Raw genomic sequence first — 57,121 nt, 5'->3', positions numbered from 1 at the left:
CCTTCCCGGTGGAGGCGACAGCGCCTGCGCCGTTGCCGATGTATCCGTAGGTGTTGGTGATGGCACCGCCGTTCCGGATGATCAGGACCCCGTCGCCAGCGGAGCCGACATCGAACTGGCCGGACATGGTCCAACTGGAGCCTGGGCCCTCCACGGTTGCCGTACCGGTGGAGAATTGGCCTCTGGCGATGCGGCCGCTGGCGCTCGTCACTTCGCCCCCATTCTGGATAAAGAGGGTGCCGTCACCGTTTTCGCCGACGTGGACAAAGTTCGTGTTAAGTTTGCCCTCGATGATGAGGGTGTTGTCCACTGCCCCGACGTTCTTGCCGATGTAGACGCCCTTGCCCGGGGCGGTGACGTCCGCGGTGTCTCCTGCGCTGAGGGTCACCTGATTCCCGCTGGTAGATTCCCCAATGATCCAGTCCGTCTGAGAGACGAAGCTGAGGCCGGAGATGATCTTGCTGGTGTTTCCTGCATCCAGTGTGGTGAGGGCGCTGACGCTGCCGCTGTAGGCTTTGCCCTGGTTGCCGCTGGTACTATAGGCTCCAATCAAGAAACCATCTCCATCAAGGCTCAGGGCCTGGCCAAAAAAATCACCGGCCGCTCCGGCAGAGGCATAAATCTTCACGGTCTCAGTGATGGTGCCGGTGGCCGTGTCCAGGCCGGTGTAGAGGTAGGCTACTCCCTGGTCGGCATTGCCTCCCAAATTGTGCCCTTGCGCTCCAACGAGGCCCATGTTGCCGGACAGACTTACGGCAATGCCGAAGGTGTCGAATACCGCTCCGTCGGAGGCGATGAGTTTGGCGTTTTCGGTAATGGTGCCGGTGACTGTATCCAGATCGCGGAACAGGTAGGCCGCACCTTGACTGGCATTGCCTCCGGTATCATGCTGATAGGCCCCGACGAGGCCAGCATTGCCCGACAGGCTTACGGAATTGTTGCCAAAACCGAGAAGATCGTTTGCCACGCCATCGGAGGCGATGAGCTTGACGTTCTCGGTGATGATGCCAGTGACTGTATCCAGGTTGCGAAAGAGGTAAGCCGCACCTTGCAGGTTGTTTCCTCCTGTAGAATGTGACCCAGCGCCGACAAGGCCCATGTTGCCTGACAGGCTCACGGACTGGCCCAAGAAATCCGTTGCCGCGCCATCGGAGGCAATGAGTTTGGCGTTTTCTGTGATGGTGCCGGTGGCTGTATCCAGATTGCGAAAGACGTAGGCCGCACCTTGACTGCCATTACCACCGATATCATGTTGGTTGGCTCCCACGAGACCGATGTTGCCCGACAAACTGACCGCAGTGCCGAAAGAATCGCCTGTCGCGCCATCGGAGGCGATGAGTTTGGTGTTGTCCGTGATGGTGCCGGTGGCCGTATCCAGGTTGCGAAAGACGTAAGCTGCCCCTTGGCTGACGGTGTGAACCATATCGCCGACGAGACCGTTGCTGCCTGACAGACTCACTGCCTCGCCAAAGACACTGGAGGGTGAATCGTCGGAAGCCACAAGCCTTACCGTTTCCGTGATGGTGCCGGTGGCTGTATCCAAATGGCGGAACAGGTGGGCCACTTCTGTGTTGTAGGCACCGACGAGTCCGGTGTTCCCCGACAGGCCTACCGACCAGCCGAAACGGTCGAGTGCCGCTCCATCCGATGCCTCCAGTTCCGCTGCGAGGCCAGTCAGGGGGATGATCATCGTCAAGAGGCCTGCCAGCAACAGGGAGGAGCGGAATGGCTTCCGCAGCATGGGAGATGGCGACACGAAAGGAGGGTTCGTTTTCATGGGAGTCAGGGTTTGAGGGCGGTTATGCCGCGAAGACGGGAGTGCCAAATGAGGCTTCTGAGAGATGCCTGCATGTGCGGCGAACAACGCCGAGTCCTGCAAATGTGCGATATGCCGACCAGCATACACAGGGCACTTTGTTGGCCGTCGCCCGCGAAGCCGCAGGCCTGAAGGTCTGCGTGCCTGAAATGGAAATGCTGCGGTGAGAGCGTCCTGCGACCGCTGCCGGCTCTAGCGCAAAAATATTTTAGGCTTGTTGGCAACCGAGGCTGAAAAAAGGGAAATGCTCTTGTGGAAGGGATCTATCTGACATGAGACTCGATCATCAAGATTTCGCGGTGTTTAATGAAGCAGTGGCGAAAATGTATGTGCTGGCTTTCAGGCACGGAGCGCTGTGGGCTATTGCCCAAACCTTGCCAGATCTACTGGGCGGGGAGGTCGGCGTTGCCGGTGTGATCAGCAATGCCAAGACCTCGTTTATGATGAGCCAGACAGAGGTGGAACAGGCGCTGCAAAAAGTTCCGCCAGAGCTGTTTTCTGCTCATCCACGCATGCGCAGGGAGGATCTGCAGGGGAATGTGGTGATGATCTCTGATTTGCTGAGCCGCCATGACTGGCATCGTCAGGAGCTGTATCAGGTCTCCCGGGAGGTCCACGGTCTTGAGGAGGATTTGGGCACGGATTTTCGGCTGGGGGACGGGAGCATGGGGAATGCCTGTGTCATGCGCAAGCGGCGCACCTTTCAGGAGCGAGACCGGGACTTGTTCACCCTGCTGCTGCCGCACATAAGGGCTCTGTTGGACTGGGGTTGCCCGCGTTGTGCCCCAGGTTTGGGAGGACTGGGCCTGACGCGAAGGGAGCAGGAGGTGTTGTCCTGGATCAGTGAAGGAAAGACAAACTCAGAGGTGGGGCAGATTCTTGGCATTGCCGCAGGCACGGTGAAAATCCACCTCGAGCGCATCTATCGGAAGCTGGGCGTGGAGAACCGGCACGGGGCAACCTTGAAGGCGCTGGAAAAACTGCATGGGGGGCTACCAGCTCCCCCGTACAGTCGACCATCGCGTGAGGCTTCCTAGAACCTCTATAGCACTGAGGCTCGCGCTGTGGTTGGGATCCTCACAGCCGCAGATCAAGGCTGTCCGCCCCTCGTTCGTGGAAACTATCCATGCTGACCCTGCTGTACTGCAGGCTGTCCCGCTCGTTACGGGCAGAGGATTGGATTCTTTTGCCACAGGAGAATGCCCTCCGGTGTTGCGCTTTGCGGGAGTTGCCTGCGACCTTTCCGACTCCAGGGGGGAAGGCATTTCAACGTTGTGGGTAACCAAGCCTGAAAAAATGGGAAATGTCTTAGTGGAAGGAAACTATCTGACATGAGGCTGGAGCATCAAGATTTCGTGAGGTTTAATCAAGTGGTGGCGAAAATGTATGTGGTGGCTTTCAAAGAGGGAGCATTGCAGGCCATTACCCAAACCTTGCCCGAGTTGCTGGGCGGTGAGGTAGGCATTGCCGGAGTGAGTGGCGGGCCCAGGACCTCATTTCTGATGAGCGAGACCGAGGTGGCCCAGTCGCTGCTCAGGTTTCCAATGGAGCTGTTTTTCACTCATCCACGCGTGCGGAGGAAGGATTTGCAGGGCAATGTGGTGAAGATTTCTGACTTGCTAAGCCGCCATGACTGGCATCGTCAGGAGTTGTATCAAGTCTCTCGAGAGGCTCACGGTCTTGAGGAGGATTTGGGCTCCGATTTTCGGCTGGGGGACGGGAGCCTGGTGAATGCCTGTGTCCTGCGCAAGCGGCGCACCTTTCAGGAGCGGGACCGGGATTTGTTTACCCTGCTGCTGCCGCACATAAAAGCGTTGTTGGAATGGGATTGCCCGCGTTGTGCCCCAAGTTTGGAAGGACTGGGACTGACGCGAAGGGAACAGGAGGTGTTGTCCTGGATCAGTGAAGGAAAGACAAACTCGGAGGTGGGACAGATTTTGGGCATTGCCACAGGCACGGTGAAAATCCACCTGGAGCGCATTTATCGGAAGCTGGGCGTGGAGAACCGGCACGGGGCGACCTTGAAGGCGCTGGAGCAATTGCAGGCGTTACCGCAGCGCCCTCTTCCGACACAATGTGCCTAGAGATTTGAGACATCCACTCTATCCGTGACCACAGTGCAAGGCCTCTTGTACGAAAGGTCGCGTGCCACAGGTGGGAACTCTTGGGGGTAGGAAACAACTTGCCTCGCGGACATCCTGCCCGTGCAGCCAGGTGAAGTTCAGCGGAGAAGAGGTAACCACATTGCTGGGCGTAGGCGCTTGATTGAGGCTTGGCACCACGAGGATGGAGGTCGCGGTATTAAACGCAATTAAGTTGCGAAAATATTTGCAATTCCCACCTGGCCGTGCCTTCATCATTAATGCAATCTATGTGCATTAACAATGAAAACCTGTCTGAATCAAAGCTACCGGTCACGGTCCTCTCCGGTTTCCTGGGGGCGGGGAAGACGACGCTGCTGAATCACATCCTCCGGAATCGGGAGGGGAGGAAGGTGGCGGTGATCGTGAACGACATGTCTGAGGTGAACATGGATGGGCTGCTTGTGAAGCAGTCGGATGTCGCCTTTGCGCGGGCGGAGGAGAAGCTGGTGGAGTTGTCGAACGGATGCATCTGCTGCACCCTGCGGGAAGACCTCCTCATCGAAGTCGGGCAACTGGCGGGGGAGGGCCGGTTTGATCATCTGGTGATCGAGAGTTCCGGCGTTTCTGAACCGATGCCTGTGGCGGAGACTTTTTCGTTTGCGGATGAGTCAGGGCGGAAGCTTTCCGATGTCGCTCGATTGGACACCTTGGTGACAGTCGTGGACGGGCGGAACTTCATGAACGACCTCCGCTCCACACAGGACTTGAAAGGACGGGGCCAGGCGATCGGGGAGGGGGACGAGAGATCCGTGGCGGATCTCCTCGTGGACCAAGTCGAATTTGCCAATGTGATCCTGATCAACAAGGCGGACGCCATGGACTCCGATTGCCGGGTGGCAGTGCGAGCGATGGTGAAAGCGCTCAATCCCAAGGCTCAGGTCTATGAAACGACGCGGTCAGAGGTGCCCTTGGGGGCGGTGATGGGCACGGGACTTTTTTCGGAAAGCGAGGCGGAGGCCACGGACGGATGGATGGACAGTCTGGTGGGGCACACTCCAGAGACTGAGGAGTACGGCATCACCAGCTTCGTGTACCGTGCCCGAGGGCCTTTTGATCCGCGCTCCTTTCAAAGGTGGAGCCAGGAGGAGTGGCCGGGCGTGCTCAGGGCCAAAGGGTTGATCTGGCTGTCTGACGAGATGGAAAAGGCGAGCTTCCTCCAGCAGGCGGGGGTGATGCGCCATACGGAAGAAATCGGGTACTGGTGGGCCGCCGTGGATCAGGCGGCCTGGCCCACTGAGCCATCGGAACGTAGGGAACTCCAGGAGAACTGGCAGGAACCGTGGGGGGACCGGCGTCAGGAAATCGTGGTGATCGGCCGGAAGATGGACGAGGCCGCTCTCCGTTGCGAATTCGACGCCTGTCTTGCCCGAGGATTCTGAAGTGAGGTCAGGTGCTACTTGGTGACCGACCAGGCGGAGACTTTGCCGTTCAGGAACTCGACCCGCCCGGCTTCGTAGGGCACCTCAATGAAGGGATCATAATAGAAGAGCGGGTCATAGATGTAGCGATGGCCCCAGAACCCGGGCGCGTATCCGTAGCCAAAGCCGCCGCCATAGGCTGGCACGGCCTCAGTCCCCGTGTAGCTCCAGCGTTCATACTGCTTGCCAGCTTTGGACCCACGGCCGACTCGGTCCGGTCGTCCCCAGGCGATGAAAACAGCGCCTTTGGACATACCTTCCTCGATCTTGCGTTGGGCGACCATCGCCTTGTGTCGCTCGCTCAGTCCACTGTAAATCTGCGGGTTGCGCTCGATGCGCTTCTGCACAGGGGCCGTGCAGCTGGCCAGAAGGCCAAGCGCGGCCAGGGCAAAAATGACCGGGAACTTTTTCATGGGACAAACGTAGCACAATTGGACAGGTGATCACCAGCGCTGTTCAGCGTGGTGGTGGTTGCCTTTGTCCAGCGTTGTCCTACCTTTCTCCTCTGTGGAAGATCCCTTTGGTCATCACATTTCCTATTTGAGAGTCTCGATCACGGACCGCTGCAATGAGCGGTGCCGGTACTGCATGCCGGATGAGGAGCAGCAGTGGTTCGACCGTGCGGAGGTGCTTACCTATGAGGAGATGCTGCGGGTGATCCAGGTGGGCACCCGTCTGGGTATTCGGAAGGTCCGCATCACGGGTGGCGAGCCGCTCACCCGGCCTGGGGCCGTGGACTTCTGCGCTCAAGTGGCTGCGTTACCTGGCATCCGGGATGTGGGGATTTCCACCAACGGGACGCTGCTGACCAAACCGCTGGCTGACGGCCGCACAACAGCGGAGGCCTTGGTGCAGGGCGGGGTGCGTACTGCCAATCTCTCGCTGGATTCGCTGGACCGGGCCTCGTACTTCTCGACCACACGCCGGGATCTGCTGCCGAAGCTTTTGGCGGGCATTGATGCCGCCCAAGACGCAGGATTCGGGTCCATCAAGTTCAACTGCGTCCTCATCCGCCACCAGACGGAGCGGGAACTCATGAATCTCATCATGTTTGCCCGGGAGAAGGGGGCATTGATCCGGTTCATCGAGCTGATGCCAGTGAGCACCGCCGAAGTGTTGCGCGAGGACAGTTTCCTGGCTTGTGGCCAGGCGAAAAAGCTCATCGAACGCGAGACGGGGCCCCTCATCCCCCGACCGGACTACAAGACGAATGGGCCGGCGAGCTACTACCAGATCCCCGGCACCGATCAGCTGATCGGCTTCATCGGGGCCATGACCAACTTTCACTTCTGTGAGACCTGCAACAAGCTGCGGCTCACTTGCGACGGCAAGCTGCGCCCCTGCCTCGGCAGCTATTTGGAGTTTGACCTGCGGGAGGTGCTGCGGAGCGGATGCTCAGATGATGAACTCGCCGACTTCTTCCTCCATGTCGTGGCTCGGAAGCCCAAGGAGCACGACTTCCGGGGAAGCTATCAGCCCGGACGCCGGATGATCGCGATCGGGGGCTAGGTGAGCAGTAAAAAGTGGAGAGTAGAAAGTAGAGCCGGACGAGTTCCCTCGAGGCAGACCTGCTGCCTCAAGGTCACGTCACCTTTCGCTCTCGTGCTACTATTTTTTGCTCTTGAGTGACTCGAAGACGGTCTGGGCGATGATGGTGGCGCCGGCATCATTGGGGTGCACGCGATCAGGCACGAGGGCGTCTTTGCCTGCAAAGGGGGTGTGGAGGTCGATCAGGGGGATCTTGAGTTCGCTGGCGACCTGCTTGTCCAGGGGGATGATCTCATTGAGGACCACATCACCCCGAATGCCGAAGTTCCCCTGGGCAAACACGGGAACGGGTGTGCAAAGGTAAACCTGCACCTTGCGATTCACCTTTTGAAATGCGGCGATGAGGCCCTTGGCATCCGTGGCAAAGCCCTCCTTCTTGGACCAGTTGTGGGGCTTGGTGTCATTGGTCCCCAGCTTGATGACGACGATGTCAGGCACAAAGGCGAGCGCATCCGCGAAGCGCTTTTCCTTCTGGTAGGGTTTGTCGCCTGCGTTGAGCATGGTGGCACCACTGACGCCAAAATTCTGGACTGTATAGGTGTCCCCGAGCAACGCGGCGAGTTGCTTCGGGTAGGTCATGCTCTTGTCCTTGACTCCCGAGCCAGCCGTGATGCTGTCACCCACGCAGGCCACCTTGACGGGAGCGGCTGGAGCCAGGCCGGGCGCGGCGCTGAGGACGGCCAGAGGCAGTACGGAAAGGAGGCTGAGGAAGAGGCGGCGTTGCATGATAGCTGGGGAGTGCGGTGACGGAGGTTGGAGATTAGGGCTGCGCATGGGAATGCGGGCGACCCACTATAACGGATCGAGACGATGGGTTTGTGGGAGCTTTTCGCAAGGTCCTCAAGATACCAAATCCCGCGACTCGCGGGTTTTCTGTGGTTCCACTTGCCCCCCTGTGTCGGGTCGGAGATGCTCCGACCGAGCATGGCGGATCCAGTCACCCAGTTTGTCATTGTGGATGGTCACAGCGTGATTCACGCCTGGGAGGACCTTCGACGGCTCCACCAGAACGGCCCCCGGCGCTACCTTGCCCGCGAGGCATTGCTCAAGCGCTTGCGCCTCTATCAAGACGTGACCGGGGTTAGGGTGGTGGTCGTTTTTGACGGGGTCGGCAGCAAGGTCACAGACGAGCGGGAGTCGGCTGGAGTACAGGTTTTCTATGCGAACTCTGGCCGGACGGCGGACTCGGTGATTGAGCGGCTCGTGGCCCGCTACGCGTGCACCTATACGATCCGGGTGGCTACTGCCGATGGCATGGAGCGGGACACGGTGGAGGCCTTTGGTGCGGTGTGTGTCTCGCCCCAGGAACTGAAGTTTGAGGTGGAACGTGCCGAGGCGGATTTGGGCCGCCGACTCAAAGGATGATCCGTTCCAGACGCAGCAGGTATTCCTTGATCGGTAGTCCGCCTCCGTAGCCGACGAGACCGCCGTCCTCACCAATGACCCTGTGGCAGGGGACGATGATGGGAATGGGATTCTTTCCGTTTGCCGCACCCACTGCTCGGACTGCTTTGGGCTGGCCAATGTACCTCGCTAATTTCGCATAGCTCCAAGTCGTCCCGTAGGGGATTTCCCGGAGGGCATTCCACACCTTCCGCTGGAATTCCGTGCCCGCCATTTCCAACGGGATGTCGAACAACGGATCGACCCCTTTAAAGTACAAATCGAGCTGGTGATGGAGGCTGCCGAAAATGGAATCATTTCGTATATTCTGATTTTCAATATTACTTGAATATTTATCCTCCGGGAACCATAGTTCCGTAAGTGCTTTGCCATTCGATGTGAACAGGAGTTTCCCAATCGGGCACATATATTCAGAATAGAACATAAATTAATAAGATAATCAGTTGATAAAGAAAGTAATATGATGGTTTAAAACGTGAAGACTTGTCATAAACATCCGATTTCAGAAAGCGCAGTGCGATGGGAATAACTGAGCGAGTAGATTGATGAGGATTCTCCAAGTTATTGGCACTTTAATTCACATCTTATTCACACATGGAGCGTGGATATTTATAACGTATTAAGATCGAGTATCGCGTTATAAATCAATGGGAAAGATGAGAAATTACGTTTTCTGATTGTTTGAAAATTGATGGGGCAAGTGAATGAAAATGTGAATATTCTAGTGTGAACATCGGGGAGCTTTTCTTGCGGGTTACTCACAGACGTGGTGGTCGAAGTGTGGATAAATCGGAGCCTTGATGGATTGTGAGTATGTGAGCAAGATGCGCTCGCTGGCTCCAGTTTATGAGGTTGAGGTGGCGACCCAGAAGCGGATCGCAGGTGGGTTAGGGAGTGTGGTCAATGCGCGTTGGGTGATGCTTTCACCCATGTCCCGCGAGGCGATTCAGAATTCGCAGGTGTTCGGACGGTGTGGCTGGCCAACCGTGATTGGGGAGGCACCCGATAAGGTCCAAGTCCAAAGCCCGTCTCAGGCTTGAGGTCAGGAGGTCAGGGCGACTGTTGAGAAAACGTGGGGGGAGGTGGGACCAGGGGCCAAAACTGGCGAACAGGTCTCCAGAGAACAGCAGCTTTTGATGCGGAAGGAGGAAGCCCATGTGGCCGTCGGTGTGGCCCGGAAGGTGGATCGCCCGTAGTCCGCCGCAGATGGGAAGCTCAGTCCCATCGTCAATCCAATGATCGACCTTGAACCCCTGAAATCCCAAAAGGAGACGACCAGTGGCCTCCAGTCCACCGCAGACCCTGGACCAGCCGCGATAGGGATAGCGCCCCTGGCAATGGAGGTCGTCCAGTCGCGGGGCTGCCACCCATGCGCCTGTCTGGGCCACCAGCCGGGCGACATTCCAGATGTGATCGAAATGTCCATGCGTCAGCACGATCCCTTTGATTGGCAGCCCAGACCAGCCGCGAGATCGGAGTCCACGTCTGAGGGCAGGAATGCCCGAGAGCATCCCCGTATCAATGAGGTAGAGGGCATTCTCCTCTCTGTCCCTGAGAACGTGAAAAGTCACCCACGGGGTCCTGACCGGAAGGAGGTCGGTAATGAAGCCCTCGGAGGCGGTCATAAGGTTTAGCGGAGACAGAGGGCTGGCCCCACGCGTCACTTCAATGCCTCGACTCGGGCAGAATCATGCAGATGGCGGATCTCATCATCGGTGAGTGCACGATTGAAAACTGCGAGTCCGCCGAACTTGCCTATCGTTGCCTGGCCGTCGGCGAAGAGGCTGCCAACCGCATATCGAGCCCCCACGATGAAATCCGATCCACCCATGAGCTTGGTCTCCGCGTGCTTTTCACGTTCGTAGCGGAAAATGCCCCGTCCATGGTAGTAGGGATTGATTCCGCGTGGGCCGCCATTGGGGCCTTCCTTGAGGAAGTAGGGATCCGTCCGCTTGTGCTTCACTGGATCCAGTTCATTGGCGTCGAGGCGTCCATTAATGTAGGCCCGGAGGAATTTGGAGTCGTAGGTGAATGCCAGGGTGCACCATTTTTCGGTGGGGACGTCGCCAGCACTCACGGCGTAGTCGGCACACCAGGGAAACTTTGAACCATCCGCCCGGCGGGTCACTCCGCCCTCCGCGGAGATGTGGGGGACGAGTTTGTTGGGGCCGCCGTATGCGGGCATGTTCATGAGCAGCGCGTACTGCCGGGTTCCAGAGTCATCATCCTTGCCCTTCCCTTCGCTCCACATGCCGGCGATGGTGCGGCTGACATGGAGGTTCACGATGCGCACGACGGCGAAGAGCGTGACTTGGGCGTAGGGACCCGAAATGTTCAGATCTGCGGTCTCTGCGTAGGGGATTCGGAGAAAGTTCTTTCCATTGAGTTCTGCGGCATAGCCTGAGTAGGGGCCCCCTTCGCTGCGTGACACCGGGTCACCCACTTCAACAAGAGGGTGAGGATTGGCGGTCCCTGTGGAAAGCCGCGGCTGGCCAGCGGGCTCGCCAAAGGTCCAGAATGCCACAAGTCCCGGGGTCTGTGTGACGATGGAGGGATCGCCAGATGGTGGAGCCGCAGGGAGCCATTGACCGGCCAGCAGCAGGAGCGGGAGAAGGGACGCGCGGTGCATGTTGCATGCTGGACCAGACCCCGCTTCCAGGCCACGATTTTTATTCCAGCGCCATGCTCATCGCATTTCAGCCGGGGCGGGGAGGGACATGACAGATTTTTCATTCGGGGGAGGGCTTGGACAAATGGGCCGCTCGGATTGGCCAGAGGGGATGTGCGCTTGGCGACAATCCGCCTGCTGAGGGGCATTCAGGGCGCATGCGTCGGTCCGTTGAATCCCATATTGAGACCATTTTCATGCATTCCCATACCGTTTGACAGCCCGGTGATGCCGTGTTGAATGCCCGCCCTACATCATGTTGCAAGAACTGAAGCAGAGAGAGAAAGAAGGCCGGCCCATCCAGATCGGATTGATCGGGTCTGGTGCCATGGGTACTGGCATTGCCTACCAGATTGGCCGGACCCCGGGCATGCGGCTTGCATTCGTTGCCGACCAGAATCTTGAGGCTGCGCAGAAGGGTGCCGACAAGTACGGCAAACCGACTCTTGTCACCACGGATGGCATGGCCGCCCTTCGTGATGAAAAGCTGCACGTGGACGTGTTTGTGGAAGCCACGAACTCCATCATCGCTGCGTATGACTACTGCATCGCGGCGATCCAGCGCAAATCGCATGTCGTGATGATGAACGCTGAAGTGGACCTCATCTTGGGGCATCTGCTCCAGGCAGAGGCTCAGAAGCACGGAGTGGTGGTGACCAGCGACGCTGGCGACCAGCACGGGGTGCTCGCCCGCATGATGGAAGAGATCGAGATGTGGGGCTTTGACATCGTCCAGGCAGGCAACATGAAAGGGTTCCTGGACCGTCACCGTGACATCGAAGGCACCGTGGAGATCGCCAAGAAACTTGGCCTGAGCACCATTCAGTGTCTCGCCTACACCGATGGTTCCAAGTTGAACATCGAGATGGCCGTCATCGCGAACGAATATGGGCTGACCCCGTTCGTCCCTGGCATGGAAGGCCCCAAGGCCAACAAGATGCAGGACGTGGTGGATCTCTTCGACTTCGACAAGTACAACGGTCAAGGCCGTGTGGACTACGTGCTGGGTGCCAAGGAGCACGGTGGCGGCGTCTATGTGGTCGCCAAGTGTGAGAGCGAGTTCCAGCAGGGCTACATGAACTACTACAAGGTGACGAACAAGCACCCGTACTACGTGTTCCTTCGTCCTTATCACCTCTGCCACCTGGAGACGCCTCGGGCCTCCGCTCTGGCTGCATTGTATAACAAGCCGGTCTGCACCCAGCGCATGGGGCGGATCTCGGACTGTTTCGCGTACGCCAAGAAGGACCTCTCGGCAGGCACCCGCGTGGAGCACGCCATCGGTAGTGATGAAGTTTACGGCCTCATTGAAGAAGCCGCGCCCGCTTACGCTGCGGGTCGCATGCCGCAGGGCGTGCTGGACGTGGAGGAGTCCAACGAGCGCCCGGTGCTCAAGCGTGCCGTCAAAAAAGACGAGCCGTTGTTCTGGGATGACTTCAATATGCCGGCCAGTCGCATGGTCGAGCTCTGGAATCAGCAGATGGCCCTTCCCGGCATCAAGAAGTAGTCGGGGAGCTAGTGGCAAGGCACGAAAGGCACACGGATGGCAGCTACCAAGAAACATGTCGCAATCCTCGGAGGAGGAGTGTGTGGGCTCTATGCCGCCCGCGTCCTCACCCGTGTGGGCATTCCGGTCACCGTTCTGGAAAAAGGAGCGCAGCCGGGAGGCCTGGCCACTTCACATGAGCGGAGTGGCAACTGGTACGACCTGGGCTGCCACATGCTTCATGAGTTCGACAAAGAGGTCTATGAAGACATCATGTCCCTCATGGGGGATGAGAGCATCCCTGTGCAGCTGGATGCCAAGATCCGCTGGGCGGGCAGCTTCTACCGCTACCCGCTTCAGTTCCAGGACATGATCAAGGGGATTCCCATCTTCACCCTTGCCTTCTACACGATTGGTTTGTTTTACGCCCAGATCCGTCAGGCTCTGGTGCCCTGGCACCCGAAGAATGCGGAGGAGGCTCTGATCCAGCTCTACGGGGCACCTCTCTACAAGTTCTTCTTCAAAGACTTCACCCATCGCTACTGGGGCATTCACCCCCGCGAGCTCAGCGCCACTTTCATCACCACCAAGATGCCGCGCCTCAGTGCGGTGGATGTGATCAAAAAAGCGCTCGGCAAAGTGGGCGTGAAGGACAAAAGCGTGAAGGCGGTGGACAGTGCCCTGCATGAGGAGACGCTGCACTATTCCCGCACGGGTGCGGAAGCCATGCCCCGGGCAATGGCCCAGGCTGTGACGGAAGCGGGCGGGAAAGTCATTCTCAACGCCGACGTTCAGCAGGTCCAGATGAGCGATGGCCGGGTGACGGCAGTGACCTATCAGCAGGGTGGAGAGACTCATGTGGTGGAATGCGATGAGTGCATTTCCACGATCCCGTTGCCCTGGCTGGTGCAAAAGGCAGATCCGGTGCCTGTCACGAGCGTGGTCGAGGCCTCCCATCAACTCCGCTTCAAGCCCATCTCTATTTACGGCTTGCTGGTGAAGAAGCCGAAGTGCATCGACGGTCTCTACATTTACTATCGGGATCGCTTCTTCCACCGGGTGGGTGAACCCAAGAACGCCGGCCTCGTGGTGAAACCCGAGGGGCATACCGTGCTCATCGTGGAGACCACCTGCGAGATCGGCGATGCCAAGTGGAACGGCACTGAGGAAGCCAAAGAGCGCCTCTTCACGGATCTGGAACTGGAGAACATCTGTGCCAGGGAAGACGTGGTGGAGGTGAACATCCTCCATGGCGAAACGGGCTATCCCATCTTCAGTCTGGGATTCGAGCCGCACTATGAGCAGGTCATGCAGTGGGTGAAAGGGGTCAGCAACCTGCAGTCCACGGGACGGCAGGGGGGCTTCAAGTATCCGAACATGCATTCCGCCATGCGAATGGGCGCGACGGCCGCTCAAGTGGTGCTTAAGCGGTTGCAGCACTCGTAGGTGCGAGGAGGTTTCACTGATCACCGGTGCTGGGCGGCGTTTTCCACGACCGCTCCATCGGCGGGAGTTGGAAGTGCTCCCTGATCATGTCCACATTCTTGAGATTGGCCTTCACGACGAGGTCAAAAATGTCGCCGGCGAAGGGGACGGATCCTACGCCCGTATCGATAAGGATGTTCACGACCATCTTGGCCAGCTTGGCGCGAGGAAGTCCGAGTCTCCCTGCTTGGATGACGATGTAGCCGGAGGCCAGCGAGGTCGCTACGTCGCCCACGACGGGAAGGAGCATGCCGATGGCCCCATCCGCGCCCACCCGCCAGTTCAAGCCGGGAATGTTGATCGCCGAGTCTAGAATGCGGGCCAGTTTCTCAACTTGTTTGAGGATGAGTTCTTGGTCAGGGGTCAGGTACTGGGGCGGAGCGGATGCCTCAGGCATCTCTGGCGGCAGTACCTCAAAGTGGGTTTCGTTTGGAATCGTCATTTCCAGCTTGGTGATGCATGGACCGCGACTGTTCACATAAAGCTTGGCGGATTGGGGGCACCAAGGGCGCGATATGCTCGGAGGGCAGACAGGATGGGGCAAGTGTTGCAGGTGGCTGCGACATTATTTCATTGGCGTCATTCCGTTCGCGGGAGAGAGTGCGGCTCATGAAGGCAGACCTCCTCAAGCTCCGTATTGCAGGCATCATGGGATTTCTTGCCGTCGGGCTGGGGGCGATGGGGGCTCATGCGCTGAAGACCAAGTGGGAGACCACCTTGGGGGCTGTGGAAGCGGCGTATCGATTGGATGTCTGGAAGACGGCGAGCCAGTACCATCTTGCACATGCTGTGGTGTTGCTGATCCTCGCCTTCGCCTTTAGCCGCCCTGATCAAGGACGTTGGGTCAGTCGATTGATGACTGGGGGCATCGTGTTTTTCAGCGGGAGTTTGTATCTGCTGTGCCTGACCGGTGTGAAATGGCTCGGTGCCGTCACGCCAATTGGCGGGGTGCTTTTCATGCTCGGCTGGCTCGGCCTGCTCTTTTCTGCAAAAGAGAGGGCGTGAGTCAGGGCCAGGAGAACGCGGCGATGTTGTCAGTCGAAGTTCACCCTCTTCGGGGAAGTGTTTCGACTGAGCGCTGGCTGGCCGGGTCGGTTATCTGCCAGTCATGCGAATCTGAGTGAGTGCGGGTAGGTTGATCCTCAAAAGCGGCGACGGGGTGTCCTCGCCTTGTGTCATGCGTGCGTCGCCCCATGCGGATCGAGGAACCTACCCCGCTCGTATTCCAAGACCAACTTGCCTACCTGCGGTGCAGGAAGGGGAAGCTCTGGACGACGGCGATGATCAGTGACTCGCTGCGGTAGTCCGCCTTCTTAAGCGTTTCCTCCAGTCGGAGCAGCGTGGGTTGGTCGTTCACCTCCAGGCCGCGGTTTAGGGCATAACCAAGGAGGCGTGAGCAAAGGGTGCGGACGAACATGTCCTTCTCCAGCATGAGCACCCTGCGCATCTCTGCCGGGCCGGCAAAGCTCGTGCCGTCAGGCATGAGGCCGCTGGCATCGAGCGGCTTGCCGTTCTCGTCATTGCGCCACTTGCCGATGGCATCGAAGTTCTCCAGGCCGAAGCCCAGAGGATCCATGCGGGCGTGGCAGCCGGCGCAGACGGGCTTGGCGCGATGCTGCTCCAGGCGTTGGCGGAAGGTGAGTTCACCTTTGATGGAGCGATCATCCTCGGGGAGTTCTCCTACATTCGGCGGAGGAGGAGGGGGAGGGGCGCTGAGGAGTTGTTCCAGCACCCACTTGCCGCGGAGAACCGGGCTGGTCCTTTGCGGGAGCGCGGTGACGGCGAGAATGGCTCCCATCCCGGTGAGACCACCACGCTTGTTGTCGGTGAACTTCACCTGGCGCATCTCCTTGCCCTGTATGCCGGGAATGTCGTAGAGCTTGGCGAGAGGCTCATTGACGAAGGTGTAGTCACTGTCCAGCAGATCAAGCACTCGTCCGTTGTGGCGCAGGACCGCGTCGCAGAAGGCGAAGACCTCGTCGTACATCGCCTGCCGGAGGGTGTCGTTGAAGTCTTTGAACTTCCGGCGATCGGGATCCACGGCATTGAAGAGTTGCTCGAAATGGAGCCACTGGCCGGCGAAGTTCTTGGTGAAGGCCAGGCCCTTGGGGTCGGCCAGCATGCGCTTGGTTTCCCCTGCAAGCACTGCCGGGTCGTGAAGTTTCTGCTCTGCAGCCAGCTTGAGCAGGGCGTCGTCGGGAGCGGAGACCCAGAGGAAGTAAGAGAGCCGGCTGGCGACCTCGTAGTGGTTGATCTTCCAAGGCTCCTTCGTCCCTGGGCGGTCTTCTTCTTCAATGAGCAGAAACTTGGGGGACAGGAGGACCGCTTTGAAGGCAACCTTCATGGCACCATCCCAGTTCTCGCCACGCTGGAGCGCCGCGGCAAAGATCTTGATGACCTCTTTGAGCTCGGCCTCGGTGGGCGGTCGCCGATAAGCCTTCAGCAGGAAGGGGCGAAGGGTCAGTTCTGCGCCCACCTCAGCGGGGAGCTTGTCGCTGGTGACGGGGGCCATCAGTCGCCCGCGGAGTTCTGGCTTGCTCCAGACTTCGGCGATGGCGTCATTGGCGCCGCCCATGAATTTTTCCATCAGGAGCGTGGAAAAGGTCAGAGTGTCCGCATTGTTGGCAAAACCCTCGCCACCCGCGCCATCGGCGGGGAACTTGTCGCCGGGCCGGCTGGTGATACCCAGAAGATCGCGAAGGGTGTTGGAGTACTCTTCGCGATTCAGGCGCCGGACCTTGCGATGGCCCGGGTCGGACGCGGGGCTGGCTTTGATCGCCAGCTCGTTGGACTTGATCCAGTCGAGCACTGCCTGCTTCTGACCTGCCTCAAGCGGTGTCTTGTTCTTGGGGGGCATGGTCCCGGAGCGCACCTGTTCCCGAACCTTGTCCCAGAGCCGCACGTTGTGCCGATTCAATCCCGGCTGCCGCAGAGCCTCCAGGCTGATATCGCCCTTCTTCATCTCGTCGTCATGGCAGTCCATGCACCGCTGTTCAAGAATGGGCAGGAGAGCCTTGTCCAGGGCATCCGACACCGTGGCAATCGTGGGGGAAGGTTCTTGAGCCGGGCACATGTGGGCCACGCCGCAGGCGCAGCCTGCCAGAAGAAGCCGGGAAAAGCGAAAAAACATGGGGGAAGGAGAATACGCTTCCAAACGGGCGCAGCTTTCCGCGCGACAGACTTTTGCCTCCCGAATGCGGAGCATATCGTAGTCCCATAGATGCGGGAAACGGTGCTTGTCCTGCTGTTTCTATTCTGCTTTCTCGGGACTTCGGTGCTGGGAGCTTGGGGCGTCGTTGCGGGAACGGCGGGTACCCAGTCCGCCGGGAGTTGCAGCGACCACACTTCATGGCTCAACGGCCGGGCATGACCTCCGGCCACAAAAATCTGGTCACGAAAGACGTAGGCGGAGTGCTCATGGCGTTCTTTCCATGAAACATCAGACTTTAGCTGCGCCCATTCCCTGCCGTTCCGGGAGTACCAGACGTCCCCCAGGTTTTGTGAGGGGTGGTTGGACCAACCGCCCAGTACCCACATACAATCCCGGTAGATGACTGATGAGAACCAGAGCCGTGGAATCCAGGGGGCGGCGGATGTTTCCTGAACCCAGTGGATGCCATCGTCGGAGGACCAGACATCGTTCAAGGCGTGATACTCGGGCACATAGTTTCCGCCGCCGAAGAGGTAGATCCTGCCGTTGAGCGCCACCGCCTGATGATAGGCGCGGGGTGACCATGCTGCGTTTGCGGTGGCCAGAGTCCAGACCTTGCCGTCTGTAGAGCTCCAGACATCGTTTTTCAGGCTCTTCTCGTCGCCAAAGTAGTAGTTCTCCGTGCCGCCCAGAAGCCACATCCTGTCCTTGAAGACCACGGCTGCAGCAGCGGTGCGTGGTGTCCAGGCGGCTGTGGCTGCGGCCTGCTGCCAGGTGGATCCGTCTTGGGACCACCACACTTCCCGACCCGCGGAATAACCCGGCAGCCGCCCGTTGTACCAGCCGCCTATCATCCACATCCGGTCATTGAAGACGAGGCTCATGGGCAGATCGCTGTGCTTCCAGGGAGCTTCCCGGTTGATGAGTGTCCAATCTTTGCCGTTGGGAGAGCTCCATACATCCCGCGGAGGTGCCTCCTGGGAGTTGAACCAGCCGCCGAAGATCCAAAGACGGTCGCGGTACACCACCTCACCCGACGAATCCCGAGGCTGCCATGCTGCTTGAGGCGTGGTCAATGTCCAGTTGGGGCCTTTCTCTGATGGCGCCGCCTGGGGTGGGGCGGGAGCGGAAGTGTTTTTTCCTGGATCCGCCCGCAACGTATGAATGACGAGAAGGGGGATCAGGGCGAGCGCCGCGAGATGCCGGTGGAAGCGGAAGAGGGGGTGGTTCATGGAGTGCCTCCAGGGGGGCATGGTGGGATGTTGTGGGTTCAAGCCCTGACCTTTTTAACGAGGGCATGGATGCTGGTGGCGATGCGGTCTTCCACATCTCCGGCCCAGCGCACAGCGGGGTGGCGGTACTCGTAGAGGAAGGAGCCGCCTTCATACCCGCCTTCCTCCCATACTCGGCGGGAGGGAATGTAGGCGACCATGTCATCCACGTAGCCGCAGACCCAGGTGCCGGGGCCAAATTCCTTCTTGAACCGGAGGGCGTAGTCCACCACGGCTTCAGCGCCGATGCCCAGCAACAGCATTTCCCCGCCAAGCTGCCATGCATGCAGTGGGTAGGGATAGCTGGTGGCAAAGCTCTCGCCGGCATCCAGCCGACGCAGCAGGCGGGCAGCCCAACGAGCGCGGATGGGATTGGCGTTTTGCAGGTCCGGCTCAATCTCCGCGCGGGTCATGACCTTGTCGTAGGCCAGATCCACGAGAGAAAAAGCGGTGCGCAGCTTGGGGGAGATGGTTTGCAAGTCCTTGGTCAAGGTCTCATCTACCGCCTGGGCGAGCATGCGTCCGTAGCGCTCGCACAGCAGTACGCTGCGACGGGGCAGCGGGTTCTGATCTCCGCCGCAGGTGTTTACAAACATTGCGGTCGTGCCGGGGTGTTGTTGCTCCAGCGCGAGTTGGGCGAAGCCGGGGTAGTCGCCGCACCAGCTGGTGAAGCTGAGTGTCGTGGGATGGCAGGCATAGCCAAAGAGCACGGCTTCCAGTTTCCCATCCGGTCTTGTCACTGTCATGACGGGCACGGCGTGGTCCACGGGGCCTTTGAGTGGTGTTCCCTGAGCGAGCAGTTCGCCCACCTCGGCTTCGCGGTTGTTGCGGCGGTTGACGGCGAATCCGATCATGCCGGCACCCTGCTTGAGCGTGGCCGGGGATAGTTGTTTCAAAGCCTCGTCCACCAGTGCCACCAGCTTGGTCTCCATCTGGGTGGTGTATTGTTCCACCTGGGCCACTTGCTCCTCTTCCACGGGATAGTAATCCCCCAAATCATCGCCCAGCCTGGGGCTACAGTGATTGTGGGAGAACGCGAGCATGACCTGATGTCGCTCCAGGGCCAGTTGCTGGCGGAGCTGGGCAAAGACGCGGTCGCTCATCTCCCTCGGCACGCCTTGGAAGTCGGTGGTGATCAGCACGGCGCGATGCCCGGTGGCGTCTTCCAGTGCCAGGACCTTGGCCCACAGTTCATGCAGCTTGCCATCGGGAACCCGTTTGCTGCCATAGCCAGCCAGCCAGACCGCCTGCTCTGGCGTGATGACGGCGCGGGCCACACCTGCTTTCCAAGACCCTCCCGCCTGGGCTGCGGCACGCTCTGTCAACGAGAAGACTCCGATGCTGAGCGCGCCCAGGACGCCCAGGCGGAGAACCTCACGCCGCGTAACGCTGGCGGGAGGTGGGGCACTTCTCCAGTGGTTCGATGAAAAACAAGGTTTCATGAGGTCGCATGGAGGAGGGTGGGCGAACTGAGGATTTCCGGCCCGGGGTAGCAGTGATCAGTGAGCCAGCAGCTTTTTCACTGCGCCCATCAGGATTTCTTCGCTCTCCGGCCCCACGTTGGTGGAACGTGGCTCCATCTCATAGCCGCCCTGGGCATAGGCGGCGCGGGTGCTGATGTAGCCGGGGCCATAGTCGCCGTAGGCGGCCATGGCCACCTTCAGGTCCGGGCGCAGAGCCTTGGCGTTGAGTTGGTACTCGACGAAGAGCTCCCCTGGCATGTGGAGGATGCGGGCGGGTCCCACGGCGAGGCAGCCAATTTCGATCTGATGCTGTTGCCGGTCGCGATCCAGGAAAGAGAGCTGGTCGATCTGCCCGATGTATCCCATCCGCACGGAAGTGCTGAGCAGTGTTTTTTCCAGGTCTTCTTTGACGAGGTGCTTGCCCGCAGGCAGTCGCACCGGTTCGTAGGCCCAGCGGACGTCGCTCCCGTTCAATGGGAACTTTTCGGTGGCAGCATACGCTCGGGCCATGGCGTCGGCCAGACGTGTGGCGAGAGTGAGGCGGTTTTCTTTGGCGCCATCATTGTACTTGCCAGCGGCCACATTGCCGCCAGCGCCGTTGAAGTGGACGTGCAAGGCTTCGGGCACGGACTGCCCGCGCATGAATCGGGCAATGCCGGGGAAGTCGCAGCTGGGCACTCCGGTGCGGTAGTAGCTCTGCGGGTGGCATGCATAGTAGCTCAGCACGGCGAGGGGCTTGTCTCCATTCCAGAAACTCAACTGGGAAACGACGGGATCAATCAGTCCCTCGGGTTCGGCACGCAGGCTGGCATCCTTGGTGGCGCTGCCTCTCATGGGGCGGAGCCGGCCTTCCGGTCCGACGATGCGTCGGTTGGAGGCTACTTCAATAGCTTTGGCCTCGCCCCAACCGGCATGGGTGGCTGGCTGGGCGAGGGGCAGGGCGGTCCTCACGGCCTCGGTGAGACGTGCTACCACTTCACGATGGAAGGTGCCTTCGCAGCGCCCTAGATCAACCATGCCCAGATCCTTCATGATTCTCTCTCCGGTGAAGTCGCAGCCAGGTGCGTCATGTTGATGGAGGGTGTGTACGGCGACGCGGTGGACTGAAGTATTGGCCGCCGCGGCCAGGGCTTGGCAGAAGGCATCGTGCCCTTCGTTGCCGATTCCGATCCAATCCACTGCGCACAGCACAATCGGCGCATCCTGCCCTAGGATGACAATGCCCCGGGCTCTCAGGGTCAACTCGTCGAGCCGCTTCACTTTGTCATAAGCCATGGCGGAGCCGACGGGCGGGGTGGCATCCACGTCAAAGGTGGCGATCTTGATGCCGTCGGCGCGAGTCAGTTGGGCGTTGGCGAAGAGGGTGAACAGGAGCAGAGCAATATGCAGGGATGCTCTGTGGAAAACGGTGGGCATGGGCCAGATACGCAGGGCTGAGTCAGAGCCTTTGCCCCGGATGACTATCCGATTACAAGTCGGCAAAAGAGTACCACGTGCGGCTCTGGGCACCGGAACCCAGTCTCAAAACAGGTGCTTAGTGATGTGCCCGAGAGAGTCTCAAAAAAGAGAAAAGGTGCGAAAAAGGTGCTGCTAAGTCCGGTTTTATCGCGTTTGATAGGTTCAATAGGCTGCAATACCCACCAGAAGAGGCGCAAAAGAGAGAAAAATGCTGTAAATGCGATAATATGAAGTTGCTTTTCTGATAGAGTCTGTGAAAATTGAGAAATCAACTGCACGGCACTATCAGCTATGAGACTTTCCTTTCTGACCACTTTGGCTACCCTTCTGATGGGTGCCGCCCTTCCCGCAGCGGAGTCGGTGGACATTGAGTTCGACAACTTCTCCGGGAACCAAACCGGGACGCTGCAGGATCTTGGTCCGTACTACCAGTCCTCGGTGATGAAGTTCACCAATGTGGCCAGTGTGGGAAATGTGTCGGTGGACCTGCGAGTCACGGCTTCCGCTTGGGGTTCCTACGCTTTCACGGGCCACCTGCCTGATTACAGCCAGACTTCCGGTCAGCCCAATGGTGACCTTGGCCTCTACTACACGGCCACGTCCTATGGCTCCGGTGGATTGCATTACACGTTGGAGTTCTTCAAAGGGGGCACGAATTTCAGCACGACCTTCACGGTGAGCCAGTTTGATCTGCTCATCTACGATGTGGACGGTGAGGCCAAGCAGTCTGAGGCCTTCCGTGCCTACCTGTCGGATGGCTTGACCTCCTACCGTCTGGCAGACAGCCCGAACAGTGTGTCGGCTTCCTATTTCACGAACGGCGTCCTCTTCAGTGGTCCCGGGTACAATATTTCCGAGACTGATCCGTCTGCTGCGGCCATCCTGACCTACAACAACACGAACAAGATCACGCTGGACTTCGAGTCGAAGACGACCTCGGGCACATTGCCGAATGGTATTTTCACCGCCATCGATGGCGATTTGAGTCTGCTCAAGGGGGATACCAGTGATTTTGGAAATCCCGTGGCGGTGCCTGAGCCTTCCGGCCTGGTGTTTATCGCGGCAGCCGGCATGGTGTTGGTGCTTCGTCGGAAGCGCCGTGCGACCGCTGAGTGATCGCCGCCTAAAAGTTTATGCGCCTGGCCCACCCTGAGTGGCCCAGGCGTTTCTGTTTTTGGGGCAAACATCCCGTCGCCCGGGTCTTTGGGCTTGTGGTGCGGTGAGTATCTGGCGAAAAAGGGGCATGCGAATTTCGCTCGCCTATGGGGAAGGGAAGCTTGGCCTCGACCTTCCTGACAAGGGGGTCACGATCATTGAGCCCTCGCACCGTCCCGGTCTGCAGGATGAGCGTCTGGGGATGGAGCAGGCATTGGCATCTCCAACGGGCTGCGCGCCTCTACGGGAGTGGCTCACTCCGGAGGCTTCGGTTTGTATCGTTTTTACAGACATCACACGAGCCACGCCCAACGACCGCATTATTCCCTGGTTGCTGGACTGGCTGCGCTCGGCCGGGGTGGCAAGGGAGGCCATCACTCTCCTCAATTCCACGGGCACGCACCGGGGAAACACGCGACAGGAATTGGAGGGAATGCTCACTCCGGAAGTGGTCAGGGACTATCGGGTGATCAACCACGACTGTCATGCCCTGGAGGATATGGTGGAAATTGGAGCGACTCGCGGGGGAGCCAGGGCCCTTATCAACCGGCATCTCGCCAGCGCAGACGTTCGCATTGTTACAGGATTCATAGAACCTCATTTCTTTGCGGGTTTTAGTGGAGGTCCCAAAGGCATCATGCCTGGTGTGGCAGGCTTGGAGACGGTGATGAGCAATCACGGAGCCAGCATGATCGGGGATCCCGGTGCCGTGTTTGGAGAACTGGATCAGAATCCCATCTGGTGCGAAATGCGTGACATTGCCACCTGGGTGGGGCCAAGCTTTCTCATCAACGTCACCCTGAACGAGCAGAGGGAGATTACCGGCTTTTTCGCGGGGGATCTTGTCAAAGCACACCGTGAAGGTTGTGAGTTTGTGCGTTCCACGGCGATGCAACGGGTGGAAGGGCTCTTCGATATCGTCGTCACTTCGAACAGCGGCTATCCGCTGGATATGAACCTGTACCAGGGGGTAAAGGGGATGAGTGCTGCGGCCCGCATCCTCAAGCCTGATGGACTCTTGATCCTGGCCTGCGAGTGCCGAGAGGGTGTTCCCTCTGGCAGTCCTTATGACAGGCTGCTCCGTGAGGCCGGGAATCCAGAAGGGATCCTGGAGATGCTGGCCCGGCCTGGGATTGTCCGCCCCGAGCAGTGGCAGGCGCAGATTCAAAGTCTCATTTCCAGACGGGCTAGGGTGTTGCTCTACAGCAGCTTGACCCCGGATTTAGTGGAAGCAGCTCATCTGATGCCCTGTTCTGATATCGGCGCTGCCATGCAGCGGGAACTTGATCGCTTGGGAGGGCTGGGGCGGGTGGCAGTATTGCCCCAAGGGCCGCTCACGATTCCCTACGTGGGTTGAGTCCCCCTTGAGCTGCGAGCGGGTTTGCGCGAGGGGCCATCCCGAAAAGTTCCGCGATGGATGAGTAAAATTTTTTACTCTTGAAAGCTGTTGAGAGTGTGTGATCTATAAGGTGTTGTAATGAGAAAAACATCGCTCCATTAGAAAACGTTCTTGTTTTTACATTAATTTTGCTACTATTATGCCGCCGTGCAAAGTAGCGCCATTAATGCAGGGCTTTCCCCTGGTGGCGGTCAATCCTCCATCCATTCAGCGTCATGACTCCAAAATCTTTTTTCCAACGCGGGGCGGTTCCAGTGATCGCGGTACTGCTTGGGCTGTCCGGGGCAGCGTCAGCTCAATCGATCATCAATCCCAGTGACTTCTATGATCCGGACTACACGGCGCGGAGGCCGGGAGATCCGAGCATCTTGCTTTCACTGACTGTCGAAAACGCGCTTTACAATCCCGCCTTGGGAGGGGCTGAGACGGATGGAAACGTGAACTGGGATCACCAAGCGGGTGGCTTTGCGCAAATTGGTGCCAATGTGGGACTCGCATCCGTCGATGTTCAGTTGGCCACTTTCACCCAGACAACGGGCAACAGTTTGGTCTTCGGCCGTGAGCTTGTCACGACGATCAATGATCCTCTGGGGGTCGGTGCGCTCTTGAATCCCACCATCAACGCCCTCACGAACTCGGTATTGGGCGCTAGTTTGATCAGCCAATGGGACACCACGGCTACCGTCACGGGCCTCTCTCTTGGAGCCAATACAGCCTACACCATCGGGTTCACCATTGACCGGGGCGCGGGAATAGATCTGGACGCTCTGTCCACTGCGAGGTTCCGTCTCTACAACAATGGCGTGCTGCTTACGGACATCAACAGTTCCAACACGCTCAACCTTCTGGACCTCTTGCAACTGGGCAATGACCTGACAAACTTCGAGTTCACCTTCTTCACCCCGGTGGCGCTGGACCAGCTTGAGTTCCGGTTTGATGCCACAGCTGTCGCCGATGTCGATGCGCTGGGAGGCATCTCGGGGAACCAAACCGTCATGGAGTTCACGAACTTCGCGGTGACTCCGGTGCCGGAACCTGGCAGCCTCACCTTGATGGGCTTGGGAATCTATTTCCTGGTACGCCGTCGCAATCGCGTCTGAGACCCGGTCGGAATTTTTCTCTTCTCAAATGGATGCCGGGACACTGGCATCCATTTTTTTGTTTTTTGAGTACGAATTTCCCGCGGATTTGCCTATGGATGAAGGATGTCTTCGCTGTCCTCACCCAAAACGATCGCAGTCCTCGGCACTCTTGATTCAAAAGGAGATGAGCATGCCTACGTAGCGGGCATCATTCTCGACAAAGGTCACCGGGTCTTGTTGATTGATGTGGGCTCGCTGGAGCCGCCCAAGGTGGTGCCCGACATCAGCCGTGAAGAAGTGGCTGCGGCTGGGGGAGTGGATCTGCCGGGGCTACAGTCGCGGCAGGACCGGGGCGAGAGTGTGACAGCGATGGCGGGAGCGGCGGCCCAGTTGCTTTCTGGCTTGGTGAGTGCTGGGAAAATCGACGGGGTTATTTCCCTAGGCGGAGGTGGTGGAACTGCTATTGGCACCGCCGCGATGCGGGCGCTTCCCGTGGGCTTTCCCAAGGTGATGGTCAGCACGCTGGCAGCGGGGAATGTGGCTCCGTACGTCGGGACCAAGGACATCGTGATGTTCCCCAGTATTGTGGACGTGTCGGGCCTGAACCGCCTTTCCCGGGTGTTGCTGGCGCGTGCGGCAGGTGCCATCTGCGGCATGGTGGAGGTCGTGCCACCCGCGGCAGATGAGAAGCCTCTGATCGTGGCTTCCATGTTCGGCAATACCACGCAGTGCGTGAGCGCGGCCAAGCAGATCCTTGAGAATGCGGGGTACGAGGTGCTGGTGTTTCACTCCACCGGCATGGGTGGGCGCATCATGGAGTCGCTCATTGAGAGTGGTCTCGTCAGCGGCGTCCTCGATGTCACCACCACAGAATGGGCGGACGAGTTGGTGGGGGGGATTCTGGGATCCGGTCCCACGCGTCTGGAGGCGGCTGGTAAAGCTGGGGTCCCGGCGGTGGTGGCCCCTGGCTGCCTGGACATGGTGAACTTTGGCGAACCTGCCACTGTCCCGGCGAAATTCGCCGGACGCCTCTTCTACCAGCACAATCCCCAGGTCACTCTGATGCGGACGAATGCAGAGGAAAATGCGGAGTTGGGGCGGATCCTGGCTGAGAAGGTGAATGCCTACACTGCTCCAGCGACCCTGTTGCTCCCGTTGCGCGGGGTGAGCGTCATCAGTGCGGCAGGTGGGTCCTTCCACGAACCGGCGTCAGACCTGGCTTTGTTCGAGGCGGTCAAGCGGCATGCCCGCCCTGGTCTTCCTGTATTGGAGGTGGACTCCACGATCAATGATCCCGCGTTTGCAGAAGCCGCAGCAGAAGCTCTTTTGAAGAATATTGCGGCGTACAAGCAGGTTTCCTAGTATCATTCGACGACGGGAGATCGCAGCCATGTCAGAAGAATTGGACTACGACGAAGGCAAAATTGACGAGGTCGTGCTGGCCCTGATGTGCCTCACCCATCATGGCCATGCTCGGGCCTGGAAGGGGTTTGATTGGGCATCGTTGGATAGACTCTGTGAAAAGGGGTTGATCTACGATGCCCGGAACAAGGCCAAATCCGTGATGTTGACGGAGGAAGGGCTGAAACAGTGCGAGGCCTTGTTTTACAAGCATTTCGGCCTGGCAGATGGGCCGCGCGACGGTGCGGCTCCGTCTTGAGTCGCCATCCGTTGCACAGTTCTGGTTTGGTCAAATAACCCTTTCTGCTCGCGATCCCGGGGTCGGGGAGACCGAGGATCAGTCGCAATGTCTGCCTGACGATCCGCAGGATTCGTCGAGCCGACGAGGCGGGGGAATACGATGCTATAGATGAACCAACAATGGGAGTGAGTGTCACTGCCGGGAGGACGTTCGCCATGCATGTCTTGTGTCCCACGGATTTTTCGGAGTCCGCCCAACGGGCGGCGGAAGTGGCCGCATTGCTCGCGGCCAGGATGAAAATGCCCCTCAAGCTCCAGCACAGCGCCCCGGATGCGGTGGTGAGTGTGGAAATGCCGGTCATCAGTCAGATTGAGGAGAGGGCAAAGGCCGCTCTGGAAGAAGAGGCCGCGAGGTTGAGGGCCTACGGCGCGGAGGTGGAGACGGACCTGCACTTTGGCAGGGCAGTAGATGATGTGGTGCATGGCACTCATCGGGAAAACACGCGGATGGTGGTGTTGGGGTCAGCCGGTCGTGGGTTGGCAGGCCGTTGGCTTACCGGAAACGTGGCTGAACGCGTGGCCGAGGCGGTGCCAGTGCCGACGCTGGTGGTGAGGCAGCCTGCTCCACTGATGAAGTGGCTGCAGGAGGGGGCTCCTCTGAAAGTCCTCTGTGGGGTGGATTTCTCCATCACGGCAGATGCCGCGCTTTTGGCTGTCAAATCTCTGGCCAAAGTGGCCCCCTGCGAAGTGGACGCTGCCTTCATTGAGTGGCCTCATGACTGGCCCTGGCAGGGGGGCGAAGAGGGTAACCCGGAGGGGGATGCCGAATGGAAAGAAACGATGGAAAGCCACCAGCGCGATCTCTGGGAGCGGGTCGGCGGCCTGCTGGAAGGTGTGCCCGTGCGGGCGCATGTGCGTGGGACGGGAGGCAGGCTCGACTACGAGTTTGTCCGACTGGCGGAGGAAATGGCAAGCGGATTGCTGGTGGTCGGCGCACACCAGTGGCATGGGTTGCAACGGCTGCGGGGACCCTCTTTCTCCCGTGGGGTCCTTGGGCAGGCCGCTCGGAACGTGTTGTGTGTGCCTCTGGCCTCTTATACCCCTGAGTTTTCTGTCTCACCCGTGCGCAGCGTGCTGGTGGCGACGGACTTTTCTGCCAACGGAAACGCAGCGCTTCGAGTCGCCTACGGTGTACTGGAAAATGGCGGCAGCATTCACCTCTTTCACGTGGCTCCTCTTGGCAAGGGGGATGTGGCGATTCTGGAGAATGGGAGCTCGCACTCCGAGGCGGAGGAGGCCCGTCTCCTGGCCCTAGTGCCCAAGGAACTGGCCTCACGACAGGTGAAAGTGGGCTTGAAAGCCGTCCACCGTCACGATGTGGCCGCAGCGATCTGCGAAGAGGCGGAGCGCCGCCGCGTGGACCTCATCTGCATGGGCACCCGCGGGCACACAGGTGTGGTGGCAGCCGTCTTGGGATCCGTGGCGCAGGCGGTGCTTGCCCACTCGCGGATTCCCGTTCTAGCGGTGCCAGCCGTGGAGCGCTGACTATTCGCCGGAGCTCATTCCTCGACCGGCAGGGAGGCGGATCTGGCCTCCAGCATGCTCATTGCGCGGTCCACGATGCCTTCCACCGGCCACAGTCGGCCCGAACCCTCGTAGCCGCAGGCCAGCATGCCTTCATCCGGGCCGATAAACTTGGCTCCGCGCGTTTTCAGCACGCTCACATTCTGCTGGGTGGCGGGGTGGGACCACATGTGGCCGTTCATGGCGGGGGCGATGAGGACGGGTGCCAGGGTGGCCAGGGCGATGGCGGAGAGGGCATCGTTGGCGAACCCGTGGGCCAGTGAAGCCAGTGTGTTCGCCGTGGCCGGGGCGATCAGGAGGAGGTCCGCGTGATCGGCCAGATGGATGTGCCCCGGCCGCCAGCTTTCTTTTTCATCGAACAGACCCGTCACCACCGGATTTCGTGACAGGACCTGGAGGGTCAGGGGAGTGATGAATTCCTGCGCTCCCGCGGACATGATGCAGGTGACCGTGCAGCCTCGCTTCACGAGCTGGCTGGCGAGATCTGCGGCCTTGTAGGCGGCGATGGAGCCGGTGACACCTAGGAGGACATTTTTCATCAGGGCAGGAGACTAGCGTGAAAGGCCTTTATTGCCAAGTACGCTGCAATTCGACTGGCGGGCGGGGTGTGATTTCGTGCTGGAAATGCCGCGCCCATGGTGGAAATAGCCTGTTCCCGATGACCACCCCCCCAATGGCAACTTCCCTCATCCGTCTGGTTGTTTGTTTTGCCCTGCTGGCCACCCAGGGTCTCCAGGCCGCCAGTTATGACCTCACCATGGAGCAGGAGGTGCGGCTGCGAAAGTTCGTACCCCGTGCCTACGCCAAGATGCTGCGCCGTCAGCCCGTCCACGCGATCTGTATCGGCGACAGTGTGATGAACATGCAAAGCAACGATGCCGACAATGGCAATGCCCTGAAAGCATGGAGCGGCGTGTTCCTCCAGGAGCTGGCGGACCAGTTCGCCTACACGGGCGGTGTCCGCCTCATTCGTCCTCCCAAGGGGCAGCCGGAGAAGCTGCACTCCCTGCAAGGACCGGAGATTACTCTTCAGAATTTCTCCCGCGGCGGTCGTCTCATGCTGCACGCCACCCAACCTCTCACCACGGTGGCTTTTGAAAACAAGCCTGACATCGTGATCGTGAGCTACGGCATCAATGATGCCAACTCTGGACTTCCCCTGGAAGTGTACCGGAGCTACGTGCAGCAGGTGGTGAATCTGGTCGCGGCTGAGAAGTCAGACCTGATTCTCTGTGGCCCCACCGTCATCATGAGTGACGTCCCTGAGCAGGGACTGGCCCATACCCGGCCTTACGCCGATGTGATGCGGGAGGTGGCAGATGCCAACGGGGTATTCTTCGCAGACCTCGGAGATCTCTCCTGGCTGCTCAAGGTGGATGACCGGAAGTCTCCGCTGGCACCACCCAAAAAGCCCAAGACGGATCCCTCAGCGGCGGGCAATCCTGGGGCAGCTGCGCCAGCGGCCCCCACGCCGCCTGCCGTGGTGCCACCCGTGCCGACCCTGGATGGCAATCCGCCGCCCCCACCGCTTCCAGCGCCCAAGGTGGAGAACCCTGTGGCCAAGGACTACGATCCTGATCCGGACAAGATCGCGATGCGACTTTTCCAGCAGGTGGTGGATGCGATGAAGCAGCGCTTCCAGATGGTAAATCCTCCAGACTGGCTGCATCCAAACAGCGTCACCCAGCGGGCCCTGGGCAAGAGGGTGTTTGCCGAGCTTCTAAACGGGCCCCGGCCGGTGCCTTGGGAAGTGGGCGGTGCCACGGCGAATCTGGTGAGCGGCGGCAAGTGCGAGCTGGCCTATCGCCTGGAGAACCCGACCCAGGAAGAGCGGAGCTACACAGTCCTGCCATTGGTCACTTCTAGCCTGCGTCCGCTGGATGCCCCCTCACGTGTGACCTTGAAAGCTGGCATAAAGGCGATGGTAAACATCACCTACGAACGGAGCGCCGCTCCTGATCCCGCCTCGGGTGGAGGTCGGATGGATCTGCTCCCCAGTCAGGACTACTACCTCCGCCTGCCGGTGGTTATTACGAGCGGTGACACTGTCCGGATCGAAGTGGTCCGGGCCACGATGACGCCTGTGGCGTTGGTGTGGAACACAGGGGTACTCTACAATCAAGAAAATATCGCAGAGCTCACTGGCCGTCTCATCAACACGAGTGCCCAGCCAGTGGACGGGAAGTGGGAGGCCAAGTGGTTTGGGCAGGCTTGGGGCGGTGCCTTCAAGGCGGCTCCTAAAGGTGAGTCTCCCCTGGCCATCCCGGTCAGGCTGCCGACGGGGATCAATGCCCCAGGCCGCCAGAAAGGCACCCTGGCCGTGACCGTGAGCGTTGGCGGACAAGTCTTGAAGTTTGACCGCGAGATCGAGCTGGTGCGCAATCTCGGGCTCAAGGATACGACGGTGTTGCTGAGCCCTGCGGCCTACGTGCGAGACCAGGTCGTGACGCCTCCGACGCCGGGACCTGCGGCTCCGAGTGTGGCCTTCCGTGCGGATGCGGACTCGAACGCCCTCTATCTGACCTGGGATGTCTTTGGCCTGAATCTGCAGGACAATCCCGGTGGTGGTGGGGCCTTGCAGGTGGATTTGAACCTCGATGCTCGCAGCTATGGCAAACGGCTCATGCACGGCACCACGGATGTCATCCGGGTGGCGGCCGCGGCTGCTGACGGCGACGCCAAAGTTGGGCCTCTGCCTCCATGGGTGTTTGGCACGGGATATGGCATGTTCTTCGACGAGAAGGCGGTGAAAGCCCGTCTGACAAGCCGCCCGGATGGTTCAAGGAGATTCACCATGACGGTCCCGCGGTCTTATCTGTATCTGCATGAGTGGGCCATGGGGAATGGCAACAGCCAGGTCGGCGTCAACACCCAGTTCTCCCTCTGGCAGGCCAACGAGACAGGGACCGGCGGAAGCTATCTGCCCTTCATCCTGACTAGCAACGGCCGTTACCGTGACGATGCTGAGTCGCTGGCGGTGCTGGAGCTCACGGACAAGCCGACGTCCCGTTGGACGGTGCGTTTCTACTAGGTCCATCTTTTGGGGCTGCCCGGCCCCTGTTTATCAATCGTTCCCTTCCTTCCATCCACCCACCTGTGTCGCGATCATCCTCCTCCGAGCGCAAGAGCAATCTCAAATCCGGCTTCAAAGAAGAGGCGGGCTTTTTTATCAAGTACCTGAAGCCGCATGCGTCGGTGTTCATCCCGGCGTTATTTGTGCTGATCATCACCGCGCTGCTGACGCTGTTCCTGCCGGAGTTCATGGGCAAGATTGTGGCACGGGCCGTGCCGGCGCACGGAGAGGACATTGGTCAGGCCCTGCACACGATCAATCACTACGCCGTGCTCATCGGCACGGTGCTGGGGGTGCAGGCGTTGCTGGCTTTCTGGCGCATCTTCTTCTTCAGCAAGGCGGCTGAGCGTGCTCTGGTTCAGGTCAGAGTGGACACCTTCAGCCGCATCCTGAAGCTGCCGATGGCCACACTTCAGGCACGTCGGGTGGGGGAATTGGGTTCCCGACTGGCAAATGACGTGGAGGTGATCCGGGAGACGCTTGTTTCCACGATCCCACAGATCATCCGCCATAGCATCCTGCTGGCGGCGGGGATCGTTCTGGTTTTCACCAAGTCGGTCAAACTTTCCCTCTTCATGCTGGCCTGCATTCCTGCAGCCGTGCTGCTGGTGGCCATCTTTGGAGCCAGAATCCGCAAGGTCTCCCGGATGGCCCAGGACGAGCTCGCCGCCAGCCAGGTGGTGGTGGATGAGAGCCTCACCAGCATCACCAGTGTGAAAGCCTTTGCCAACGAGGCCCAGGAGATCGGTCGCTATCACAGCTTCCTGGATCGCTTTTTGAGCGCTGCCTTGCGCGGGGCCTGGTTGCGGGCGGCGTTCGTTGCCTTCATCATCTTTGTCTTCACCAGTGTCATCACGCTTTGTGTCTGGTTCGGGGTGCGAATGGTCATCAATGGTGAAATTGACCGTGAACGGTTCATCCAGCTCACGTTGTTCACCGCCTTCATGAGTGGCTCCATCGCCACGCTGCCGGAACTGGTCTCCCAACTGCAAAAAGCCGTGGGCGCGCTTGAACGCGTGCGGGAGATCCTGGAGGAGCCGGAGGAGGAACTGCGTCCCGATGAGTATGTTCGACTTCACGGTGACATCGCCATGCAAGGCGTGTGGTTTCACTATCCTTCGCGTACCGACACCACGGTACTGGCGGACTTTAACTTGGAGGCAAAGGCGGGGCAGAAGATTGCTCTCGTTGGCCCCAGTGGTGCCGGGAAGAGCACGGTGGTCAATTTGTTGTATCGTTTCTACGAACCCGAAAAAGGTGAGGTGCTTTTGGACGGTCGCCCGGCCCGGGACTATCCGCTGGCCGCCCTCCGCAAAAACTTCTCGCTGGTTCCTCAAGAGGTGCTGCTCTTTGGTGGTTCCATTCAGGAGAACATCCGGTATGGCCGGCCAGATGCGACAGATGCTGAAGTGGTGGAAGCGGCCCGCCAGGCCAATGCGCACCTGTTTATTGAGAAGCTGCCAGAGGGCTATCAGACCCTGGTGGGCGAACGTGGCACCCAGCTAAGCGGAGGGCAGCGCCAGCGTGTGGCCATCGCCCGTGCGATCCTGGCCAATCCGGCGGTCCTTGTTCTGGATGAAGCCACGAGCAGTCTGGATGCCGAGAGTGAGCGCCTCGTCCAGGAGGCTCTGGACAAGCTCATGGCCAATCGCACCAGCATCATCATTGCCCACCGTCTGAGCACCGTGCGCCGGGCGGATCAAATCCTGGTGATGAGCGGCGGCACCGTCATCGAGCGCGGAACCCATGATGAACTCTATGCGAAGGAGAACAGCTTGTATCGCACGTTGGCCAAGTTGCAGTTGGAGGAGTGAAGGGGGAAGTGAGGAGTTAGACGTTATGGGTGGATTGAGTTCCAAAGGCAGTTGTCAATCAATTAACTCCTAACCTCCAACTTTTCCGTTCATGCCCCTCCCGCCGCTGATCTGGGATTCCGTGGATGCGGAGGTCGTGCCGCCGCAGGGGATGGACCTGTTGTGGTCCACGGGCTGGCGGCATTTTGGGAGGCAGTTCTTCCGGTATAGCGTGGCGGAACATGCTGGCCAGTGGCAGGGTATTGTACCGCTGCGGATTGATCTGCAGGCTAGCTCGCTAAGCAAGAGCCAGCGCCGTGTGCTGAGAAAGAATGCCGACCTGACGGTTCTCTGGACGCCGATATGCGTTTCTGAGGAGACCGTGGCGATGTTTGAGCGGCACAAGGCCCGTTTCAAAGAGAACGTCCCGGAATCGCTGGCCTGCTTCCTGGGGGAAACTCCCGAAAAAGGACCGTGTCAATGTCTTGAACTCCAGTGTCGTCTGGGGGACAGACTGGTCGCTGTCAGCTTTGTGGATGTGGGCCATGCCGCCGTCTCCAGCGTTTACGGGATCTTTGAGCCGGAGGAGTCGCGCAGAAGTCTGGGCATCTTTACCATGCTGCTGGAGCTGGAGTGGGCGCGACAGCAAGGGTTCCGCTATCACTATCCTGGCTACGCCATGACTGGCCCCAGTCACTACGACTATAAGAAACAGTTCAACGCAATGGAGGGCCTGGACTGGGAGTCAGGGGAGTGGCGGCCATTAGAAAAGTCTGAGCTCAAGGAAGAGGTCCATCTTGATGATGGGGCCTGAACAAGTCGTCTGATACTATCTTTGCCAGGCGGATCGCGGTGCGGTTGACCGTGTAGGCAAGCCAGATGGCGCGGCCATCGAAGTCCAATGCTGGGTAGGAAAATTCCCCATCACCGCTTGCGATTGTCTGCGTGTCTCGCCAGCTTGTGCCGTCGGCACTGATGGCCAGTACGAGAGGTGTACGGGACATGGTTGAGTGGTTGTAGGCGAGTACATGCCTGCCGGGAGCCAGACTCAAAGTGCATATGGCTGAGTCTGGATTGGGGAGTACGGTGGTTTCAACAGTGCCCCACGTGCGTCCACCGTCTCGGGAGCGTGTTTGAACCAGGAAACCCATGGAACTTCGGGCCAAGGCCAGCAGGTGTTTTTCACCCAGGTCGAGAATCGCAGGCTGAATGCAGCCCTCCAGTCCGAGATGTGAGGCTGGAAAGACCTTGTTCCAGTGATGACCATTCGTAGTGAGTTCGAAGTGGAGGGCGCACCCCGATCGCTCGTCGCTGCTTCCGCTTACAACCAGAGGACCGCTGTGAATGGGTGGATTTTTTGTTGGGCCCAGGATTCCGGGAGGGAGGGGGGCTGGATGACTCCAAGTGTGCCCCCAATCGGGACTTTCCATCTCGTAGCCTCGCCAGTTCTGAGGCGAAGCGCCCACCTTAAAGTAGAGTTTCAAGCAGTCATTGAATCGGAAGAACACCGGGTTCCAGCAGGCTCGTTCCATCCCTGTACAGACCTTGCCGTCAGCTACCTTGCGTGGTGCTTCCCAGACGCCCTCTGAAGAGATGGATATCCAGATGGCTGTGCGCCGGTGTCCCTCATACGGCCCCCCGAAGTAGGCAACCAGCAAACGCGATTCATGAACGCAAACCGTGGCAGCATGGCACGAAGCATACAGCCCAAAGCTGGGAATGTCCTCCTGAATCGCGGGCATTACAATTCTCCGATCGTCGGCATCGCGATACCGCTAAACACTTCAACGTGAAACTGGGCGATCACTTCCAGCATCTGGCCGTGAAGTCCGGCGTGGACGCCTTCCTGAGTCTGCAGTTTCATGGCCGATCCCAAGGCCTCGCCGTCGGCGAAACAAATTTCGGCATGGTAGGGCAAGAGCTTGGACCGGGGAGGCTGGCCGTTGTTTCGGGCCAGGTGAAAGTCCACCGCCCGGGACTCTTTGCAAAGTTTGGAGAGGAAGGCGGCTACGGCCCCCAGTCCCTGTTGTTCGGGGATGTCCTCCTTGAAGCTAAACCAAACGTGATAGTGGGTCATGGGAATGGGGCCGGTACCTCGATCACAAGAAGTCGGCCTTGATGTGATCCAGGTCAAATGGGGTGATCCCTTGTTCAACCGCGAAGACGGTGTCGGCCTCCGTCAGACTTGCTGCCTGTTGCCCGCGAGCACGGATGTGCAGGTCAAACAGCGTGTGCAGATCCGGTTTGCGCAGTTGCGCAAGCGTTCGCACCATGAGGGAAACCCCGCGCAGGGAACTGTGGACGTTGTTGTAAACGGGAGGGTGTTTGGTGAGGGCAATATCCGCCCAGATGACCTTCCTATCTACGAGGTCAAAAATGGCGGGCAGGCAAATGCGAGTGTTGGCGGCGACATCCACTTTGTCCACCACGGTGGAGGGTTCAAAGATCTCGCCGGAATTGGGAGCAGAACGCGCCATCCAACCGGCAAAGCACTCCGGAAGCTCGCAGTAGGGCTGCTCTGTGAAACTGTGGAGGCTCATGACGATGTAGCGCACGCCTTTCTGGCGGCACAATTCTGGGGTGACATCAATGAACTCTGCTGCTCCGTGCGGAGCATCCACGATGTCGCCGCTATGATGTCCGCCGAAGTTCTTCAAGCTGTAGTAGCTGAGCAAGTCAACGTACTGGAATTTCTCATCGTACATTGTGGCGGACAGGTCGATGTCCACCCGGCTCCGGCCGTTCTTCCACCAGATGAAGAAGCGGAGAACCTCCCCGTCTGGCAAAGGCAGCCGGCTGCCGCGTACCAGGGTCCGGAGCGATTTGGAGGCTGATCGCAGAGCGAAGGGGACCTGGTAGTCCTTCAATCCGGGATCGAGGTAACAACGGCCCAGTGGCGGCAGTTTTGCGTAGTGCTGGAGCAGCGCTTCATCGCAGATGGCGACGAGCTTCTCCGTGATGGCTGGAGGAATGGGAGGGAGAGGCTCTGTGGTGGCAAAGACGTTCGCAAGGGTGCCCTTCGGGAAAAAAGCTCTCAGCGGGGCAGGGGAGTGGCGATGGCGGAAATGGACGAGACACTGCAGCAACACCGAGGTGGAAACCTCGTGTGCTTGCTGGCTGAACGCAGCCACCACCTCGTCTGGTGAAGAGCTGATCCGAAGCAGGTGATCCAGCCTGCGAGCAAACTCGCCCGGTCTTCTCTTGAGCAGTTGGAGGAGACCAGGAACATCACGGTGGAGCAGTCCTGCCTCCAACGCGCTGTTAAGAGTGGGGGACGGCAGATTGTTCCGTAACACATCGAACGCCTTCGCGGTTTCCGGAAAACGCTTGGCATACTCGCCGGGATGGAGGCGTTCTCCCAACCGTGTCCATCGGGGCTTCCACCGCAACATATCTTCGACCCGGTTCGGGAAGCTTTCCAGCCATGCGAGGAATTTCAATCGCAGGCGACGGCCGATTTTGCCAAATCGAACCGGCTCTGCCAACGAGACATCTCCTCCGCTCAGAGCCACCGCCAGACGCAACACATCTGTGGCGGTCTTCATCCGACTGTCGAGATAGGCGATCCCAATGGAGGTGTGTTTCACCAACTCTGAGCCGAGGTGAGCGAGGTTTTCCCGGGAGGTGACAGAGGCGGGCAGCAGTGGAAGCACGTCGTCCCGGTACTGTGACACCAGCCAGGTGATGTCCTCTTTGTCCTGCGGGGAGTACGCGACACGGGAGCGCATGAGATCTGCCATCGCCTGATTGAAATCGGCCGTATCACCCAGACGGATGACGCGAAGGGCGGGGCGGTCCTGCAGAGGAGGCCGGGGCTCGGCGGGGAGTTCCTGCCGGTCCAGCGTCCAATAGTACATGATGGCCCGGAAGTAGAGTTCTGCTTCCTCCATCTCCATGACTTGCGCAGGGAAATTGGGGTAGAAGGGCTCGAACGGACGATGGGCACCTACCAGGACTTGGAGGTCATGAGTCAGGCGGTGGTAGAAACCTTCCACCTTTGTGCGTGAGAGGTTGCCCAACCCTCGAATGACCTCTTCCGAGAGGAGATAGCCGAGAGACTCAAGATTCTTCTGTAGCGCGGCAAGGACTGGTAGGGGCGTGGTGCCGCCGTCGGATGCGGGAACCGTCACCTTGCTACGGCGCCGGATGTAGATGGAGTTCATAGCTGGCGAAAGACAGGCGCCCCGGTCGGCTGGTGTGCCGCTGGGGCGCTGAATAGGGCGGAAAGCGAAGACCCTAGGGTTTCGAAGGTTAGAAGGAAGGATCTTCAGAGCCGCCGTGAAAGGAATACTTCGCCAGCGTGGTGATTGCAAGCTTATGGCATAAACACCGGGGGATCCTGACTGGGCAGTCAGGATCAAAAAAATAGAACCCCGTGTTGCTGGGGTATAGGAAAGAACAGATGGCCCCGTGCGAGTTGAAGCGGGGGCGCAATGGCCTAGACCGCCTCAGCGAGAGCTTCCTGGAACTGACGCAGGCTGGGGCACATATCAGCCACGGGCCTGACCTCCACGGTAAGGCCGAGACGCACGCTGGGGCAGTCGCTGGCGATCTCCACCGCCTCTTCCAGGGTGTTCACCGTCAGGAGAAAGTAGCCACCGACAGCCTCGGTGGATTCCACAAAGGGGCCATCCACCGTGCGACTCCCAGACCGGGAGACTACCCGGCCTGTGCCTTCGAGCGGGTGTCCTCCCTCGAGTTTGCCCTGTGAAAACAGGCGCTGGTACCACTCGTTCCATTGCTGGAGCAGCTCCTGGCGCTGAGCCGGGGACATCTGGTGATAGGTGGCGTCGCCATCACGAAAGAGGAGCATGTACCGGGTGGGATTGGAGGGGGAGGTGGAGTTCATGAAGGAGGTAGGTGTGGAGTTCCTCTGGATGACGAACAGGAAAGCTCAGATGGGACAGATACGAATTGTTTGCATCGGATTTCTGGCTCCCCTTGAGCGTGTCTGCTGGAGTGGGAACGACCTAATTCAAATAAAATGGCGGGGACTGTCCGAAACGACCGCTCCCATTCGTCGTGACGATGAAATGCCGGAAACACCGGCTTTTCCCAACCTCACCCAACCGGGACCCTCCCGAGCAAGTCCAACGATACGTAAACCAAACCAAACCAACTTGTTATGAGCACGAGCAAAGTGGAAGCAGTACCAAGCGATATGCGCACCGTGACCCCCCACCTGATCTGTGATGGGGCTGCGGATGCGATCGAATTCTACAAAAAGGCATTCAGTGCCACCGAGATCTGCCGCATGCCCACACCCGATGGGAAAATCATGCACGCCGCGGTGAAGATAGGGGACTCCATGGTGATGCTTGTGGACCAGATGCCAGACTGGGGTTGCTTGGGCCCGGCCGCACTCAAAGGGGCGTCTGTGACGATCCACCTGCAGGTGGAGAATGCGGACGACCTCTTCAAGCAAGCGGTGGATGCTGGCGCGAAGGTGATCATGCCGATTGAGGATGCCTTCTGGGGTGACCGCTATGGCAAGGTGGAAGATCCCTTCGGTCATCATTGGTCCATCGCCACGCACATCAAGGATGTGACGCCGGAAGAGATGCAGGAGGCCATGAAATCGGCCTGTGCAGGCGGAGCCTAGGGCATCGCGTTTCTTTGGGAGATCCATCTGGCGGCACTTGGGGAACCCGGTGCCGCTATTTTGTTTTCCTCAGACCTCCAGTTCCGGCAGCAGAGTCTTCACCTCTTCCTCCATTTCATGAGAAGACTTGGCGTACACGCGGGCGCCTTTTTTCTGAATTTTCGACAGCAACTTCTCGCGTCTGTCTTCAAGCGCTGAGCGGGTTGACTCATCGACCTGTTGCGTTCGGACAAAGACATCAATGTCATGCACCTTGCCGAGCAGGGAACTGAGCCTGCGGGTGCGCCGCAATCGACGGGGGTGTCCCAGCCACACATAGAGTGCCAGTGTCTGGTAGTAGTGGTCTTTGACGACCTTTCGCCAGGAGTGCAGTGCCTCTGTGCCGGTATCCTTGTGGCTCCGTTCGGATGCCTTGTGACCTTTGCGGTAAGTCTTGGTATAGGCCTCGGCCACGGTTTCCCAAGAAAGGGAAAACAGTCGCAGTCGTCCCAGCCGGTCTGTCAAACTGGAAGCCTGCCGGGTGAGCTGTTCTAGAGTGGCCTCGGTCACCACCGGGGGACGCACGGACTTGCGCCGAAGTTTCCGGCCCTGGTCATCCTTGGGGCAGAGTCCGGCGTGGTCGAGGGACTTTAGGAGCTGATCCATCACCACTTGATCCCGCTGGGTGGCGACGGTGCGTTTGAGATTCCGGATCGCTCCCTTGAGCGTGGCAAACTGCTCGACCGACAGGGCAGGGCGGGCGAGGCGCAGCAGGGCCAGGAGTTTTTTCATGCGCTTGCGGAGCGCATGGATGGCGGTGTCCGGGTGGGCCTGGACCCGGTGGGCATCCTGCTCCGCCAGGGTGGCCATATGCACGAGAAGACGCTTCAGCCACACCGCAGCCTCAGGAGGGGCGGCATGAGCTTTTTCAGAAGTGGAGCACCGGGCAATCACGGACGTGAGCGGCTGCATTGCCGGAGCGGTGGCCCACCGGATATCGGCAGGCTAGCGCCCTTCCCGAGTCAGCAAGAACTGACGTCTCTGAATGCGGGTGGCCCGTATGTGTGCCATCTCCTGGGCTTCGGTCAACTCCCAGCGTCTGTCAGAAACGCCAACTTGCCAGTGGCAGGCGCGGATGAGAACCCGCTGACCTTGGGGGTTGAACCACTCCAACAACAGCATGTTTTTCAGTGTGGAGTTGTCGAAAACGAAACAGGGGTGGCTCGGCCGGCAACTTCTCTGCCAGAGCTGGCTGACGCGCCGGGAGGCGGACATCTCGCCAGCCGTCCCCGTCTGATGCGAATGCATCGCGAGCGTGTCTTCCAGACTGGGCTCGGGGAAGGGATTGAAGAAACTGATGCGACATCCTGCGATGTCACGGAGGAAATTACCCCGAAGCTCAACGATGACGGGTTCTGAACAACCGATCACCCACAACCGTCCCCGGATATGGTGGGGTACCTCATTGGAGAGGTAGCCATGTGATACTGGATTGTTCAGGAGGATGTCCATTATAATAACTATAACGAAACAAAGACGTGCCGCAAGGGAAACTCTTAGCACATATTTAGCTTTGCATGCAAATGCAAATGCCTTCTGACGGGTTGCATGCTCCGGAAATTTGTCGGACACATGAGTATCGAACTTTTCCGCTGAACTGGATGCCGCTCCCCCTGTCTCTTTCCATCATTTCTTGTAACGAAGAAGCCAATCTGGGCCGATGCCTGGCCAGTGCCGCGGATCTTGCTGAGGAGATCGTGCTGGTGGATTCCGGCTCCAAAGACCGGACCCGGGAGATTGCCGAGTCCTACGGAGCGCGGGTGGTGCATCAGGACTGGCTCGGGCATCGGGATCAAAAGAATGTGGCGCTTGGTTTGTGTACACGCCCTTGGGTGCTGGCGTTGGATTGCGATGAGGAGCTCTCACCCGAACTTCGGGCCAGTATTCTTGAGTTCTTCCAATCGGGTGAGGCGAGCCGCTTTGATGGAGGCGTCTGCAACCGCAAGGTATGGTTCCTGGGCCGATGGATCACGCATGGCGACTGGTACCCAGACCGCAAGCTCAGGCTGTTCAAGCGGGAAGGGGCCCGGTGGGCGGGCAGCCCAGAGCATGATTACATCGAACTGAGCGGTCCCACCGTGCAACTGAAGGGAGATCTGCACCACTTCTCCTTCCCCAACATGAGCCGCTACGTGGACAAGATCAACGGCTTCGCAGATGTGTTCCTCGAACGGCAAAAGGCCGAAGGCAAGCGCTGGTCTCTGGCATCCAATGTCTTCCGCCCCTGGTGGCGGTTTGTTCGTGCTTACATTTTGCGCAGGGGATTTCTGGATGGCTTCCCGGGCTTCTGGATCGCGGTGGCCACGTCTTTCTTTGCATTTGTGCGCTACAGCCGGAAGTATGAAGACGAGGTGGGATCGCAACCGCCACCCCGCCAATAGTTCATCATGCGCATCGCCCTCATCTATCATCAGTTTGTTCCACGTGGCGGCCTGGAGGGCTACCTCATGGAGTTTGCGCTCCGGCTGAAAGCGGCCGGGCATGAACTGGATGTGGTGACGGGGGAGATTCACCCCGCCCTCGATAAGGAGCTGGGGGCCCAGGTTCATCAGGTGCCCCTTTTGCGGGGTTCTCCATTGCTGCGCATGTGGCAGTTCGAGCGGGAGGCCTCCCGACTCGCGAGCGAACTTCCGGTTTCGGTCACGATTGGATTTGGCCGCACTACCACTCATGACTTGCATCGCGCCGGGGGCGGATGCCACGCGGTGTACTCCCGCCTGCTTCCGCCGTGGAAACGCTGGTCAGTGAAGAATCTCCTCGAACTGAAGCTGGAGCGGCAGCTGTACACTTCAGGGCGGACCCGCCAGTTTGTCGTGAACTCGGCACAGGTGGCGGGCCAGTTGCGCGAGCTCTACGGCACACCTGCGGATCAGTTCCAGGTGATCCACACGGCGGTGGACACTGCGCGCTTCCAGCCTGCGACCGACCGTGCGGCTGTGAAGGAAGCGGTCTGCAAGCAGTTGGGGAGCGATCCTGGCCGACCGGCATTTCTCTTTGTTTCCCTGAGCCATCGACGCAAAGGCCTGGATCCTCTGCTGGAGGCCTGGCGTGGGATCGATGCGGATTTGTGGATCGTGGGCAAGCCCTTGAATGCCCACTACCGGGCCTTGATCGCCAGGTATGGCCTACAGGAACGGGTGAAAACCATGGCCCCGCAGTCAAACGTGGCCCTGATTTATCAAGCGGCCGACTGGTTCATTCACCCGACGCAGTACGATGCTTGTGCCAATACGGTCTTGCAGAGTATGGCGTGCGGACTTCCAGGACTGATTTCCGTGCATGATGGGGTCATTGATCTCCTGCAGGAGGGCCGCAACGGGTTGCTCTTGGGCCAACCTGACGACTCCGTTGCCATTCGATCTGTCGTAGAGAGGGCCATGCGGCTGTCTGATGGGGAGCGCAAGGCCTTGGGAGAGGCTGCACGGGCGACCGTGGTGCCCCTCACCTGGGAGGCTCACCTGCGAAAGTGGATGCTCCTGATTGATAAATTGGGCTAGTGCCAGATGTTATCGGGGGTGACAATCTTGTCACACTCGCAGGTTTGTTGAGCTCGACGAATCCGTCACATTCAAGGGGATACCCCAACACTCCTATGTCTGACAAATCACTCATTCTCATCGCGGACGACGAAGAAGATGTTCGCGAACTCGTCGGGATGAATCTCCGACGGGCTGGATATGACACTGTCGAGGCGGCGGACGGGCTGCAGACGCTGGCCCAAGTAAGAAGACGCAAGCCAGATGCCATCGTGCTGGACGTGATGATGCCGGGCCGGGATGGCTTTGGCGTCTGCCAGGAATTGCGGGAGGACGAGAGTACCCGCCACATTCCGGTGATCATGCTCACTGCCAAGGGGCAGACTCAGGACCGCATCGCCGGTCTGGAGCGCGGGGCGGATGACTATCTGTCAAAGCCCTTCAGCCCCAAAGAGCTGGTGCTGCGGGTGCAGGCGCTGCTGCGTCGGGCCGCCACGGTGGGCTCTGGATCCGAGCTGAAAGAAGGACCCTTCGAATTCGATCTCTCTGGAGTGAAGTTGAATCTGGGGGGGCAGCCCATGGATTTGACGCTTCTGGAGTTCAAGCTGCTGCACCTGCTCGCCAGCCGGAAGGGCGAGGTGGTGGAGCGCGACTTCATTCTGCGTGAGGTGTGGGGATATACCGAGCAAGTGCGCACTCGCACGCTCGACACCCACGTAAAGCGTCTGCGTGAGAAACTGGGTGAGCATGCCGAGTGGCTGCAAACGTCTCGTGGCTTCGGCTACATCTTCAAGGAACCTTCGCCTGTGGCGGTTGCTGTTTAGTACTGGCATCGCATCGTGGCACCCCGGCCCTTACCGCTCGAATGACCGCTTTTGCCATCGGGGTGCTATTTACATTGCTGGTGTGCGGCTGGCTGTGGCTGCGGTCTCGGATTCACGTGCGTGAGCTGGAAGCAGACCTGATGAAGAAGCTGAAGGTGGAAGAGAGCTTTGTGCAGCGAAATCAACGCCGGGCGGAAATGCTTCACCAGTTGGTGGACGGCATTGACGATGGGTTGTTCATCGTTAGCCCCGAGCTCAAGGTTATTTTCGTGAACCGCGGTGCCATGCGGTTCTTTCAACCGGTGTCAGAGCCGGTGGGGCGCACTCTGCTGGAGTGCGTGCGGGATCATCGCATCGTGGAACTCGTGGCTACTGCGGCCGAGAAGGGGACGCGGATGAAGGAGGAGTTCCTGGTGGCCATGAGCGGCCACTCCAAAACGATCGAGGATCGCGTCTATTCTGTGGAAGTGCTTTCGCTGCGGGCCACCATGCCCACGGAGATGGATGGCGCACTCCTGATGGTGCTGCGGGATGAGACGGACAAACATGCGCTGGAGAAGATCCGGAAGGACTTCGTGGCAAATGCCTCGCATGAGCTGCGTACGCCCCTGTCCATCATCAACGGCTATCTCGAAAATCTGGTCGAAGGCGACATCGAAACTCCGGAAGAAGCGAAGCGCGCCTACATGGTGATGAAGAAACACGGCGACCGACTGGCTTCCACGGTGGAAGACCTGCTGGTGATCAGTCGCATGGAATCGGGTGAGCATGATGCTGTGAGAGCGGAAGAGTTCGACTTCCGTGCCTGTGCCCAAGATGTAGTGCACCGCCTCAGTCCCGTGATTCAGAGCAAGGAGGCGAGGGTGACGCTGGATATTGAGGAAGGCTCCGCGGTCATCTCCGGGGACCGGTACTATTGGGATCAGATCCTCTTTAATCTGGTGAGCAACGCGCTCAAAGAAAACCTGGCCAAAGGGCTGGATGTGGTGATCAGGCTGCGTCAGGAAGCTGAGTCGTCCGAGATTCAGGTGCGGGACAATGGCGTGGGCATTCCTCATGCCGACCTGCCTTTTGTCTTCAAACGTTTCTACCGGGTTGCCCGCCATCACTCCCAGGAGATCAAAGGCACGGGCCTTGGGCTCTCCATCGTGAAGCGGGCTGTGGAGGCCCACCGTGGCACCATCACGCTGCACAGCCGTCCCGGGATTGAGACCGTCTTCACGATCCGCATCCCGCGCAAAGGTGGAGAACTGGCGACCAGCGAAGGGGCTGGGCAGGGCGTTCCTGAGATGCTGACGGCGAACTGATGACGGTTCGAGGTTGTCGTGAACTCAGCAGCGATGCGGCCAACCGTTGGACACCCCTCTCACCAGTGAGAGACGGCGGCGCAGCGACTTGGACAATGACCGGCGCTCTGGGTTACCGTCCCTTTCCGCCCCGGATCTTTTCCCAGGCCGCGCTGGGCAGGGGAGCGTAGCCGTAGAACTCCGCAGGGCTGCCAGCTTTGGGGAGAGGGAAATCGAAGACGCTGACGCCGTTCTGGCGTTCGCCATCGAATGAGCGACCGTCGCTGGCACCGAAGATGACGGGCTTGCCGTTCCCCTTGCGTTTGCCCAGATAGATCATCACGTGGGTGACCGGAGTGGAGCGGGGGGCGTTAGACTCGTAGGTCCCAGTCCAGAAGAGCAGATCTCCGGGCTTGAGCGCGGAGAAGGCGGGGTCCTTGAGATTGCCCACATGCTCTGTCCGGTACAGCATGCTCTGGCGCATGGTCCAGTCGCAGACTTCACTGGATTGCCGGGGCACATCTGAGACACCCAGCTTGTGCAGCAGGTGATAAATCGTGCCAGAGCAGTCCATGCCCCCGGATTTGGGGTCCGAAGAGCCAAACTGGTAGCGCAGATTGAGCTTGGTGAGGGCCAGAGCCTCGGTAATGAGGGTCTGTAGCGGCGCTGGGTAGGCATCATATCCCTCGATCTCATCGGGCGAGATAGAGGTGACATGCGCCGCCTTGGCAGACACCGCAGGTTTGGCAGTCGCCGTCTCCTCCGCAGGCTCCGGAACCTTGGTCCGCGGGGCCGCAGTCGGCAGAGGGGGAATGGGAAGGGTGTTGCTGGCGGAATCCTGGGCACGCAGGACCGGAGCGGATAGCAGACCCGCCAGCAGGCATGCCAGGCAGGAGGAAGACGTCACGGGGTGCATGCGAGGATGCTACCAGACGATTTCGCAGGGCTCAAGCCGTCACTTCCTTCTGTGCAAGCAGATGGGTGAACGGATTGGGGGCTACGAGGTTGTACTGCCGGATCGCCAGCCGCCAAAACGGTGCGAGGTTCTCATCCGCCGCCGACCAGAGCTGGTAGTGCAGGTGGGTGACTGAATCCTGGTCGTAGAGCACCGCCACCAGCTCTTTGGAGCTGAGGGAATTGGGCCCCTGGGCGACCAGCTTCTGCGCCAGATAGGCGAAATACTCGCGGGAATGGTGCGGGTGCTTTCTGCGACGGAGCAGGCTCACATGCAGACCGTTGACATAGGGGTCCAGACACACCTGAATGAGGCCGTAGCGCTGCTCCATTTCGGGCTGCATCTTGGGGCGATCTTTCACTTCCTTGAGGTGTTGGTTCAAGGACTGAAGCACGGGCGGGGGGTGCAGTTCCTCAGGTGTGAGGAACAGGCCAAACCGCTGGAGGGAGCGGTTGCTGGAGGTCATGATGGCAAACGGAATGGCCACGACCAAGGCAAGCAGCACGGGGCTGATCCAGAGCAGGAAGTTTGAAGAGATGAAAAAGGCCAGGATGCCCCAGGCAACCCCAAGGAGGGAGGTGCCCCCAAAGGTGAGAATAGGCTCCCGCCAGTCGATGCCGGAGCCCAGCTTGCGTCGCTGGGCCACCCAGCTGACCCCCTGACCCAAGATGGTCTTCATCACAAACTTGCTGTGGAAGATCATCATCACGGGGGCCATGAAGGTGAACAACAGGGTATCAAGCAGGCTGCTGAATGCGGTGAGCATGCGAAGACGGAACGGCTTGAACAGGCGTCCTGTGACCACCTCGTCCATGACGATCACGGTCTTCGGCAGGAAGATGAACATGAGCGTGAGCCCCAAGAGGAGCTGACCCGCGAAACTGGCCTGCTGCCCCATCACTCCCTCACCCATGCCAGCCATGATGGTGCCCAGCACGAGGAAGATCAGCCACAGCGGGGAGCTCACGTAGCTCATGATGCCGTGGAAGAAGTTCAGCCGGCTGATCGGGTGCCAGCCACGGGCGAAGAGCAGCCAGAAGTGCTGCATGTTGCCCAAGCACCAGCGGCGGTCACGCTTGAGCATGTCAATGAGCGTCGGGGGACCTTCCTCATAGCTGCCGTGGTCGGTGGGAATGAGGCGCACGGCGTAGCCGGCCTTGCGCATGAGCGCTGCTTCCACAAAGTCGTGGCTCATGATGTGGCCACCAAAGGGCACCTTGGCCGGGAGAGGCGGCAGGGCGCAGTATTCAATGAATGGCGCGAGACGGATGATGGCGTTGTGACCCCAAAAGTTGGCCTCACCGCACTGCCAGTAGTTGAGTCCCGCTATGAAGGCCGGGCCGTAGAGCGCCTGCGCAAACTGCATGACGCGGCCCAGGAAGGTGTCTGCCCCAATCTGCTTGGGAAAGGTCTGGAGGATGCCCACGCCGGGGTTCTTCTCCATGAGGCGAACCATGTTCACCATGAGCGATCCGCTCATGACGCTGTCCGCATCAAACACGATCATGTACCGGTAACGCTTGCCCCAGCGACGGCAGAAGTCGCTGACATTGCCGCTCTTGCGATTGATGGGCGTACGGCGCTTGCGATAGAAAATGCGGCCAAAGGCATTGAGCTGGCGGCAGAGCTCCAGCCAGCCGGTTTCTTCCTCGATCCATTTGTTGGAGTCGTCGGAGTCACTCAGGATGAAAAAGTCGAAGTGCTCCAGCCTGCCGGTTTTATTCAGTGAATTGTAAACAGCGCGAAGACCCTCGAAGACGCGGGTGACGTCTTCGTTGTACACGGGGATGATGATGGCCGTGGTGGCGTGCAGCGGGGCATCGATGTCATCCTTGGTGATGGTGCGGAAGAGATCGATGGGATCCGGCTTGGCCCGGTTCATGATCCACACCCCGATCAACGCCGTCCAGAAGCCGACGTTGAGCTGGTAGTAAAGGGGGATGAAGACGATGATGATGCCCACTTCGTACCAGGCCAGGTCATCGACCTGCAGCATCAGGAAAAGCAGCCAGATACCAATGACGGTGCCCAGGAAGACGAAAGAGAAAAACGTGGCCCGACGCATCCGTGAGGTCGTGACGGAGGGCAGCCCTGCATGAGATGCAAGTTGCGCGGTGCGGCTACCCATGGGCGGGTTAACGGCGGGGGTACTCATTTGTCGATGGTCAACCGGTAAACTGCTGTAAGGACGGCGGCCACAAACAACAACAACACGAAATAGCGGACGAAAGCGAAGGGGCGACGGTCGGTCTCATCTTCCTCCTCGTCACCAAACAACCCAAGGTCGATGGGGCGGGGGGTCATCTTGGAGACCTGGAGACGGGGCCCGGAGGCCCGAATGGCAGAGCGCATGGCCTCAGCCATGTCTGGCGGAAGGTTATCCCGGTCGATAAAGAAATGGGGCCAGCGGGTGGGCCCATCGCAAAGGTGAAAGCCGAGGCGGCCTGAACCTTCGATTTGGGACTCTGTCAGCTCCATGCCCTCGTAGATCTGCCCCAGCCACTCGCGCAGCATGAGACGGGCCTGCTCGATGGCGTGAGCGGTCGGAGTCCGTTTGGGGTCTGCCTCATGGGCGTCTGCCGCACGGCGGAGAGTCTCCAGGATGAGCTGAGTCCTCCGGATGCGGTTGTGCAGCCGGAAGGACCGGAAGTAGTCAGCCAGCCGGGCGTAGGCCTCATTCCATTCCTCCTCCGAACCCGTCTTGGGCGCGAAGTGGATGGTGACGGCCTCCATGGGGAGGGCGGATTGAAGATCAGATAGCGACATGGAAGAACGGGACCGCGGGCCGGAGAGGTGATACTGACGCAAACCCGCAGCAACTTATTCTACTATCGACGCCATTGGTAGTTCCAGCGCTCGGAAATGGGATTTTTGTCGTCGAGGAGATCACAGGTGATTTCCAGCAACTTCGTGGTGGGCGGAATGTCGAGCTTGAAGAACGCACGCCAGCCACCGGTCTCGGGATTGGCCATCACGCGTTTGTCGAGCACTTTGGCCTCGCCCTGGATGTTGACTGCGACGTCTGGCACCCAGCCTTGAGGCTTGTTGGCAGGGACGGGGCCCTTCGTGAAGTCCAGGACGAACACGAAATCGTTCAGGACTTCCGTGGTGGCAACGCCCTCACCCCAGCGGCTGGCGGTCACCTTGGCGAGCGAGTGCTCATGCTCCTTCAGCCAGTTGAGCTTGTAGGCAAAGCGCAGCGGCTCGGTGGAAGTGGGGAAGATGTCGGGTTCCCAGAGGGTGACCACGTTGTCCCAGGTCTCTTCACCGGTCGGGATTTCAATCAAGTGCAGTTTGCCGCGGCCGAAACCTTCGATCGGTTCCACCCACACGGCGACGCGCTCGTGGTAGCGGGCCTCAAGGTCTTCGAAGTTCTTGAACTCGCGGTCACGCTTCTGCAGGCCAAAGCCCTTGATGCCTTCAATCGCGAAAACGCTGTGGCGAAGTTCCCGGCCGTTGTCCAAGGGGCGCCACAAGGTGGGTGCGTGAGCCTGCTCGATGAGCAAACCGTCGGAATCATGCACCTCAGGGCGGAAGTCGAGGGGTTTGGGATGGGTGTTCTCCCCATACCAGAACATGCTGGAGAAAGGAGCCAGGCCCAGAAGCTTCACGACCTTGCGGAGGAAGATGGAGCCGCTGATGCGCATGACCGTCGTTTCGCCAGGTTCGATTTCGAACTCATAGGCGCCGGTCACGCTGGGACCGTTGAGGAGGGCATAGAAGTGAAAGACCTTGTCACCCGGCTTGGGGGTGAGGAACCAAAAATGAGTGAAGTCAGGGAATTCCTCAGGTTCGCCACCAACGGTGTTGATAGCCAGGCCGCGAGCGGAGAGACCCCAGCCCTGCTTGGTGGTGACAGCTCGGAAGTAGCTGGCGCCCATGAAAACCATGAACTCAAAACGCTTGTCGAGGAGCGTGTCGGGAGCCAGGAGGCGCATGCCGCTGTAACCGTTCGGGTAGATCGCCTGGTCGGGGACCTTCAGATCACCATAATTGAAAAGCGTTTTGTCGAAAGGGATGAAGGTGGGCTGGCCGCCATCAATCTGGAAGTATTCGACGGGCTTTCTGAACATCCAACCGGGGTGGAAAAACTCCACCTTGTAGGAGTGGTCCACATCGCCGTAGAGCGCCTTTTCAGGCTTGAAGCGGATCTGGCGATGGCCGTCGTACTTCAATCCTTCGAAAAACGGGTCCAGCTTCATGGCCGGAGCCACATAGGGCTTCTGGGCCAGCTGGGAGGCATAGGCCTCCAGGTCGAGATAGGTGCGGATCGGCGGGATGCCCGCAACAGGCGATGGAGCCACCTCCACCGGGACGGCCGGAACTGGCGCTGGTGCCGGAGCGGGCGCAGGCGCGGGAGTTGGAGCCGGGCTGGGGGCGGCTTGCGGGGCGGGCGCAGGCGCTGGAGAGGGTGCCGGTGCGGGAGTTTGCGCCACGGCGGGCAGCGACAAAACCAACGAGCACAGACCTGCGAGAGTGTAACGGCGATGCATAGTGCGATGCTTCACAGAAAAAGGTGCGGAAGCGCGGCAAGAATGCCGCGAGTTCCTTTTCCGTCAAGCGTTGCGCGTGGCATGTTCAAAATGGATTTTGCCGCGCGGGTTGCGAGAGGCGGTCGTCGAGTTTAATTCCTAGACACAAGCTAATGAATCCAGTGTGCATCATGGCAGCAAACGGCAGAAGCGTCCGGGGTGAAGGAACCCGTTGCAGGGAATGAACGTGGCCACCACAGGGCGTCGGTGGGCGACGGAGTTTGTCCCGTTATTCAGGAGAATGCTCCTGGCGCTGCCGGTGGCGGTGCTGGCGGGCAGTGCGAGTGCCTTGTTTCTCCAGGCGCTGGACTGGGTGACTGCGATGCAGTGGCAGAGCCCACAGCTGTTGTGGGCTCTGCCTGTGGGAGGGTTGCTGGTGGGGCTGCTTTATCATTTTTGGGGTCGGGGTTCTGACAAGGGCAACAATCTGATCCTGGAGGAGATCCACGCCCCCGGGGGAGGGGTGCCGGCCCGCATGGCTCCATTGGTGTTGCTGGGTACCCTCGTTACCCATTTGTTTGGAGGCTCGGCAGGGCGGGAGGGGACTGCTGTGCAAATGGGAGGCAGCCTGGCGGCTCTACTTTCCCGCTGGTTGCGTGTCGGCACTGCATCGCGCCGGATGATGCTGATGTGCGGCGTTTCCGCGGGATTTGGTTCCGTTTTTGGCACGCCGCTTGCCGGTGCCGTCTTTGCCATGGAGGTGCTGGTGGTCGGCCGGGTGCAGTACGAGGCTCTGGTCCCGGTGCTGCTCGCCAGCATTGTGGGCGACGCCACCTGTTCCGCCTGGGGAGTGCATCACACCATTTACCATCTGGATGTGGCTACTGGGGCAGGCAGTCACGCTGCTTTCCATGCGGTATTGCTGGTGAAGGTGGCGGGTGCTGCGATCTGCTTTGGTCTGGCCAGCCGCCTGTTTTCAGAAGTGACTCATGGATTGCAGCGGTGTTTTGCCAGGGTGCTGCCCTTCGCCCCGCTTCGGCCCGTGTTGGGAGGGCTGCTGGTCATCGGCCTGGTCTTCCTTACGGGCACCAGGGATTTCTTGGGATTGGGGGTGCACGCGCCGCCGGGTGGGGCTGTCTCGATCATGTCTTCATTTGAACCGGGTGGGGCTTCGGGCTGGAGCTGGCTGGGCAAGCTCTTGTTTACCAGCGTGACTTTGGGCAGCGGATTCAAAGGGGGCGAGGTGACCCCGCTGTTCTATGTGGGCGCGACGCTGGGAAATGCCATTGGAGCCCTGCTTCAGGAGCCGGTTGGGCTGTTTGCGGCGCTCGGTTTCATTGCTGTCTTTGCCGGGGCTGCGAATACGCCGTTGGCGTGCACGCTCATGGGCATCGAGTTATTTGGCGCTCACTATGCGGTCTACTTTGCGGTCGCCTGTTTTGTGGCGTTCATGGCCAGCGGACATTCGGGCATCTACTTGTCGCAACGCATGGCAGCAGAAAAGGGATCGATTCAGGGGGGCTTGGGCGAGGGGAACGTGACCCTGCGTGACTGGTACAAGCGAACGGTGCAGGATGATGAACCGCCCCCGCCGAAGTCCTGAGAAACAGTGTTGCCACCGCGAACTCAGGCGATGGCCGTCAGCTGGCGAGTGCGGCAAAAAAAGCGGCCCGGTTCAAGGAACCGGGCCGAAGAGAATCATGTGGGCCGGGAGGCCGATGGGTGATCGCAAGGGCTACTTCAGTGCGGCGATGCGGCGGCAGACTTCTTCCACATTGGCGCGGCTGTTGAAGGCGCTGATGCGGAAGTAACCTTCACCGGCGCTGCCGAAGCCGCTGCCAGGAGTGATCACGACATTCGCTTCGTTGAGCATCTTGTCGAACATCTGCCAGCTCGTAAGGCCCGCAGGACAGCCCACCCACACGTAGGGGGCGTTGACACCGCCGAACACGGGTAGCCCGGCGTTCTTGCAGGCTTCAACGAGCAGGGCGGCATTGCCCATGTAGTGCTCGATGAGGGCCTTGGTCTGGGACTTGCCTTCGGCTGAGTAGAGGGCTTCTGCACCCTTCTGCACGACGTAGCTGGCTCCGTTGAACTTGGTGCTGTGGCGGCGGGACCACAACGGGTGCAGGGCCTGGGCTTCGCCGTTCTTCTTGCGGCCCATGAGAGTCTTCGGAATCACCACATACGCGCAGCGCACGCCGGTGAAGCCGCCGTTCTTGGAGAAGCTGCGGAACTCGATGGCGCAGTCGCGAGCTCCTTCGATTTCAAAGATCGAGTGGGGGATCGCGGGATCCTGGATGAAGGCTTCGTAGGCGGCGTCGTAAAGCAGCACGGAGCCATTCTCACGAGCATACTTGACCCACGCCTCAAGCTGGGCACGCGTGGCAACGGCACCGGTGGGGTTGTTGGGATAGCAGAGGTAGATCAGGTCCGCTTTCTCCTGAGGAATATCGGGCACGAAACCGTTTTCCGGGGTGCACTTCAGATACACGAGACCGGCGTAGGCTCCATTTTCATCCGCTTCGCCTGTGTTGCCGATCATGACGTTGGTGTCCACGTAAACGGGATACACGGGGTCAGTGATGGCGATGGTGTTGCCCTGGCCGAAGATGTCCAGGATATTGCCGGTGTCGCACTTGCTGCCGTCGCTGATGAAGATCTCATCTGCCTCGATCTGAAGGCCGCGGGCCTTGTAGTCGTTGTCGGCAATGGCGTTGCGCAGGAAGTCGTAGCCCTGTTCCGGACCGTAGCCCTTGAAGGTGGAGCGGTTGCCGAGTTCGTCCACCGCCTCGTGCATCGCATAGCGGACAGCCTCTGGAAGGGCCTCCGTCACGTCACCAATGCCGCAGCGGATAAGGCGCTGGGCAGCTTCTGGGTTGCCTTCGGTGAAGGCCTTGACGCGGCGTGCGATTTCCGGGAAAAGGTAGCCAGCCTTGAGCTTGAGATAGTTTTCGTTGATGAGGGCCATGACGGGAACGGGTGATAGAGGGGAGTGAGGATAGCGAAGGTTGGGGGAATGCCAAGTGATTCTAAAAAAGGGGGAAGTGGAGTTTCAAAACTTCAAAAACCAAAATTCAAACTTCAAAGGGGGAGTGCGAGAGTCAGGGCCAATTACGAGATGCGCTCGCGCGTTTCGTTGGGCGCGATTTCCTATGCGGGAGTTTAGATCTTTCTTCTTGGCTGTGCCGCCCTCAGCTTGAAGGTTGAATTTTGATTTTTGAAGTTTTGATATTCTCGGTGGCTAGCCTTCTTCTTTCATCTTCTGCACCACGCTGATTTCCCCATTGTTTTCCAGCACAGCCAGACGGACTTCAGCAGGGGAAGTGTAGCCATGGCGGCGGAGGGCGAGATCGAGTTCGTGCCGGGTGAGTTTGGCCGCGGCCATGATCGCCTCATCCACCTGACCTTTGTGAATGAGGACTTGGGGCTTGCCTTCGATGAGTGTCTCCAGTTTGCGACTCTTGAAGGTGGCCAGACCGAAGAGGTAGTTGAGTCCCACCAGGGTGGCGGCAAGAACGAGACCGCCGGTGATGGAGTTATCTCCTCCATTCATGGAGTTCTGCACGGCGTTGGAAAGGAGCAGAAGCAGGACGAGATCGAAAGGTGCGAGCTGTCCCACTTGTCGTTTTCCGGTGACGCGCAGCATCAAGAGTACCAGGACATACACCACCGCAGCGCGGACGACGAATTCCCACCAGGGGAGGGAGATGGACCACATGCTCCCAGCATGTACAGAATCTCGCCCGGAGAAAACCAAAAAAAGGCCCATCCCGCGATGGGATGGGCCAAAGGCAAAATATCGAGGGCGGGAACTTCAGATCAGGCCAACTGTGCTCCCACCTTCTTCAGGAGGGTCTCAAGCTGGCGGCCGTACTTCACGTAGCTGTCGTACTGCTCCTTGGCCTTGGCCTCAGGGGAAAGGTCGTCGGCTGCACCAGCACCGTGGAAGACGACGGCGACATGGGGCTCGATGCTGATGTAGCCTTTGTATCCGCTGGTGACCACGTCAGAAAGGATCTTCTCCACCTGAGCGTCGCCTTCACCGGGGAAGGTGTAGTCGGCATCGTTTTTCTCTTTGTTCCGGCGTCCGTCTTTGACGTGGATGTGCACCATGTGGGGCTTGATGGCCTGGTACATTTCCCACGCGTCCTGTTTCTGGCCGGGGCGGTCGCGGTCGTCGATGAAAACTGGGTTGCCGGTGTCGAACACCCACTTGATGCCGGGAACGGCTTCGTTCATGCGATTCACGTAGCTCACGCTCATGCCGCCCCAGTTCATGCAGTTCTCATGCACCACCGTCAGGCCGGCGTCGTTGAAGCGCTTGTTGATCTCACGCATGCGCTTGATGCGCTCGTCGGCCAGTTGGTCATCCAGATCCTTGCCCGCCTCGTCTTTGCGCACGGCGTAGCTCATCACCCGGATCAGCTTCGTGCCCAGCTTCTGCATGCGAGGGATGGCGCGGGCGATCTCGCCCTCGGTGATGGAGAAGTCGTCTTCGATCTTGTGGGCCCAGTTGGCGATGATCGAACCGAAACCGCTCACCTTCATATTGGCGGCAGCGAGGATTTCGCAGGCCTTTTCAAAGGTGGCCTCGGGCACCTCGTGCAGGTTGCCTTTCACGCCGTCGATCTCGATGACGCGGGATTCAATGCTGTCCCATCCCAGTTCCTGGTGGGCCTTGATTTGCACGTCGAGGGACGCGCCTGCTTCGTCTGCGATGCCGGTGAGCTTGATCATGGAACGTCAGAATTGGAACGATCCCCAACGGGGTGCAAGTACGGATTTCTCTCAATATGTGACAGGTTCTGCTGGCTGTGTGATCTTGTGGTGGGCAGATTTTAGGAGACGGTCCCATGAAGCAGAACAGAAAATGGACAAATCCCAGTATCGCCAGAGTCTCCGGTTGTTCCGCATGCTTCTTCCAAAGACGGTAGGATGGGTGGTGGCGCCAAATGTATGAAATCGCTGGTCGCGCTCACGATGTTCGCGGGAATAGCCAGTCTGGTGGTCTTCTCGGGATGCCGGAATGAACCCAGGGCGGATGGTGATCTGCCCCAGCGGGCCTACGTATGGCAGCGCGACTGGAATGCCCCGGTGGCGAGGTCGCTTCAAGAGGGAAGGGACGTGCTGGCGGGGTGCGTGGTGCTGGGGGCAGAGGTGGAATGGCGAAATGGGGCTCCAGTTCCGATCCGGCCCAAGATTGACTGGGAAGCTCTGCGGTCCTTTGGGAAACCCGTGGGTCTGGCTCTGAGGGTCGCTCCCTATCCCGGTCCCTTTAGTGGGGAGGGGAGCGTGGTGGCCAGCCTGCGGGGCGTGGCACAGGACCTTCTCAAGGAGGCCAAGTCGGCTGGTGTGGAGGTTCAGGAGTTTCAGCTCGATTTCGACTGCGCTCAGAAGAAGCTGACCGGTTATGCCCAATGGGTGAAGGCAGTGCGGGAGAGCATAGGTTCTGTTCCGTTGGTCATTACGGCTCTACCATCATGGCTGTCGGAACCGGCCTTTCCATCCCTGGCACGGGAAGCGAAGCGCTATGTCATCCAGGTACATTCCGTAGCCTCCCCACAGGGAGATGAGCAGACCCAGATCTGTGATCCCGTTCAGGCAAAGCGATGGGTGGAGCAGGCGTCGGCGCTTGGTTTGCCATTTGAGATCGCGCTGCCCACCTATCGATCCTATGTGGGATACAGTTCTGGGGGCGATCTGGTGGGGGTGGCGTCTGATTCCGTGCGCCCGTCTTGGCCGTCGGGTACCCGGGTGAAGGAGTACGGGCTGGATGCGGAAGCCATGGCTGCCATGGTGAAGGAGTGGATGGTGAACAGGCCTGCTCATGCGGAAGGCATCGTGTGGTACCGGCTCCCGGTAGCCACGGATGAGAACAACTGGCGCTGGCCGACTCTCCGTGCCGTCATGGCGGGGCGGTCGCCGCACCAGACCTGGACCGTGAGAGCGGATGGTAAAATTCCTGCTGGCAGTGACTCGCCGAACCCGGCAGATCTGGTGTTGTGCAATACCGGCGAGTCGGACGAATCGCCTGCATGCCGGGTCGAAATCCGCTGGGAAGCGGACGTGATCCCGGTCGCCGAGTCTCTTCCAGGGTGGGAGGTTCAGCGGGAGAAAAAGTCAGTCGTGTTTTTCCGTGCCGTTGGGAATGCGAGACGATTGCCGCCCGGAGAGGAGTGTGCTATCGGCTGGCTGCGCCTGGAACCCGGCGCTCCATTCCATGTTGAAGTTGTCCCTGTTCGCTAGAGTTGGGCTATTGGTCGGTATCGCAGGTGCCTCTGCACAAGTCTTTGCCACGGGGATGTGGATGCCCCGTTCATGGATCAGTGAACGAGGGGAACCCCTGGTGGCGGCACCAGAGTTTTTCTGGGAACTGGAGGTCAAGCGACTGGCGGCAGAGCAGGAAGCGCCTGAGGAACTGGTCCCAGCCCCCTATCCGGAAGACTCCACGGATCAGGAGGCCTTCGAGGGCTATCGGCAAGCCTTTACCGCCAGGGTGGATATCGAGGAGTTCGAGGCGGCAATCAAAGCCGGCTTGGTGAAGACTGCAGACCAGGCCAAAGCATTGCAAGCCCACCGGCACGCCAGACAAAAGCTGAGCGGCATCGCCAAAGGGGATGCTGAAGCGACTGCAGCGGACGAAGTGCCGGGCGAATTCTCCGATTACCATGCGGGAGCGCTCGCCATGGACAGTGACAACGCGAAGGCCAGGTCGGCGTGGGAAGCGCTGCTCCTGCGTCCGGCAGAGGAGCGCAAGTATCGCTCCACCTGGGCGGCTTACATGCTGGGGAAGCTGGCGCTGGGTGAGAAAAAGTATGATGAGGCGGTGAAACGGTTTCAGGAAACGCGCAAGCTGGCCAAGGACGGATTCGCCGATGGTTTGGGCCTGGCGGCGGAGAGTTATGGGTGGGAAGCCCTGGCGGAGATGGAATCCGGCCATGCGGCGCAATCTGCCAGGCTATACCTGACTCAGTTGTCACTTGGCGATGTGTCCGCGGTGGTCTCGCTGAAGTATCTGGTGCCGGATCGCGATTCGTCTCCGTATTCAAATGAAGATCCGGTGAAGGTGTCTCCCGCGGTCGGAACGGCCTATGCGGTAGACTCGACAGAGGCCGCTCTGGCCAAGGCCGCCGCAGATCCCGTGCTGCGCCGTCTTGTCACCGCTCATGTTCTGGCGGTTGGCGTCGGTTCCACCTGGGACAATGACAGCGGGGTCTCCAAGCCGGACCCTGCCCGGCAGGCTCGATGGCTGACGGCCATCGCCAAGACCGGTGTAAAGTCCACACCGGATGCGGAGTACCTGGGCTGGGTGGCCTACAGCATGGGGAAGTATGAAGATGCTGGCCGTTGGTTGAAGCTCTCCGAGGGCACCAGCCCGGCCGCTCGCTGGCTCAAGGCCAAACTCGCCCGGCGTGCCGGAGACTT

Annotated in this window: 49 protein-coding genes (1 of these 49 cut by a window edge); 25 read left to right on the top strand and 24 right to left on the bottom strand. The window is 59.5% G+C overall.

Features of this window, described 5'->3' with window-relative positions; genetic code table 11:
* Positions 1–1,777: part of an autotransporter-associated beta strand repeat-containing protein coding region (locus tag BV034_RS21835; protein WP_265593312.1), annotated on the bottom strand (this coding region is incomplete at its 3' end). The annotated region extends 2,986 nt beyond the left edge of the window; the window shows 1,777 of its 4,763 annotated nt.
* Between the two features lie 311 nt (positions 1,778–2,088).
* On the opposite strand from BV034_RS21835, the gene BV034_RS21830 reads away from it, so the two are divergent.
* The 3 genes from BV034_RS21830 (at position 2,089) to BV034_RS21820 (ending at position 5,339) form a co-directional block, all read left to right on the top strand.
* Positions 2,089–2,853, top strand: coding sequence for a helix-turn-helix transcriptional regulator (locus tag BV034_RS21830; RefSeq protein WP_050029096.1), 765 nt, complete (start codon positions 2,089–2,091; stop codon positions 2,851–2,853).
* Positions 2,854–3,171: 318 nt separating this feature from the next.
* Complete coding sequence (locus tag BV034_RS21825; protein ID WP_265593311.1) at positions 3,172–3,900, top strand: LuxR family transcriptional regulator; 729 nt, start codon at positions 3,172–3,174, stop codon at positions 3,898–3,900.
* 287 nt (positions 3,901–4,187) lie between these two features.
* The gene (locus tag BV034_RS21820) at positions 4,188–5,339 is read left to right on the top strand and encodes a GTP-binding protein (protein ID WP_265593310.1); all 1,152 of its coding nucleotides are present in this window, start codon (positions 4,188–4,190) and stop codon (positions 5,337–5,339) included.
* A 14-nt stretch (positions 5,340–5,353) separates the two neighbouring features.
* On the opposite strand, the gene BV034_RS21815 is transcribed toward BV034_RS21820, so the two are convergent.
* Positions 5,354–5,791 carry a hypothetical protein gene (locus tag BV034_RS21815; protein ID WP_050029093.1) on the bottom strand — a complete coding sequence of 146 codons (438 nt, stop codon included), beginning with the start codon at positions 5,789–5,791 and terminating at the stop codon, positions 5,354–5,356.
* Between the two features lie 94 nt (positions 5,792–5,885).
* On the opposite strand from BV034_RS21815, the gene moaA reads away from it, so the two are divergent.
* Positions 5,886–6,887, top strand: coding sequence for a GTP 3',8-cyclase MoaA (moaA, locus tag BV034_RS21810; RefSeq protein WP_050029092.1), 1,002 nt, complete (start codon positions 5,886–5,888; stop codon positions 6,885–6,887).
* Between the two features lie 99 nt (positions 6,888–6,986).
* Here the strand turns inward: moaA and BV034_RS21805 are convergent, their stop codons facing one another.
* Positions 6,987–7,652, bottom strand: coding sequence for a GDSL-type esterase/lipase family protein (locus BV034_RS21805; protein WP_050029091.1), 666 nt, complete (start codon positions 7,650–7,652; stop codon positions 6,987–6,989).
* A gap of 198 nt (positions 7,653–7,850) precedes the next feature.
* Between BV034_RS21805 and BV034_RS21800 the strand changes: the two genes are divergently transcribed.
* On the top strand, positions 7,851–8,291 hold the full coding sequence (locus BV034_RS21800) for an NYN domain-containing protein (RefSeq protein WP_050029099.1): 441 nt from the start codon (positions 7,851–7,853) through the stop codon (positions 8,289–8,291).
* On the opposite strand, the gene BV034_RS36750 is transcribed toward BV034_RS21800, so the two are convergent.
* The 3 genes from BV034_RS36750 to BV034_RS21785 form a co-directional block, all read right to left on the bottom strand.
* Entirely contained in the window at positions 8,281–8,754 is a 474-nt protein-coding gene (locus tag BV034_RS36750) for a methylated-DNA--[protein]-cysteine S-methyltransferase (protein WP_050029090.1), read from the bottom strand. The two genes, BV034_RS21800 and BV034_RS36750, sit on opposite strands and share 11 nt — an antisense overlap.
* Positions 8,755–9,253: 499 nt before the next feature.
* The gene (locus tag BV034_RS21790) at positions 9,254–9,955 is read right to left on the bottom strand and encodes an MBL fold metallo-hydrolase (RefSeq protein WP_050029089.1); all 702 of its coding nucleotides are present in this window, start codon (positions 9,953–9,955) and stop codon (positions 9,254–9,256) included.
* 35 nt (positions 9,956–9,990) lie between these two features.
* The gene (locus tag BV034_RS21785; RefSeq protein WP_050029088.1) at positions 9,991–10,959 is read right to left on the bottom strand and encodes a hypothetical protein; all 969 of its coding nucleotides are present in this window, start codon (positions 10,957–10,959) and stop codon (positions 9,991–9,993) included.
* Positions 10,960–11,254: 295 nt separating this feature from the next.
* Between BV034_RS21785 and BV034_RS21780 the strand changes: the two genes are divergently transcribed.
* Both BV034_RS21780 and BV034_RS21775 read left to right on the top strand, forming a co-directional pair.
* Positions 11,255–12,505 carry a homoserine dehydrogenase gene (locus BV034_RS21780; RefSeq protein ID WP_050029087.1) on the top strand — a complete coding sequence of 417 codons (1,251 nt, stop codon included), beginning with the start codon at positions 11,255–11,257 and terminating at the stop codon, positions 12,503–12,505.
* A 36-nt stretch (positions 12,506–12,541) separates the two neighbouring features.
* Positions 12,542–13,930 (top strand): FAD-dependent oxidoreductase, encoded by a 1,389-nt coding sequence (locus tag BV034_RS21775; RefSeq protein ID WP_050029086.1) that lies wholly within the window; start codon positions 12,542–12,544, stop codon positions 13,928–13,930.
* Between the two features lie 13 nt (positions 13,931–13,943).
* Here the strand turns inward: BV034_RS21775 and BV034_RS21770 are convergent, their stop codons facing one another.
* Positions 13,944–14,411: a DUF4112 domain-containing protein gene (locus BV034_RS21770; RefSeq protein ID WP_265593309.1), complete on the bottom strand. Its 468-nt coding sequence runs from the start codon at positions 14,409–14,411 to the stop codon at positions 13,944–13,946.
* Positions 14,412–14,578: 167 nt separating this feature from the next.
* Here BV034_RS21770 and BV034_RS21765 point away from each other — a divergent pair, with 167 nt between their 5' ends.
* On the top strand, positions 14,579–14,974 hold the full coding sequence (locus BV034_RS21765) for a DUF423 domain-containing protein (protein WP_050029084.1): 396 nt from the start codon (positions 14,579–14,581) through the stop codon (positions 14,972–14,974).
* A 235-nt stretch (positions 14,975–15,209) separates the two neighbouring features.
* On the opposite strand, the gene BV034_RS21760 is transcribed toward BV034_RS21765, so the two are convergent.
* Genes BV034_RS21760 through BV034_RS21745 form a run of 4 tightly spaced genes read right to left on the bottom strand, consistent with a single transcriptional unit; the run spans position 15,210 to position 21,270 of the window.
* Positions 15,210–16,931, bottom strand: coding sequence for a DUF1592 domain-containing protein (locus BV034_RS21760; RefSeq protein ID WP_265593313.1), 1,722 nt, complete (start codon positions 16,929–16,931; stop codon positions 15,210–15,212).
* Positions 16,928–18,352 (bottom strand): kelch repeat-containing protein, encoded by a 1,425-nt coding sequence (locus tag BV034_RS21755; RefSeq protein WP_081888012.1) that lies wholly within the window; start codon positions 18,350–18,352, stop codon positions 16,928–16,930. Before BV034_RS21755 ends, BV034_RS21760 begins: the two co-directional genes overlap by 4 nt.
* Before the next feature lie 38 nt (positions 18,353–18,390).
* The gene (locus BV034_RS21750; protein WP_050029082.1) at positions 18,391–19,833 is read right to left on the bottom strand and encodes a neutral/alkaline non-lysosomal ceramidase N-terminal domain-containing protein; all 1,443 of its coding nucleotides are present in this window, start codon (positions 19,831–19,833) and stop codon (positions 18,391–18,393) included.
* A 57-nt stretch (positions 19,834–19,890) separates the two neighbouring features.
* Positions 19,891–21,270: a hypothetical protein gene (locus tag BV034_RS21745; protein WP_050029081.1), complete on the bottom strand. Its 1,380-nt coding sequence runs from the start codon at positions 21,268–21,270 to the stop codon at positions 19,891–19,893.
* Between the two features lie 333 nt (positions 21,271–21,603).
* Here BV034_RS21745 and BV034_RS21740 point away from each other — a divergent pair, with 333 nt between their 5' ends.
* From BV034_RS21740 to BV034_RS21715, 6 genes are all read left to right on the top strand, one after another.
* On the top strand, positions 21,604–22,428 hold the full coding sequence (locus BV034_RS21740) for a PEP-CTERM sorting domain-containing protein (protein WP_265593308.1): 825 nt from the start codon (positions 21,604–21,606) through the stop codon (positions 22,426–22,428).
* 127 nt (positions 22,429–22,555) lie between these two features.
* Positions 22,556–23,824 carry a nickel-dependent lactate racemase gene (gene larA / locus BV034_RS21735; RefSeq protein WP_050029079.1) on the top strand — a complete coding sequence of 423 codons (1,269 nt, stop codon included), beginning with the start codon at positions 22,556–22,558 and terminating at the stop codon, positions 23,822–23,824.
* A gap of 257 nt (positions 23,825–24,081) precedes the next feature.
* Complete coding sequence (locus BV034_RS21730) at positions 24,082–24,966, top strand: PEP-CTERM sorting domain-containing protein (protein ID WP_050029078.1); 885 nt, start codon at positions 24,082–24,084, stop codon at positions 24,964–24,966.
* Between the two features lie 105 nt (positions 24,967–25,071).
* Entirely contained in the window at positions 25,072–26,310 is a 1,239-nt protein-coding gene (locus BV034_RS21725) for a Tm-1-like ATP-binding domain-containing protein (RefSeq protein WP_050029077.1), read from the top strand.
* 40 nt (positions 26,311–26,350) lie between these two features.
* On the top strand, positions 26,351–26,608 hold the full coding sequence (locus tag BV034_RS21720; RefSeq protein WP_050029098.1) for a DUF6429 family protein: 258 nt from the start codon (positions 26,351–26,353) through the stop codon (positions 26,606–26,608).
* A 161-nt stretch (positions 26,609–26,769) separates the two neighbouring features.
* The gene (locus BV034_RS21715; protein ID WP_081888007.1) at positions 26,770–28,134 is read left to right on the top strand and encodes a universal stress protein; all 1,365 of its coding nucleotides are present in this window, start codon (positions 26,770–26,772) and stop codon (positions 28,132–28,134) included.
* Positions 28,135–28,148: 14 nt separating this feature from the next.
* On the opposite strand, the gene coaBC is transcribed toward BV034_RS21715, so the two are convergent.
* The gene (gene coaBC / locus BV034_RS21710; RefSeq protein ID WP_050029075.1) at positions 28,149–28,712 is read right to left on the bottom strand and encodes a bifunctional phosphopantothenoylcysteine decarboxylase/phosphopantothenate--cysteine ligase CoaBC; all 564 of its coding nucleotides are present in this window, start codon (positions 28,710–28,712) and stop codon (positions 28,149–28,151) included.
* A gap of 134 nt (positions 28,713–28,846) precedes the next feature.
* Here coaBC and BV034_RS21705 point away from each other — a divergent pair, with 134 nt between their 5' ends.
* From BV034_RS21705 to BV034_RS21695, 3 genes are all read left to right on the top strand, one after another.
* Positions 28,847–31,204, top strand: a complete 2,358-nt coding sequence (locus BV034_RS21705; protein WP_050029074.1) for a GDSL-type esterase/lipase family protein — start codon at positions 28,847–28,849, stop codon at positions 31,202–31,204.
* Between the two features lie 65 nt (positions 31,205–31,269).
* Positions 31,270–33,060: an ABC transporter transmembrane domain-containing protein gene (locus BV034_RS21700; protein WP_050029073.1), complete on the top strand. Its 1,791-nt coding sequence runs from the start codon at positions 31,270–31,272 to the stop codon at positions 33,058–33,060.
* Positions 33,061–33,151: 91 nt separating this feature from the next.
* Positions 33,152–33,853, top strand: coding sequence for a hypothetical protein (locus BV034_RS21695; RefSeq protein WP_050029072.1), 702 nt, complete (start codon positions 33,152–33,154; stop codon positions 33,851–33,853).
* 927 nt (positions 33,854–34,780) lie between these two features.
* Here the strand turns inward: BV034_RS21695 and BV034_RS21685 are convergent.
* The 3 genes from BV034_RS21685 to BV034_RS21675 form a co-directional block, all read right to left on the bottom strand.
* A complete protein-coding gene (locus BV034_RS21685) occupies positions 34,781–35,116 on the bottom strand; it encodes a DUF6614 family protein (protein ID WP_050029070.1) in 336 nt (111 codons plus the stop codon).
* A gap of 22 nt (positions 35,117–35,138) precedes the next feature.
* Complete coding sequence (locus BV034_RS21680) at positions 35,139–37,202, bottom strand: hypothetical protein (protein WP_050029069.1); 2,064 nt, start codon at positions 37,200–37,202, stop codon at positions 35,139–35,141.
* A gap of 275 nt (positions 37,203–37,477) precedes the next feature.
* Entirely contained in the window at positions 37,478–37,888 is a 411-nt protein-coding gene (locus BV034_RS21675; protein WP_050029068.1) for a YciI family protein, read from the bottom strand.
* 276 nt (positions 37,889–38,164) lie between these two features.
* Here BV034_RS21675 and BV034_RS21670 point away from each other — a divergent pair, with 276 nt between their 5' ends.
* A complete protein-coding gene (locus BV034_RS21670; RefSeq protein ID WP_050029067.1) occupies positions 38,165–38,641 on the top strand; it encodes a VOC family protein in 477 nt (158 codons plus the stop codon).
* Positions 38,642–38,710: 69 nt separating this feature from the next.
* On the opposite strand, the gene BV034_RS21665 is transcribed toward BV034_RS21670, so the two are convergent.
* Entirely contained in the window at positions 38,711–39,592 is an 882-nt protein-coding gene (locus tag BV034_RS21665; protein WP_050029066.1) for a CHAD domain-containing protein, read from the bottom strand.
* Positions 39,593–39,625: 33 nt separating this feature from the next.
* Entirely contained in the window at positions 39,626–40,252 is a 627-nt protein-coding gene (locus tag BV034_RS21660) for a hypothetical protein (RefSeq protein WP_265593305.1), read from the bottom strand.
* Positions 40,253–40,281: 29 nt separating this feature from the next.
* On the opposite strand from BV034_RS21660, the gene BV034_RS21655 reads away from it, so the two are divergent.
* From BV034_RS21655 to BV034_RS21640, 4 genes are all read left to right on the top strand, one after another.
* Positions 40,282–41,061, top strand: coding sequence for a glycosyltransferase family 2 protein (locus BV034_RS21655; protein ID WP_050029065.1), 780 nt, complete (start codon positions 40,282–40,284; stop codon positions 41,059–41,061).
* Positions 41,062–41,067: 6 nt separating this feature from the next.
* Entirely contained in the window at positions 41,068–42,177 is a 1,110-nt protein-coding gene (locus BV034_RS21650) for a glycosyltransferase family 4 protein (RefSeq protein WP_050029064.1), read from the top strand.
* A 95-nt stretch (positions 42,178–42,272) separates the two neighbouring features.
* Entirely contained in the window at positions 42,273–42,980 is a 708-nt protein-coding gene (locus BV034_RS21645) for a response regulator transcription factor (RefSeq protein ID WP_009961024.1), read from the top strand.
* Positions 42,981–43,021: 41 nt separating this feature from the next.
* Positions 43,022–44,287 carry an ATP-binding protein gene (locus tag BV034_RS21640; protein ID WP_050029063.1) on the top strand — a complete coding sequence of 422 codons (1,266 nt, stop codon included), beginning with the start codon at positions 43,022–43,024 and terminating at the stop codon, positions 44,285–44,287.
* A gap of 112 nt (positions 44,288–44,399) precedes the next feature.
* Here the strand turns inward: BV034_RS21640 and BV034_RS21635 are convergent, their stop codons facing one another.
* The 4 genes from BV034_RS21635 to BV034_RS21620 form a co-directional block, all read right to left on the bottom strand.
* Complete coding sequence (locus BV034_RS21635; RefSeq protein ID WP_265593304.1) at positions 44,400–45,173, bottom strand: NlpC/P60 family protein; 774 nt, start codon at positions 45,171–45,173, stop codon at positions 44,400–44,402.
* 40 nt (positions 45,174–45,213) lie between these two features.
* Positions 45,214–47,376, bottom strand: a complete 2,163-nt coding sequence (gene mdoH / locus BV034_RS21630) for a glucans biosynthesis glucosyltransferase MdoH (RefSeq protein WP_081888004.1) — start codon at positions 47,374–47,376, stop codon at positions 45,214–45,216.
* Positions 47,373–47,987 (bottom strand): hypothetical protein, encoded by a 615-nt coding sequence (locus tag BV034_RS21625; protein ID WP_265593303.1) that lies wholly within the window; start codon positions 47,985–47,987, stop codon positions 47,373–47,375. Before BV034_RS21625 ends, mdoH begins: the two co-directional genes overlap by 4 nt.
* 62 nt (positions 47,988–48,049) lie before the next feature.
* Entirely contained in the window at positions 48,050–49,714 is a 1,665-nt protein-coding gene (locus BV034_RS21620; RefSeq protein ID WP_265593302.1) for a glucan biosynthesis protein G, read from the bottom strand.
* Between the two features lie 220 nt (positions 49,715–49,934).
* Between BV034_RS21620 and BV034_RS21615 the strand changes: the two genes are divergently transcribed.
* On the top strand, positions 49,935–51,296 hold the full coding sequence (locus BV034_RS21615; RefSeq protein WP_050029058.1) for a voltage-gated chloride channel family protein: 1,362 nt from the start codon (positions 49,935–49,937) through the stop codon (positions 51,294–51,296).
* 132 nt (positions 51,297–51,428) lie between these two features.
* Here BV034_RS21615 and BV034_RS21610 read toward each other — a convergent pair whose 3' ends face one another.
* The 3 genes from BV034_RS21610 to BV034_RS21600 all read right to left on the bottom strand — a co-directional run bounded on the left by BV034_RS21610 (position 51,429) and on the right by BV034_RS21600 (position 54,433).
* Entirely contained in the window at positions 51,429–52,664 is a 1,236-nt protein-coding gene (locus BV034_RS21610; RefSeq protein ID WP_050029057.1) for an LL-diaminopimelate aminotransferase, read from the bottom strand.
* A 273-nt stretch (positions 52,665–52,937) separates the two neighbouring features.
* Entirely contained in the window at positions 52,938–53,414 is a 477-nt protein-coding gene (locus tag BV034_RS21605; protein WP_050029056.1) for a YetF domain-containing protein, read from the bottom strand.
* Positions 53,415–53,515: 101 nt separating this feature from the next.
* The gene (locus BV034_RS21600) at positions 53,516–54,433 is read right to left on the bottom strand and encodes a sugar phosphate isomerase/epimerase (RefSeq protein ID WP_050029055.1); all 918 of its coding nucleotides are present in this window, start codon (positions 54,431–54,433) and stop codon (positions 53,516–53,518) included.
* Between the two features lie 219 nt (positions 54,434–54,652).
* Here BV034_RS21600 and BV034_RS21595 point away from each other — a divergent pair, with 219 nt between their 5' ends.
* A complete protein-coding gene (locus BV034_RS21595) occupies positions 54,653–55,942 on the top strand; it encodes a DUF3142 domain-containing protein (RefSeq protein ID WP_050029054.1) in 1,290 nt (429 codons plus the stop codon).
* 61 nt (positions 55,943–56,003) lie between these two features.
* On the top strand, positions 56,004–57,121 hold a 1,118-nt coding region (locus BV034_RS21590), incomplete at its 3' end, for a hypothetical protein (protein ID WP_265593301.1).

It is taken from the genome of Verrucomicrobium sp. BvORR034, assembly GCF_000739635.1.
In the GTDB taxonomy this organism is placed as follows: Bacteria; Verrucomicrobiota; Verrucomicrobiia; order Verrucomicrobiales; family Verrucomicrobiaceae; genus Verrucomicrobium.
The sequence above is the reverse complement of the archived record's forward strand: the minus strand, read 5'-3'. Positions and strand labels throughout refer to the sequence as shown.

What these genes read in the sequence shown, in the direction of transcription:
- BV034_RS21650 (WP_050029064.1), top strand. Translation starts at nt 41,068, where the DNA reads ATGCGCATCGCCCTCATCTATCATCAGTTTGTTCCACGTGGCGGCCTG.
- BV034_RS21670 (WP_050029067.1), top strand. Translation starts at nt 38,165, where the DNA reads ATGAGCACGAGCAAAGTGGAAGCAGTACCAAGCGATATGCGCACCGTG.
- BV034_RS21640 (WP_050029063.1), top strand. Translation starts at nt 43,022, where the DNA reads ATGACCGCTTTTGCCATCGGGGTGCTATTTACATTGCTGGTGTGCGGC.
- BV034_RS21730 (WP_050029078.1), top strand. Translation starts at nt 24,082, where the DNA reads ATGACTCCAAAATCTTTTTTCCAACGCGGGGCGGTTCCAGTGATCGCG.
- BV034_RS21620 (WP_265593302.1), bottom strand. Translation starts at nt 49,714, where the DNA reads ATGCATCGCCGTTACACTCTCGCAGGTCTGTGCTCGTTGGTTTTGTCG.
- BV034_RS21725 (WP_050029077.1), top strand. Translation starts at nt 25,072, where the DNA reads ATGTCTTCGCTGTCCTCACCCAAAACGATCGCAGTCCTCGGCACTCTT.
- larA (WP_050029079.1), top strand. Translation starts at nt 22,556, where the DNA reads ATGCGAATTTCGCTCGCCTATGGGGAAGGGAAGCTTGGCCTCGACCTT.
- BV034_RS21805 (WP_050029091.1), bottom strand. Translation starts at nt 7,652, where the DNA reads ATGCAACGCCGCCTCTTCCTCAGCCTCCTTTCCGTACTGCCTCTGGCC.
- BV034_RS21780 (WP_050029087.1), top strand. Translation starts at nt 11,255, where the DNA reads ATGTTGCAAGAACTGAAGCAGAGAGAGAAAGAAGGCCGGCCCATCCAG.
- BV034_RS21600 (WP_050029055.1), bottom strand. Translation starts at nt 54,433, where the DNA reads ATGATCAAGCTCACCGGCATCGCAGACGAAGCAGGCGCGTCCCTCGAC.
- mdoH (WP_081888004.1), bottom strand. Translation starts at nt 47,376, where the DNA reads ATGAGTACCCCCGCCGTTAACCCGCCCATGGGTAGCCGCACCGCGCAA.
- BV034_RS21695 (WP_050029072.1), top strand. Translation starts at nt 33,152, where the DNA reads ATGCCCCTCCCGCCGCTGATCTGGGATTCCGTGGATGCGGAGGTCGTG.
- BV034_RS21785 (WP_050029088.1), bottom strand. Translation starts at nt 10,959, where the DNA reads ATGCACCGCGCGTCCCTTCTCCCGCTCCTGCTGCTGGCCGGTCAATGG.
- BV034_RS21715 (WP_081888007.1), top strand. Translation starts at nt 26,770, where the DNA reads ATGGGAGTGAGTGTCACTGCCGGGAGGACGTTCGCCATGCATGTCTTG.
- BV034_RS21705 (WP_050029074.1), top strand. Translation starts at nt 28,847, where the DNA reads ATGGCAACTTCCCTCATCCGTCTGGTTGTTTGTTTTGCCCTGCTGGCC.
- BV034_RS21680 (WP_050029069.1), bottom strand. Translation starts at nt 37,202, where the DNA reads ATGAACTCCATCTACATCCGGCGCCGTAGCAAGGTGACGGTTCCCGCA.
- BV034_RS21815 (WP_050029093.1), bottom strand. Translation starts at nt 5,791, where the DNA reads ATGAAAAAGTTCCCGGTCATTTTTGCCCTGGCCGCGCTTGGCCTTCTG.
- BV034_RS21800 (WP_050029099.1), top strand. Translation starts at nt 7,851, where the DNA reads ATGGCGGATCCAGTCACCCAGTTTGTCATTGTGGATGGTCACAGCGTG.
- BV034_RS21770 (WP_265593309.1), bottom strand. Translation starts at nt 14,411, where the DNA reads ATGACGATTCCAAACGAAACCCACTTTGAGGTACTGCCGCCAGAGATG.
- BV034_RS21615 (WP_050029058.1), top strand. Translation starts at nt 49,935, where the DNA reads ATGAACGTGGCCACCACAGGGCGTCGGTGGGCGACGGAGTTTGTCCCG.
- BV034_RS21610 (WP_050029057.1), bottom strand. Translation starts at nt 52,664, where the DNA reads ATGGCCCTCATCAACGAAAACTATCTCAAGCTCAAGGCTGGCTACCTT.
- BV034_RS21645 (WP_009961024.1), top strand. Translation starts at nt 42,273, where the DNA reads ATGTCTGACAAATCACTCATTCTCATCGCGGACGACGAAGAAGATGTT.
- BV034_RS21790 (WP_050029089.1), bottom strand. Translation starts at nt 9,955, where the DNA reads ATGACCGCCTCCGAGGGCTTCATTACCGACCTCCTTCCGGTCAGGACC.
- BV034_RS21655 (WP_050029065.1), top strand. Translation starts at nt 40,282, where the DNA reads ATGCCGCTCCCCCTGTCTCTTTCCATCATTTCTTGTAACGAAGAAGCC.
- BV034_RS21665 (WP_050029066.1), bottom strand. Translation starts at nt 39,592, where the DNA reads ATGCAGCCGCTCACGTCCGTGATTGCCCGGTGCTCCACTTCTGAAAAA.
- BV034_RS21685 (WP_050029070.1), bottom strand. Translation starts at nt 35,116, where the DNA reads ATGACCCACTATCACGTTTGGTTTAGCTTCAAGGAGGACATCCCCGAA.
- coaBC (WP_050029075.1), bottom strand. Translation starts at nt 28,712, where the DNA reads ATGAAAAATGTCCTCCTAGGTGTCACCGGCTCCATCGCCGCCTACAAG.
- BV034_RS21740 (WP_265593308.1), top strand. Translation starts at nt 21,604, where the DNA reads ATGAGACTTTCCTTTCTGACCACTTTGGCTACCCTTCTGATGGGTGCC.
- BV034_RS21745 (WP_050029081.1), bottom strand. Translation starts at nt 21,270, where the DNA reads ATGCCCACCGTTTTCCACAGAGCATCCCTGCATATTGCTCTGCTCCTG.
- BV034_RS21605 (WP_050029056.1), bottom strand. Translation starts at nt 53,414, where the DNA reads ATGTGGTCCATCTCCCTCCCCTGGTGGGAATTCGTCGTCCGCGCTGCG.
- BV034_RS21760 (WP_265593313.1), bottom strand. Translation starts at nt 16,931, where the DNA reads ATGAAGAAGGGCGATATCAGCCTGGAGGCTCTGCGGCAGCCGGGATTG.
- BV034_RS21765 (WP_050029084.1), top strand. Translation starts at nt 14,579, where the DNA reads ATGAAGGCAGACCTCCTCAAGCTCCGTATTGCAGGCATCATGGGATTT.
- BV034_RS36750 (WP_050029090.1), bottom strand. Translation starts at nt 8,754, where the DNA reads ATGTTCTATTCTGAATATATGTGCCCGATTGGGAAACTCCTGTTCACA.
- BV034_RS21820 (WP_265593310.1), top strand. Translation starts at nt 4,188, where the DNA reads ATGTGCATTAACAATGAAAACCTGTCTGAATCAAAGCTACCGGTCACG.
- BV034_RS21750 (WP_050029082.1), bottom strand. Translation starts at nt 19,833, where the DNA reads ATGAAACCTTGTTTTTCATCGAACCACTGGAGAAGTGCCCCACCTCCC.
- BV034_RS21775 (WP_050029086.1), top strand. Translation starts at nt 12,542, where the DNA reads ATGGCAGCTACCAAGAAACATGTCGCAATCCTCGGAGGAGGAGTGTGT.
- BV034_RS21830 (WP_050029096.1), top strand. Translation starts at nt 2,089, where the DNA reads ATGAGACTCGATCATCAAGATTTCGCGGTGTTTAATGAAGCAGTGGCG.
- BV034_RS21675 (WP_050029068.1), bottom strand. Translation starts at nt 37,888, where the DNA reads ATGAACTCCACCTCCCCCTCCAATCCCACCCGGTACATGCTCCTCTTT.
- BV034_RS21625 (WP_265593303.1), bottom strand. Translation starts at nt 47,987, where the DNA reads ATGTCGCTATCTGATCTTCAATCCGCCCTCCCCATGGAGGCCGTCACC.
- BV034_RS21595 (WP_050029054.1), top strand. Translation starts at nt 54,653, where the DNA reads ATGAAATCGCTGGTCGCGCTCACGATGTTCGCGGGAATAGCCAGTCTG.
- BV034_RS21755 (WP_081888012.1), bottom strand. Translation starts at nt 18,352, where the DNA reads ATGAACCACCCCCTCTTCCGCTTCCACCGGCATCTCGCGGCGCTCGCC.